General features: G+C 36.5%; 47 protein-coding genes, 2 tRNA genes and 1 pseudogene (2 of these 50 cut by a window edge). 27 read left to right on the forward strand and 23 right to left on the reverse strand.

Translation table 11 applies throughout. The features are described from left to right. Both STA7437_RS08190 and folD read right to left on the reverse strand, forming a co-directional pair. On the reverse strand, positions 1–1,212 hold the 5' portion of the coding sequence (locus STA7437_RS08190) for a DUF1800 domain-containing protein (protein ID WP_015192914.1). It extends 276 nt beyond the left edge of the window; the window shows 1,212 of its 1,488 coding nt (coding positions 1–1,212); it begins with the start codon at positions 1,210–1,212; its stop codon lies off the left edge, out of view. 508 nt (positions 1,213–1,720) lie between these two features. Beyond that, a complete protein-coding gene (gene folD / locus STA7437_RS08195) occupies positions 1,721–2,602 on the reverse strand; it encodes a bifunctional methylenetetrahydrofolate dehydrogenase/methenyltetrahydrofolate cyclohydrolase FolD (RefSeq protein WP_015192915.1) in 882 nt (293 codons plus the stop codon). Positions 2,603–2,676: 74 nt separating this feature from the next. Here folD and STA7437_RS08200 point away from each other — a divergent pair, with 74 nt between their 5' ends. The 3 genes from STA7437_RS08200 to ctpB all read left to right on the forward strand — a co-directional run bounded on the left by STA7437_RS08200 (position 2,677) and on the right by ctpB (position 5,125). Beyond that, positions 2,677–3,060 carry a hypothetical protein gene (locus STA7437_RS08200; protein ID WP_015192916.1) on the forward strand — a complete coding sequence of 128 codons (384 nt, stop codon included), beginning with the start codon at positions 2,677–2,679 and terminating at the stop codon, positions 3,058–3,060. Beyond that, positions 3,057–3,488 (forward strand): NUDIX hydrolase, encoded by a 432-nt coding sequence (locus tag STA7437_RS08205; protein WP_015192917.1) that lies wholly within the window; start codon positions 3,057–3,059, stop codon positions 3,486–3,488. The genes STA7437_RS08200 and STA7437_RS08205 overlap by 4 nt, the downstream gene beginning before the upstream one ends. A gap of 272 nt (positions 3,489–3,760) precedes the next feature. Next, positions 3,761–5,125, forward strand: a complete 1,365-nt coding sequence (gene ctpB / locus STA7437_RS08210; protein ID WP_015192918.1) for a carboxyl-terminal processing protease CtpB — start codon at positions 3,761–3,763, stop codon at positions 5,123–5,125. Positions 5,126–5,230: 105 nt separating this feature from the next. On the opposite strand, the gene STA7437_RS08215 is transcribed toward ctpB, so the two are convergent. The 4 genes from STA7437_RS08215 to STA7437_RS26530 all read right to left on the reverse strand — a co-directional run bounded on the left by STA7437_RS08215 (position 5,231) and on the right by STA7437_RS26530 (position 7,318). After that, positions 5,231–5,452: a ferredoxin-thioredoxin reductase variable chain gene (locus STA7437_RS08215; RefSeq protein WP_015192919.1), complete on the reverse strand. Its 222-nt coding sequence runs from the start codon at positions 5,450–5,452 to the stop codon at positions 5,231–5,233. 145 nt (positions 5,453–5,597) lie between these two features. Beyond that, positions 5,598–5,990 (reverse strand): Fur family transcriptional regulator, encoded by a 393-nt coding sequence (locus STA7437_RS08220; RefSeq protein WP_015192920.1) that lies wholly within the window; start codon positions 5,988–5,990, stop codon positions 5,598–5,600. Between the two features lie 174 nt (positions 5,991–6,164). Next, positions 6,165–6,989 carry a squalene/phytoene synthase family protein gene (locus tag STA7437_RS08225; RefSeq protein WP_015192921.1) on the reverse strand — a complete coding sequence of 275 codons (825 nt, stop codon included), beginning with the start codon at positions 6,987–6,989 and terminating at the stop codon, positions 6,165–6,167. Positions 6,990–7,141: 152 nt separating this feature from the next. Further along, entirely contained in the window at positions 7,142–7,318 is a 177-nt protein-coding gene (locus tag STA7437_RS26530) for a hypothetical protein (RefSeq protein ID WP_015192922.1), read from the reverse strand. Between the two features lie 195 nt (positions 7,319–7,513). Between STA7437_RS26530 and STA7437_RS08230 the strand changes: the two genes are divergently transcribed. Next, a complete protein-coding gene (locus STA7437_RS08230; protein ID WP_015192923.1) occupies positions 7,514–7,834 on the forward strand; it encodes a 2Fe-2S iron-sulfur cluster-binding protein in 321 nt (106 codons plus the stop codon). Between the two features lie 131 nt (positions 7,835–7,965). On the opposite strand, the gene STA7437_RS08235 is transcribed toward STA7437_RS08230, so the two are convergent. Next, entirely contained in the window at positions 7,966–8,391 is a 426-nt protein-coding gene (locus STA7437_RS08235) for a DUF29 domain-containing protein (RefSeq protein ID WP_015192924.1), read from the reverse strand. Between the two features lie 114 nt (positions 8,392–8,505). On the opposite strand from STA7437_RS08235, the gene STA7437_RS08240 reads away from it, so the two are divergent. Together STA7437_RS08240 and STA7437_RS08245 are read left to right on the forward strand one after the other, a co-directional pair. Further along, entirely contained in the window at positions 8,506–9,345 is an 840-nt protein-coding gene (locus STA7437_RS08240) for a metallophosphoesterase (RefSeq protein WP_015192925.1), read from the forward strand. A gap of 21 nt (positions 9,346–9,366) precedes the next feature. Next, on the forward strand, positions 9,367–10,476 hold the full coding sequence (locus STA7437_RS08245; RefSeq protein WP_015192926.1) for a histidinol-phosphate transaminase: 1,110 nt from the start codon (positions 9,367–9,369) through the stop codon (positions 10,474–10,476). Between the two features lie 62 nt (positions 10,477–10,538). Here STA7437_RS08245 and STA7437_RS08250 read toward each other — a convergent pair whose 3' ends face one another. Next, complete coding sequence (locus tag STA7437_RS08250; RefSeq protein WP_015192927.1) at positions 10,539–10,928, reverse strand: hypothetical protein; 390 nt, start codon at positions 10,926–10,928, stop codon at positions 10,539–10,541. Between the two features lie 142 nt (positions 10,929–11,070). On the opposite strand from STA7437_RS08250, the gene rph reads away from it, so the two are divergent. Further along, on the forward strand, positions 11,071–11,784 hold the full coding sequence (gene rph / locus STA7437_RS08255; protein ID WP_015192928.1) for a ribonuclease PH: 714 nt from the start codon (positions 11,071–11,073) through the stop codon (positions 11,782–11,784). Between the two features lie 363 nt (positions 11,785–12,147). Here rph and STA7437_RS08260 read toward each other — a convergent pair whose 3' ends face one another. The 3 genes from STA7437_RS08260 to STA7437_RS08270 are packed head-to-tail and all read right to left on the reverse strand — an operon-like array spanning position 12,148 to position 13,237. Next, the gene (locus STA7437_RS08260) at positions 12,148–12,579 is read right to left on the reverse strand and encodes a ferredoxin (protein WP_015192929.1); all 432 of its coding nucleotides are present in this window, start codon (positions 12,577–12,579) and stop codon (positions 12,148–12,150) included. Beyond that, positions 12,579–12,965 carry a DUF1257 domain-containing protein gene (locus tag STA7437_RS08265; RefSeq protein ID WP_015192930.1) on the reverse strand — a complete coding sequence of 129 codons (387 nt, stop codon included), beginning with the start codon at positions 12,963–12,965 and terminating at the stop codon, positions 12,579–12,581. Before STA7437_RS08265 ends, STA7437_RS08260 begins: the two co-directional genes overlap by 1 nt. A 56-nt stretch (positions 12,966–13,021) precedes the next feature. Then, positions 13,022–13,237: a DUF2997 domain-containing protein gene (locus STA7437_RS08270; RefSeq protein ID WP_015192931.1), complete on the reverse strand. Its 216-nt coding sequence runs from the start codon at positions 13,235–13,237 to the stop codon at positions 13,022–13,024. A 352-nt stretch (positions 13,238–13,589) separates the two neighbouring features. On the opposite strand from STA7437_RS08270, the gene bioU reads away from it, so the two are divergent. The 8 genes from bioU (at position 13,590) to STA7437_RS08310 (ending at position 28,473) form a co-directional block, all read left to right on the forward strand. Next, the gene (bioU, locus tag STA7437_RS08275) at positions 13,590–14,591 is read left to right on the forward strand and encodes a (S)-8-amino-7-oxononanoate synthase BioU (RefSeq protein WP_015192932.1); all 1,002 of its coding nucleotides are present in this window, start codon (positions 13,590–13,592) and stop codon (positions 14,589–14,591) included. A gap of 719 nt (positions 14,592–15,310) precedes the next feature. Then, positions 15,311–17,200, forward strand: a complete 1,890-nt coding sequence (locus STA7437_RS08280) for a PAS domain S-box protein (protein ID WP_015192934.1) — start codon at positions 15,311–15,313, stop codon at positions 17,198–17,200. Further along, entirely contained in the window at positions 17,200–17,643 is a 444-nt protein-coding gene (locus STA7437_RS08285; RefSeq protein ID WP_015192935.1) for a response regulator, read from the forward strand. Before STA7437_RS08280 ends, STA7437_RS08285 begins: the two co-directional genes overlap by 1 nt. 299 nt (positions 17,644–17,942) lie before the next feature. Beyond that, on the forward strand, positions 17,943–23,969 hold the full coding sequence (locus STA7437_RS08290; protein ID WP_015192936.1) for a hybrid sensor histidine kinase/response regulator: 6,027 nt from the start codon (positions 17,943–17,945) through the stop codon (positions 23,967–23,969). 8 nt (positions 23,970–23,977) lie between these two features. After that, positions 23,978–26,335 (forward strand): hybrid sensor histidine kinase/response regulator, encoded by a 2,358-nt coding sequence (locus STA7437_RS08295; RefSeq protein ID WP_015192937.1) that lies wholly within the window; start codon positions 23,978–23,980, stop codon positions 26,333–26,335. 468 nt (positions 26,336–26,803) lie between these two features. Then, positions 26,804–27,163: a hypothetical protein gene (locus tag STA7437_RS08300; RefSeq protein ID WP_015192938.1), complete on the forward strand. Its 360-nt coding sequence runs from the start codon at positions 26,804–26,806 to the stop codon at positions 27,161–27,163. 504 nt (positions 27,164–27,667) lie between these two features. After that, on the forward strand, positions 27,668–27,868 hold the full coding sequence (locus tag STA7437_RS08305; RefSeq protein ID WP_015192939.1) for a hypothetical protein: 201 nt from the start codon (positions 27,668–27,670) through the stop codon (positions 27,866–27,868). Further along, complete coding sequence (locus STA7437_RS08310; protein WP_015192940.1) at positions 27,868–28,473, forward strand: hypothetical protein; 606 nt, start codon at positions 27,868–27,870, stop codon at positions 28,471–28,473. The genes STA7437_RS08305 and STA7437_RS08310 overlap by 1 nt, the downstream gene beginning before the upstream one ends. 407 nt (positions 28,474–28,880) lie before the next feature. On the opposite strand, the gene STA7437_RS08315 is transcribed toward STA7437_RS08310, so the two are convergent. Continuing rightward, positions 28,881–28,970: transfer RNA gene (locus tag STA7437_RS08315), tRNA-Ser, on the reverse strand. A 722-nt stretch (positions 28,971–29,692) separates the two neighbouring features. Here STA7437_RS08315 and STA7437_RS08320 point away from each other — a divergent pair. The 3 genes from STA7437_RS08320 (at position 29,693) to STA7437_RS08330 (ending at position 33,080) form a co-directional block, all read left to right on the forward strand. Continuing rightward, a complete protein-coding gene (locus STA7437_RS08320) occupies positions 29,693–31,015 on the forward strand; it encodes an aminopeptidase P N-terminal domain-containing protein (RefSeq protein WP_015192941.1) in 1,323 nt (440 codons plus the stop codon). 612 nt (positions 31,016–31,627) lie between these two features. Further along, positions 31,628–31,837 (forward strand): hypothetical protein, encoded by a 210-nt coding sequence (locus tag STA7437_RS08325; protein ID WP_015192943.1) that lies wholly within the window; start codon positions 31,628–31,630, stop codon positions 31,835–31,837. 115 nt (positions 31,838–31,952) lie between these two features. After that, positions 31,953–33,080 (forward strand): GDSL-type esterase/lipase family protein, encoded by a 1,128-nt coding sequence (locus tag STA7437_RS08330; protein ID WP_015192944.1) that lies wholly within the window; start codon positions 31,953–31,955, stop codon positions 33,078–33,080. A gap of 158 nt (positions 33,081–33,238) precedes the next feature. Here STA7437_RS08330 and STA7437_RS08335 read toward each other — a convergent pair whose 3' ends face one another. The 5 genes from STA7437_RS08335 to STA7437_RS24800 all read right to left on the reverse strand — a co-directional run bounded on the left by STA7437_RS08335 (position 33,239) and on the right by STA7437_RS24800 (position 40,866). Continuing rightward, positions 33,239–34,645 (reverse strand): S-layer homology domain-containing protein, encoded by a 1,407-nt coding sequence (locus tag STA7437_RS08335; RefSeq protein ID WP_216087099.1) that lies wholly within the window; start codon positions 34,643–34,645, stop codon positions 33,239–33,241. A gap of 464 nt (positions 34,646–35,109) precedes the next feature. Beyond that, entirely contained in the window at positions 35,110–35,931 is an 822-nt protein-coding gene (locus STA7437_RS08340; protein WP_015192946.1) for a spherulation-specific family 4 protein, read from the reverse strand. 42 nt (positions 35,932–35,973) lie between these two features. Then, positions 35,974–37,515, reverse strand: a complete 1,542-nt coding sequence (locus tag STA7437_RS08345) for a cell wall-binding repeat-containing protein (protein ID WP_015192947.1) — start codon at positions 37,513–37,515, stop codon at positions 35,974–35,976. A gap of 61 nt (positions 37,516–37,576) precedes the next feature. Beyond that, positions 37,577–39,043: a GT4 family glycosyltransferase PelF gene (gene pelF, locus STA7437_RS08350; RefSeq protein ID WP_015192948.1), complete on the reverse strand. Its 1,467-nt coding sequence runs from the start codon at positions 39,041–39,043 to the stop codon at positions 37,577–37,579. A gap of 2 nt (positions 39,044–39,045) precedes the next feature. Continuing rightward, positions 39,046–40,866 carry a response regulator gene (locus STA7437_RS24800; protein ID WP_015192949.1) on the reverse strand — a complete coding sequence of 607 codons (1,821 nt, stop codon included), beginning with the start codon at positions 40,864–40,866 and terminating at the stop codon, positions 39,046–39,048. Positions 40,867–41,277: 411 nt separating this feature from the next. Here STA7437_RS24800 and STA7437_RS08360 point away from each other — a divergent pair, with 411 nt between their 5' ends. The 3 genes from STA7437_RS08360 (at position 41,278) to STA7437_RS08370 (ending at position 43,268) form a co-directional block, all read left to right on the forward strand. Further along, a complete protein-coding gene (locus tag STA7437_RS08360; RefSeq protein ID WP_015192950.1) occupies positions 41,278–41,505 on the forward strand; it encodes a DUF3134 domain-containing protein in 228 nt (75 codons plus the stop codon). Between the two features lie 64 nt (positions 41,506–41,569). Further along, positions 41,570–42,673, forward strand: coding sequence for a phospho-N-acetylmuramoyl-pentapeptide-transferase (mraY, locus tag STA7437_RS08365; RefSeq protein ID WP_015192951.1), 1,104 nt, complete (start codon positions 41,570–41,572; stop codon positions 42,671–42,673). Positions 42,674–42,752: 79 nt separating this feature from the next. Then, positions 42,753–43,268 (forward strand): helix-hairpin-helix domain-containing protein, encoded by a 516-nt coding sequence (locus STA7437_RS08370; protein WP_015192952.1) that lies wholly within the window; start codon positions 42,753–42,755, stop codon positions 43,266–43,268. 8 nt (positions 43,269–43,276) lie between these two features. Here STA7437_RS08370 and STA7437_RS08375 read toward each other — a convergent pair whose 3' ends face one another. Beyond that, positions 43,277–43,927 (reverse strand): YdcF family protein, encoded by a 651-nt coding sequence (locus STA7437_RS08375; protein WP_216087100.1) that lies wholly within the window; start codon positions 43,925–43,927, stop codon positions 43,277–43,279. 183 nt (positions 43,928–44,110) lie between these two features. Here STA7437_RS08375 and STA7437_RS08380 point away from each other — a divergent pair, with 183 nt between their 5' ends. Next, positions 44,111–44,428, forward strand: a complete 318-nt coding sequence (locus STA7437_RS08380) for a DUF1825 family protein (protein WP_015192954.1) — start codon at positions 44,111–44,113, stop codon at positions 44,426–44,428. 11 nt (positions 44,429–44,439) lie between these two features. Here the strand turns inward: STA7437_RS08380 and STA7437_RS08385 are convergent, their stop codons facing one another. Further along, positions 44,440–46,356, reverse strand: coding sequence for a transglycosylase domain-containing protein (locus STA7437_RS08385; protein WP_015192955.1), 1,917 nt, complete (start codon positions 46,354–46,356; stop codon positions 44,440–44,442). Between the two features lie 220 nt (positions 46,357–46,576). On the opposite strand from STA7437_RS08385, the gene STA7437_RS08390 reads away from it, so the two are divergent. Both STA7437_RS08390 and STA7437_RS08395 read left to right on the forward strand, forming a co-directional pair. Further along, positions 46,577–46,648: transfer RNA gene (locus STA7437_RS08390), tRNA-Val, on the forward strand. A 221-nt stretch (positions 46,649–46,869) separates the two neighbouring features. Continuing rightward, on the forward strand, positions 46,870–47,106 hold the full coding sequence (locus STA7437_RS08395) for a hypothetical protein (protein WP_216087101.1): 237 nt from the start codon (positions 46,870–46,872) through the stop codon (positions 47,104–47,106). Here STA7437_RS08395 and STA7437_RS08400 read toward each other — a convergent pair. Continuing rightward, a pseudogene (locus STA7437_RS08400) lies at positions 47,088–48,191 on the reverse strand (IS701 family transposase). The gene STA7437_RS08395 and the pseudogene STA7437_RS08400 overlap by 19 nt on opposite strands. Positions 48,192–48,322: 131 nt before the next feature. Between STA7437_RS08400 and STA7437_RS08405 the strand changes: the two are divergent. Further along, positions 48,323–50,575 carry an FdhF/YdeP family oxidoreductase gene (locus tag STA7437_RS08405; RefSeq protein WP_015192956.1) on the forward strand — a complete coding sequence of 751 codons (2,253 nt, stop codon included), beginning with the start codon at positions 48,323–48,325 and terminating at the stop codon, positions 50,573–50,575. 50 nt (positions 50,576–50,625) lie between these two features. On the opposite strand, the gene STA7437_RS27085 is transcribed toward STA7437_RS08405, so the two are convergent. The 3 genes from STA7437_RS27085 to STA7437_RS08420 all read right to left on the reverse strand — a co-directional run bounded on the left by STA7437_RS27085 (position 50,626) and on the right by STA7437_RS08420 (position 54,859). Beyond that, a complete protein-coding gene (locus STA7437_RS27085) occupies positions 50,626–50,991 on the reverse strand; it encodes a hypothetical protein (protein WP_041619261.1) in 366 nt (121 codons plus the stop codon). After that, positions 50,978–53,341: a two-partner secretion domain-containing protein gene (locus tag STA7437_RS08415; protein ID WP_041619263.1), complete on the reverse strand. Its 2,364-nt coding sequence runs from the start codon at positions 53,339–53,341 to the stop codon at positions 50,978–50,980. Before STA7437_RS08415 ends, STA7437_RS27085 begins: the two co-directional genes overlap by 14 nt. Before the next feature lie 360 nt (positions 53,342–53,701). Beyond that, a complete protein-coding gene (locus tag STA7437_RS08420) occupies positions 53,702–54,859 on the reverse strand; it encodes a pyridoxal phosphate-dependent aminotransferase (protein ID WP_015192957.1) in 1,158 nt (385 codons plus the stop codon). Between the two features lie 299 nt (positions 54,860–55,158). Here STA7437_RS08420 and STA7437_RS08425 point away from each other — a divergent pair, with 299 nt between their 5' ends. Next, a complete protein-coding gene (locus tag STA7437_RS08425; protein ID WP_015192958.1) occupies positions 55,159–56,484 on the forward strand; it encodes an ABC transporter ATP-binding protein in 1,326 nt (441 codons plus the stop codon). A gap of 130 nt (positions 56,485–56,614) precedes the next feature. After that, positions 56,615–57,671, forward strand: partial view of a glycoside hydrolase family 13 protein gene (locus tag STA7437_RS08430; RefSeq protein WP_015192959.1) — the 5' portion only. It continues 398 nt past the right edge of the window; 1,057 of the gene's 1,455 nt are visible here — the first part of the coding sequence; it begins with the start codon at positions 56,615–56,617; its stop codon lies beyond the right edge, outside the window.

Raw genomic sequence — 57,671 nt, forward strand, 5'->3', positions numbered from 1 at the left:
ACTTAACATTCCTCTTAATCTTTTGTAGTCGGGATTTTTAATCTCACTAACTCTAACTACAGAAACTAAATACTGGTATGGTGTCTTAAATTTCTGGCCATAGTATTGAGGATCATTAAATTCCTCGCTGTGAAACAGAGTGTTCAAAACTTGTTTAATATCTCCCGAACTTGCCAGAAACTTTTGTGCCAGTCGATCTACTAAACTTGATGGTGGTTGATCTGCGACAAAATATTGTGCCAACTTATAACTAAGAAAATGAGCCGTAGACGGATGAGTAGCCAAAATATCTAGAGCTTGTTCGCCTTCAGTAATACCACTTCCTTTAATAGTTTGACCGAGAAAAACCTTATCGCCATAGTCATGACGCCTTTCAAAAAAGAAAAAGCCATTCTCATCACTACTAAATTTTTGTTGACGATCTATACCCCATCCAGTCAAAATTCTTGCTAAGGCAATTACGTCAGCTTGAGTATAACCTCCATCTACTCCTAGAGTATGAAGTTCCATTAACTCACGAGCATAGTTTTCATTTAAACCATTGTATTTATCTCTTGCTCCTGGACTATTAGGAGCGGTATTCAATTCATTATCTAAATAAACCAACATGGCTGGATGACGAGCAGTTACCTCTAGTAAATCTCGGAAATTACCCAAGGCATTCTCTCTAATTTCATTTTCATAATCTGCAATCCAAATATCGGTCAGATTTTTTTGTCCATAAACGTTAAAATGACTCAGCCAGAAATCCACCATTATTTCTTGCAACTGACGAGGAGAATTAACCGCTCTAGCTAAATGAGCATTAATGGCTTGTTCTTTAACAATTTTTCTTTTGCGACGTAATCTATTGATTTCTTCCTTGGACAAGTTTCTTTCTCTAGCATCTTTTAAAAGTTCACTAGGAGAATATTGTTGAAATAGTTCGATTGGACTCATTGCCAGAGTATCCAACTTGCCCAAATAACTAGTTAATTGTGATGAGTCTGGAATTGAACCAGGAGATAGTTGAGATTGAATAAAAGATTCAATTCCTTTGGTTTTGACTTGCTCAATTTCTTCAACTGTAGGCCCAAAACTAAGACGATTTAGAATATGGAGAATTTGAGTATCTTTTGCTAGACTAGTGGCTGGTTTTTGACTAATTAATCCCAACCACAACAGAACTCCACAAGTAGCTATCAATAAGCAGTAGGTGAGTTTTTTTTTCATAGCTGCCAGTATTTTTTGTTCACTCAGTATAGACAAAGAAAATTGATTTGAGTTTCCCGACAGCAAGAAATATTGATTAACTGAAAGCAACTTTAATTAAAAATAGTTAACAATCTTTATTAAAAAATGCAGTAATTAATCATTTAATAATGAATTTTGATTACTAATTCTAGGCATTAAAAATAAAATGGTTTACATTAATAATTGAAGCTAAAAGAAAGCTTCATCTGGCAGATCAAACAGCCAAAATGTACATACAAGTAAACTAAAAACTAAGAAGAGGAAAAACAAAGCTGTTTAATCTAACATCTGTCTCATCTCAAAACAACACCGCTCTAGTCGAAATCGAAATCTTTCTCGCGTAGTTAACCAGAGAGCAATGTAGAAACTAGGTAGTTGATACCAAGTTATTCTAGAAACTCCATTTATTATCACTGAATATGAGAAAGAAAAATCGATAATGTAGAAATTGAGTGGTGTTGTTTGCCGTTTAGGTATTATTCAAAACTCAAGCAATGCCAAAAGTGCGACTATAACTGGTAACAGTATTTTGTAACAACATCGCCACCGTCATCGGACCAATTCCACCAGGAACAGGAGTTATATATTGAGCTACCTCTGCAACTGCCTCAAAATCTACATCTCCTACTAATTGAGATTTGCCTTGCTCATCTTCAACACGATTGATACCAACATCGATCACTACCGCACCAGGTTTAACCATTGCTGCGGTAATTAATTGTGGTTTACCTACGGCTGCAATTAAAAGATCTGCTTCTCGACAGACACCAACTAAATCTTGAGTACGGGAATGAGCAATCGTTACCGTGGCATTTTCTTCTAGTAACATCAATGCTAAAGGTTTACCGACTAAGATACTTCTGCCCACAACTACCGCTTTTTTTCCTGCTAGAGGAATTTGATATTCTTGCAATAATTTCATCACCCCAGCAGGCGTACAACTACGCAAACCAGTTTCAGAACGAACTAAGTGACCTAAATTAACTGGATGAAGTCCATCAGCATCTTTATGGGGAGCGATAGTATGCAGTAAAGAAACAGCATCTAGGTGTTTGGGTAAAGGTAATTGAACCAGAATTCCATCAACACGCTCATCTTGATTTAATTGTTGAATAACCTGTTCTAATTCTGCTTGAGAAGTATTTTCTGGAAAATGCTTTCCTAAAGAAGCAATTCCCACTTTATGACAAGACTTTTCTTTATTGCGAACATAAACCGCACTAGCGGGATTATCTCCTACCATTAACACCGCTAAACCTGGAGGACGACCAATTTTAGTTTGTAGCGATCGCACTTGATTTTGTAACTGAAGCTGAATTTTTTGAGCTAAAGCTTTACCATCAAGAATTTGGGCTGTTTGAGCAGGCATGGGGTTGAATAATTAAATAAAAGTTAAGCTGGAGATGATTGATAGTTTTTTCTCTTAATTTAGGATATCTTAAGATGCTTCTCCTCAACAGAGAAATTCAAACCTTTTATCTTAATAGATTATTAATTGTGGGTATGTTTTTGACTACTGGATTTGGATTAGGCAGTTGTCAGCAACTCACTCAAACTCCTGTTGCGATCGCGAAAATTGCCCAAAAACAAACCGGAGCAAAAGTTTATCTTCAGGGAAAAGTACTCAAGCAAGCTCCTTTTTTGGATAGTGGTGCTTATCAACTTCAAGATGCGAGTGGCAGTGTTTGGGTTGTGACAAACTATAACCTTCCTCAACCAGGCGAACAAATTTTGATTCAAGGAGAGATTCAATCCGACATGATTTTTATCGCACAACAAACATTAAAGGAAATTTATATCGTCGAGTTAAAACAGCTAGAAAAATGAATCACTCACCTATTGCTGTTGCTTTAGCTATTTTCCATCAAGACGAGCAATTTTTAATGCAGTTGAGAGATAATATTCCAGAGATTAAGTATCCTGGACATTGGGGTTTATTTGGTGGTCATCTTGAGGCAGACGAAACTCCTGAAGTAGGATTAAAACGAGAAATACTCGAAGAACTTAATTATCAAATCGTCAATCCGATTAAATTTCGCGCCTATGCTGATGCTCAAGTGATTCGTCACGTTTTTCACGCACCTTTAGAAGTAGCAATTGATACTTTAATTTTGGGAGAAGGCTGGGATTTACGGTTATTAAGTTTAGAAGATCTTCACGCTGGTTATGCTTATTCAGAAAAAGCAGGTGGCAATCAACCACTAGGTAAGATTCATCAACAAATTCTGTTGGACTTTTTAAAGTGGCAAAATTGATCAGGTGAAACCAAATAAAATTTAGTAATATTTAAAATATTAGGTATTAGGCATATTATTAATTAACAAGCAGACTGTTGGTGTAATAGATCAAACTCGGAAAATTCTCTTGTACAATACTATCCAAAAAAAAACCTTACCGAAATTTTCATCTCCAGCCGATAGTCTTAGACTTAATTAACTGTTTTAAGAGGAAAAAGCTGCTACGGCTGTTTTTATTCCACTGCCTTCATGGGTTGCACCTAATTGTATAAATATTACTAATTTTGCTCATGAATCAGTCTTTTAAAAAATCTTCTCATGGTCAAGGGCTAAACCCCCCCTCTCAGTCTCGTAAAAATTCTTTTATTAGGTTAGGTAAACTTGTGCCGACGAAATTTATTGGTACTTTAGTTACAGCTTCTTTGGTTGTTGCCTATGCTAACTCTTCAGTCAAAGCAGCCTTAGAAGATAGTCCCAAAACTGTTGTTGATGAAGTGTGGCAAATTGTTAACAATGAGTTTGTCGACCGAGAATTTAATCATATTGACTGGCAAAAACAACGCCAAGAATTACTCAAAAAAACCTATGGCGATCGCAAACAAGCCTATCAAGCCATTAGAGGATCGTTAAAAACCCTGGGAGACCCCTACACTCGTTTTCTTGACCCCGCAGAATTTGAAGAATTAACGAATCAAACTAGTGGAGAATTATCAGGTGTTGGGATTCGTTTAACTATTGATGAAAAAACCAATGACTTAACCGTAGTTGAACCAATCAAAAATTCTCCTGCTGCCAAAGCAGGAATTCAATCAGGAGACAAAATTTTACGGATTAATGGTAAGCCTACTGCTTTAATGAGTATTGAGCAAGCCTCAGAAGCAATTAAAGGAGACGAAGGCACAGAAGTTAGTTTGCAAATTGCTAAACCTAATCAAAAGGTTTTTGACGTAACTTTAGTTCGAGAACAAATAGAATTACCTTCGGTTAATTACACTCTCAATCAAGAAGATCAACTCAAAGTTGGCTATATCAAGCTAGATGAATTTAGTTCTCATGCTGCTGAACAGATGAAAAAAGCCATTGAAGAATTAAGTAATCAGCAAGCTTCAGGCTTTATTTTGGATTTGAGAGGTAATCCAGGCGGATTATTGTTTTCTTCGGTAGAAATTGCCCGAATGTGGCTTGAAGAAGGCTCAATTGTTAGCACTATTGACCGTAAAGGTGGTAATCAAAAGTTTTCGGCTGATGGAAAAGCTTTAACACAATTGCCTTTAGTAGTTTTGATCGATCAATATTCTGCTAGTGCTAGTGAAATTTTAGCAGGCGCATTAAAAGAAAATGGTCGTGCTACACTGGTTGGAACTCGTACTTATGGAAAAGGAACGGTTCAATCAGTTCATTCTCTATCTGATGGTTCGGGATTAGCAGTAACTATTGCTCGTTACTATCCTCCGAGTGGAATTGATATTAATCATAAAGGTATTTCACCTAATATTGAGGTGGATTTAAGCAAACAAGACCAAATTACACTCAATACCAATCCTGCTTTAATTGGAACAGATGCCGATCCTCAATACGCCAGAGCAGTGAATATTCTGCGTCAAAATGGCCTTAGTCGAGTTGATAGACCCCCAGCATCGATGAGCATTCGCTAGTCGAATTGATTCTCAATTAGCTAGATTAACTTATACTGAAATAATTCATGAAGATACAATGCTCTAAACTTGGTAGAGCCTAAAAATAGGAAAATTTGGCATAGTTTATAGCACTTCTAATTCATTTTCGCGAAAGTGAGCTTTAAATTTTTTATCAAATTTAACTAGCACCGGTAAATTGGGACTAATTTGTCTTCCTTGCCAATTAATCATAATATCAACAATTTCCCCTTCCATCCCTTTGAGATCGAAGGGTTCTTTTTTCTTCTGAGGATAGTGATAGACGACTACGGATTCTTTAACTCGAACGCGATCGCCAATTTTCATATTGTCTCTCTCTCTTAATGATCTACTATGTAAATTTAATAATTAAGTGCAGTTTTTAAGCAACCTTACTATTGTTACATGAGTCGGGACTTTCAAACATGGCTTCCAGACGATTTAGTTCAGAGAAAAAGCTTCAGAAATTGATTTAAGCATCTTGAGCTAATTGACAGCGATCGCAAACTCCAAAAAATTCTAAAGTATGATAGTACACTTTAAAATGATGAGACTGTTCTAGCTGATGTTCTAGATCATGAACAGGACATTCAGCAATGGGAATTGAATTACCACAATTAACACAGGTAAGATGATGTTGGTCTTGATGAATTGAACTATAAACTGATTCCCCATTAGGTAGAGTACGTACCTGTATTTCTCCTTGAAGTTTAAGAGCTTCTAAAGAACGATATACAGTGGCTAACCCCATATTTTGGTTGCTTTTACGTAGTTTGATATAAAGATCCTGGGCAGAAATTGCTCTTTTAACATTTTTGAGTAACTGAAGAATGCGCTCTTGAGAACGAGTACGTTGAGCTTTCATTGCAAATTGAGATACTAAGCACGATTTATATATACTAAGCTATACCAGTTGAGTCGATAACTAATGATTATCTAATTACAACTGTCGTTGAGTAGTTAGACATAGATAAAATTTATTGGTAGAGTAAGAGAAAAGAAACTGGGGAACAAGAGCAAAAAAATTTTTAGTTCAGCTTTAGGCTGATTTAATTTGCTTAAATTGTTGAACTATGGTCAGAACATCGCTACGACTAAGTTTTTCTTTGCCCATTGCGATCGCATCTAAAGTTCCGTGGGCTAAAACTAAAGGAATTTGACAAAAATCTAAGGCAGGACCAGGTTTTAATTGTTTAGTATATAGATCGGCTAAATGTAAGTTCCGACGAGCATAAACTTGCAAATCTTCCTTATTCCAACCTTGGGGTAGAAAATTGACTCCTCTGGTTAGATCTTCACTATGATTACGAATAATATTAACCGCTTGTAAACCGCGACCAAACCCAATTGCGTAAGTACGATTAGTTTGGGTGTTATCATACCAAGCCCACAAATCTGATAGTAACAATCCGACTGCACCAGCTACACTAAAAGTATAACGGTCTAGCTCTACTTCTGTTTCAATCTGCCAATTTTTTTCTGCCCAATAAGCCATGCGATCCGCCATAGCAGCAGTAGCATCCCAAATTCGAGGTGCGATAGTTTCTGGCGCTAGACTTGCCCATTCGTCAAGACGAAGTGTTACCTCGGGCAGAATATTTTGATAACTAGATAAGCTCTGAGCAATAGTACCAGCAGAAGAATGATTAACGATTTGCTGGAGTTGAAGACTAATTTGACGTAAAAGTTGGGCTTTGGTTGAGTTATCTAATTGGGGATGATCTTCGATTTCATCAATTGCCCGCATACATAGATAGCCTGATGCTACTGCTGCTTGCAACTGTCCCGGTAAACGAACAATGGGGATATAGAAAGTCCGACTGGTTTGCTTGAGAATTTCTAAAGCATTGGTAAGCACGGTCATTAATATTAGCTCCTCACGCTACGGACATCTTTTTCACTTAGAACAATTCTAGTGACGTGTCCTTAACTTTTCGCTAGGATACACCGAATTACCAATCTCTAGATTAGGAAAACTTTAAAAATTAAGGATTGATGAATAAATAAGGGTTTAATTTAGATTAAATCGTACTTATGAGAGAGTACTGCAAAAATTACTGCGATCGCGGTAATTGCCAAAGCAATGATGGGATGTTGTCCCTGGCTAACCGCAAAAGAAGTAACTATTCCTGCTCCTACAGCAGCAGTAAGACCAGCACCAATTAAATCTTTATCTGTTCCTTTGTTATACATGAATTTGCTTTTTTAGTTAAAGTTATTCAAGGCAAAATAATAGAAAATAAATTATCATTACCTAGTCTTTTGACCAAGAGAAAACTGAGTTATTGCAATTAAGCTTTAAATTTGGCTAATTTTCTTTACAAAAAACTCTTAAGAGGTGGGAAAATAATAAATTTAGTGAAGCGTTCAAATTTATCTTAACTTTAAATGTCTCAAAGTTATCAAGTTACAATTAACCACCAAGGAAAAACCCAAACTATAGAGGTTCAGTCAGAACAAACTATTCTTCAAGCAGCTTTAGATGCGGGAATAGAATTACCTTATTCCTGTAGTGCTGGAGTTTGTACCACCTGTGCAGCAAAATTGAGTGAAGGTGAAGTTGAACAAACTGATGGGATGGGACTTTCTCCCGAATTACAAGCAGAAGGTTACGCCCTTTTATGTGTCTCTTATCCGCGTTCAGATATTCAATTAGTATCGGAACAAGAAGAAATAGTTTATCAAAGACAATTTGGGCAGCCTTCTTAACAGTTACCAGTTATCAGTTATCAGTTATCAGTTTTTTACTTTTTACTTTTCCAATTAATACATGAATATTACCTGAAACCTTAAACTTTAGTATTATTTTTAATAAAATCTCCTCTGGCCTGGTATATTTATCATTCATCTTTTAAGATTGTTTCCAACGGTTCAAAAATGTCCTTGGGAAGATCAAACTCTTTTGCCATTGCTTTAACAGATTTTCTGAACCAATCTTGATAGTTTTCTTCTAAGTAGCTATTGAGACTGGGGGAATCTTTGAGAATATCCTTAATTTCCTCTCGAAAATTAACTATTTCTTTTTCCCAATGTTTTTGGTTGTATTGTCTTTCTGATTCCCAGTATTTTAATTTGAGAATATGCTCAATCAATCTTTTAACATAGCTTCTTAAAGCTCTTTTTTCGCTTGCTCCCATATCCTCAATTGTTTCTAGTAATCCTTCCCAGTCCATATTTGCTACATCTTGGTTTTTAATCGCGATCGCTGTTTGTTCTAGCCAAAGATTGAAATCTTGATTGTATAATCTTGCTTCATTAACCATCATGTTTATTACTTCATTTAGTTTTAATCAAAAAAATGGATTGAGTAAAAAGCTTTACGATCATAGGAAGAGGAGTGAAAGTAGAGATAAAGTCTTATTCTTGCTTTACTATAAATTATGACCTTGATTATTAACGAACCTTTAAAAATCGAGAGAATTGCGATCGCGATTGCTAATTTACCTCAGTCTTTACAAGGCAAAAAAATTGTTCAATTTTCCGATCTACACTATGACGGAATTCGTTTATCAGAACATTTATTAGCTGAAGCGATCGATTTGAGTAATCAAGAAAATCCTGATTTGGTTGTATTAACAGGAGATTTTGTTACAGACGATCCCAGTCCGATTGAAAATTTAGCACTGAGGTTAAAACGTTTAACAGCTAAAACAGGTTTATATGCTTGTTTGGGTAATCATGATTATTGTCGTCGTTATCCCAATTCTCAACAACAAATTACCGATGCACTTACCGCAGTAGAGATTCAGGTACTTTGGAATGAAATTGCTTATCCTTGGGGACAAGACTTAGCTTTAGTGGGATTGGCAGATTTTTGGTCACGAGAATTTCAACCTGAACTCGTATTTAACCAAATTGCGCCCGAAATACCTCGAATTGTTCTATCTCATAATCCTGATTCGGCAGAAATTTTAAAACCGTGGCGAGTTGATTTACAACTTTCAGGTCATACTCATGGTGGTCAATTTGTGATACCTGGTTATGGTGCTGCACCAATTTTATTACAGCAGATTAGAAAAGCTACTCCCAAATCTATCAGTAAGCATATTCCGTTTTTGCGAGAATGTTATCGGGTTGTCAAATATTGGCAATGGTCGGAAGGATGGCATCAAGTAGGCAATAATCAGTTATATGTTAATCGTGGTTTAGGAACTTATGCCCCTGGTAGACTTTTTTGTCCGCCAGAAATGACAGTGATTACCTTAGAATCAAGAGAGTAAATGCTTAATGACTAAGGATTAATGCGCGATCGCTTTCTATTTATTCGTTCAGATTTGGCTCAATTAGCAGCTTATGTTCCTAATCCTGGAGGAGAGGTTACGACAGCTTTAGATTGTCTTGATGCTAATGAAAGTCCCTTCGATTTACCTAGTCAATTAAAAGAGAAATTAGCTTGGCATTATCAGCAAGAGATTTCTACTAATCGCTATCCAGATGGTTCTCATCAAGTTTTAAAAGAGTTAATTGCCCAATATGTTAATGAGTCTGCTGAGATTAATCCTGGAGTGACAAAGGATCATATTTCGGTGGGCAATGGTTCTGATGAATTGATTCGTTCTTTGTTGATTGCTACTTGTCTGGGTAACGAAGGTTTGATTTTAGTTGCTAACCCAACTTTTTCGATGTACGCAATTTTAGCCAAAACATTAGGAATTTCCATTGTTAGTGTTGAGCGTTTAGAAACTGATTTTTCAATTGATTTAGATGCAGCCCAAAAAGCGTTGAATTCTGCTCAAAATCCACCAATTAGAGTTGTTTTTGTGGTTCATCCCAACTCTCCTACTGGTAATGTTTTAACTTCTGCCGAATTGAATTGGTTAAGAAGCTTACCAAAAGATATTTTAGTAGTCATTGACGAAGCTTATTTTGAATTTAGTAAAACTTCTGTCGTTTCAGAACTTCAGCAACATCCAAACTGGGTTATTCTCCGCACCTTTTCTAAAGCCTTTCGTCTAGCTACCCATCGAGTAGGTTATGCGATCGCTCATCCTGAATTAATTATTACCTTAGAAAAAGTTCGTTTACCCTACAATCTACCTGCCTTTTCTCAAGCAGCAGCTACTATTGCATTACAACATCGTGATTTGATTTTACCTTCTGTGGCAGACATAATTCAAGAGCGAGATCAATTATGGCAAGCTTTAGCAGAAATACAACAGATACAAGTTTGGCGAAGTAGGGCAAATTTCCTTTATCTGAAGTTGCCAGATCGTAATTTAGAACAAATTGTGCAACAGCTAAAAAGTCAAGGAACTGTAATTCGCCATACAGGAGGAGGATTAAGAATTACAATTGGCACTCCAGCAGAAAACCTCAGAACTTTAAAAAGATTAAAAGCAGTTTCTGTTTAAGAAAGATCAGTAGAGACGTAACGTGTTACGTCTGCACAAAAGCAAAGGTTTTGATTTTCAAGCTAATTAGTTTCTTCTGAAGCTAAAAATTGGCGGAGTCTGATTAAACTAAAAGTTTGACCAACACTAAGAGGTAATAAAGAAATACCTTCTAAACGAGACTGTACCCAACCTTCTCCCCAATACCATTCGTGATAACCATCAATTCCCTTACTCAATAACAGACGCAAACAATTATCGTTGGCTACTTGTACCTGATGTTCAATTTCGATTAATCCAAACCAACTCTTATAAGTTAAGCCTTCCTGAAGCTGCTGAGGTAAACTTGAGGAAAACCTTTGTGGCCACATCCACTTACTTAATTGATCGGTTTGAATTAAACTATCGCGAATCTTTTCTTCGCTAGCTTCAAGTTCAATTCGTAAGTGACTTTGTTGAAAAGTTCCTAACATAGTAGTAGCAATTATTGTTTAGGTCTATAGGTAATTGTAAAAATTAATTTTTATCTTGGTTATCGAGAGAATAGAAAAAACTGCTTTAAAACTCAGCCAATAAGCTAAACTGAGAACTTGGCAGACTTTTTGGAGGTAAATTATGTCTTGGCAACGCCCAGACGGACGAAAATTGGATCAAATGCGTTCTCTTGTGTTCCAATGCGATTTTACTTCTTCTGCTGCTGCTTCTGTTTTAACTCATTGGGGTAATACCAAGGTTCTCTGTACGGCTAGTATTCAACCAGGAGTACCCAGATTTCTAATCGATAGTGGACAGGGATGGTTAACTGCCGAATATAGAATGCTTCCTAGTGCAACTGTACCACGTCAACAACGAGAATGGCTAAAATTGTCTGGACGTACTCAAGAAATTCAAAGATTAATCGGAAGAAGTTTAAGGGCTGCGATCGATCTTAAAGCACTTGGAGAAAGAACAGTTACGATTGATGCAGATGTTTTGCAAGCTGATGCAGGAACTCGTACCGCTTCAATTACTGGGGGTTATGTAGCTTTAACTCAAGCAATTAATAAGTTATTGCAACAAGGAGAAGTTCAATCATCTCCAATGATATCTCCTGTCGCTGCGGTTTCTGTGGGTTTAATAGAAGGAGAGGTTTTTTTAGATTTAGACTATCCTGAAGATGTGGCTGCTGATGTAGATTTAAATGTGGTGATGAATGGCAACTTGAATCTAATCGAAGTACAAGGTACAGCAGAATCAGGTAGTTTTTCTCGTCAACAAATGAATCAAATGTTGGATTTGGCAGAAAAAGGTATTAAAGAATTATTGGCATTGCAACAACAAGTAATATGAAGTCTTGTTGAATAGTTACATCTTAATGAGGACAAAGTAACAAGTAACCAGAAAGAGGTCAGGGCTTTGCTATATATATATCCTTTCTCGCTCTTGGTGAGGTACACCATTATCAGTTACTAATTACTAATTATTAGGAATTAATAATCAACCATTAACATAAGCGAAGCGCACTACCGTAGGTCTCAACTCCGATGATGAGGCGTCATCATCAGCCGAAGGCGCAGCGCGCCACCAACGCTCAACCAGGAAAATGAACTGTATCTCATTAATCTGAGAACCGCACCTTGAAATAAAAAAATAAAAACCCCAATGGAAATTAACCATCGAGGAGAAAATTTTAGATAGTAACAATTAACTGGATTAGTAATTGTTATAATTAGCTTTTTTGTTCTTTTTAATTCGTCGTCGCTTGATTGTTTGAGGAAATCCCAAATTTTCAATTACCTGATACTTTCTTTCTTCTTCTAGTTGTTTTAACCGAGTAAAATCAACCCAGTGAATGCAATTAACAGGACAAGTATCAATTGCTTCTTCAACTAATTCTTCAGAATCTCCATTTTGATTAAAAACTCTCGCCCGTCCGTAATTTGGTTCGATATAAAAAGTATTAGGAGCAGTATGAGCGCAGTGCTTACAGCCGATGCAAGTAGTCTCGTCGACATAAGCACCTTTTTGCCTTAATAATCCACCTAACTCTGGTTCAAATCCAGTTCTTTCGGGCGCATCTCGCAAAATCCCACCTAATTCTGGTTCAAAACCAGAACGAGAGGGAGTGGAAGCAAAATCGGACATTACGCACTCCAGCGTTGCACAACTAAGCGAATTGAACCGTCTTCTTGTTTTTGTTGTTCAGAAATTTCAAATCCTTGTTTGCTAGCTTCGTTAACCACAGTATGGTAAGCATAGCGTTGGCTAACCTTTCTCAGGAAACCATCAACAGTTAAAGGTTGTTGCCAATATTGTAAGTCAGCAACTAGCTCGTATTCGCTACCATTCCAACTAAAGCCGATATCGTAGCTGTTATTTTGTTCTACTACTACATCAGCAGTCAAAGTTTGACCTTGATAACCCCTAACTTTACTAGGACCAGATTTCCAATCAATTCCCAAATCATCTAAAGCTGCTTTAAGAGAAGTTAGATTCCGAATTTTAGTTTTGATATTGCTGAAATGTGACATATTGCTATTAACTAAATTGAACTAGATTGAACAAAAACCAGATGTAAACAAATCATTTACCAATCACTAAAGCTATTTTGATTGGTAACTTTAGCTGATTGATTAACCTCTTGAGCATAATATTCAGAGGTTTTGGCAGTTGAAATAACTACCCCAAGTTGTTCTTCAATTGCTGCCGTCACCTCTTGACAAGATGACCCAACAATACCTGTTACTGTCTCTTTAACCCGACCATCGGGATAAATGATAAATTCTAGTGTTTCCATGTTCATGGTCGATCCCTAGGTAGTTAGAGTTGTCCTGGGGTTTGCAGCTATGGGAGTTAAGGCTTTGAAGAAGCTTTAACTCTTTTTAATATAGCTATCTTTAGCAATCGCAGTAATATGAATCGAATTTTATCAAAAATTAATAATAGGTATGGTTATTACTTTATTATTTTCTAAGTTTTCCTTAGCTTGTACTTTCAGTCAAGACATAAAGGGATAAAAAAACCTAATCGCTTAACAAATGTATACAAAAAGAACAATCGAATGATAAAACTAGACAAATAATTTTTGAATTAGTCTTATTTGATGCCATCAAACCAGATAATAAAAATCTGTTCTCTTCGATAAAAAATGCAAAATGATCGTAGATAAGATTACAAATCCTCTGAAAGTAGGTGTTTTAGGTTTTGGTGGTTTAGGACAAGCAGCAGCAAGAATTTTGTCCTGTAAAGGAGAAATGGTTTGGGTAGGTGCAGCAGATCAGCAAGGTTATGCGTATAATTCTTCTGGGTTAGATGTTCAAGCTGCGATCGCGACTTATTCCGCTCATGGTTCATTGGGTTATCTTCCAGAAGATGGCACTCTTAGTCAAACTAGTATCAAAGATTTAACCAATTATGCTGCGTGTGATGGCTATTTTTTGGCTTTACCCAATCTTCCTAATACTTTTATGGCAGATGTCGCTAGACAATTTATTCAATCTGGTTGGCAGGGTGTATTAGTAGACGCATTAAAAAGAACCAGTGCCGTCGAACAGTTATTAGAATTACAAACTCAATTACAAGAAGCAGGAATTACTTATGTAACTGGTTGTGGTGCAACTCCAGGTTTATTGACTGCTGCTGCTGCTGTCGCTGCTCAAAGTTACGTCGAAATTCATAGTGTGAAAATTACTTTTGGAGTGGGGATTGCTAATTGGGAAGCTTATCGTGCCACGATTAGAGAAGATATTGCTCATTTACCAGGATATGATGTCGAAACAGCTAAGGCAATGAGCGATAAGGAAGTGGAAGCTTTACTGGCTCAAACGAACGGCATTCTTGCTCTAGAGAACATGGAACACGCAGATGATATTATGTTGGAATTGGCAGGAATTTGCAGTCGCGATCGCGTTACGGTTGGTGGTGTAGTTGATACTCGTAATCCTAAAAAACCTTTAAGTACTAATGTTCAAATTACGGGACGTACTTTTGAGGGCAAAATTTCTACTCATACTTTTACTTTAGGTGATGAAACTAGTATGGCTGCCAATGTTTGCGGGCCGGCTTTTGGTTATCTCAAAGCTGGAATGGCGCTGCATCGTCGTGGTTTATTCGGTTTATTTACCGCAGCCGAAATTATGCCTCAGTTTGTTAAATAACTATTTTAGTTAAATTTGGCGCGATCGCTTTTAATTAACAATACCCAAATTGGTAAGGGCGAATCACCGTTCGCCCAACTTGACTGGTTCTAGTGTTTTAAGAATTAAGAGTTGAAAACTAATCTCAATTTATTTGTTTTTTGTTTGCTACAGATCGTAAGTACTGCCAAACCCGTACATAAATTTATTCGTAGCAGAAATTTAGCAATTTGAGCGAACAATGTTTATTTATAGCGATCCTAAATCATTTGTGAAAATAACTTCTGCCATCTGCCTTTCCTCTTTAACAATTTTCATGACTCAAATAGGATTGCTATATCAAGCTAAATCAAAAGAATTTACATCAGCAAATCGAATCTTAAATCTCACTTTTCTTGCTTTAACGAAATCTAGTGAATATCCTGGTCTATAATTGATATTTGATGGTTAATAGTGACTTTTTGATTGTTAACTGATTTGTAGCCATATCGGCGACACTTCTCTACTAATAACTGTACAGACGTAACATACATATCTTGATAATCCAACAAAGATTAAGTATCAAAAGATTTAATCTCAAGAAAAGATTAATAAAATTTAATTAATAATTTAGATAAATGTATCAGGCTGAGTGATGCTGGAATTTAGAATTGCGATTAGATAGCTGCATAAAATGCTAGCTCAAATCTAAGAATCTCAGTTTCATCATTTTTTACCTTAGTTACTCAATCACAAGTCTCATGTTTAAATCTCAGAGTCAATTGCAAAGCTATGGATTGGCGATTTCAGCAACATTCCTCGCTCTTGTTTTGATGCTGGGACTCGATCCTTGGTTTGAAACTTCTCAGACTCCCTTTCTACTTTTTTTTGGTGCGGTTACTGTTAGTGCTTTGTTTGGAGGAACAAGGTCGGGATTTTTAGCCACAGTCTTATCTGCTTTGTTAATTAACTACTTTTTTTTGGAATTAAAGCGAGCAATTAGCTTTGAGCTAGTCAACAATGTACGACTGTTGTTGTTTATTTTACAAGGATTTGGCATCAGTTACTTGTGTGGAGCATTCCGTACAGCCGAAAAGAAAGCTCAAGTTAGTCTGAAACAGTTGCAAAGAAGCCAGGAAGCACTGCGAGAAAGCGAAGAGCAATATCGCCAATTGGCAGAAAATCTAGTTGAAATTGGCTTTTGGCTCTCAGAACCCCAAAAAGCTCGACTTATCTACGTTAGTCCTGCTTATGAAAGAATTTGGGGATGTTCGCGCACCAATTTGTACGCCAATTTTATGGCATGGAGTGAGGCAATTCATATCGACGACCGAGAGCGAGTACAAAAAGCTTTCTATGAACAAGCACTTTGTGGGGGTTATGACCAAGAATATCGCATTGTTCGTCCGGATGGTTCGGTGCGGTGGATACACGATCGCGGATTTCCCATGAAAGATGAGTCTGGTGAACCTTATCGAGTAGTTGGATTGGTAGAAGATATTAGTGAACGAAAAGAAACAGAAATCTCTCTTCAAGAGACATTAGAACGGTTGAATCTGGCTCAAGACTCTGCTCATGCGGGATGGTGGAACTGGGATATGGTTAACAATCATGTTATTTGGTCAGAAGAATATCGGGATCTGTTTGGGCTAGATTCTACAATAGTGCCTTCTTATGAAAATTGGCTTGCTTGTATTATTGAAGAAGACCGCGAGCAAACAGACTGTAAAACTCGTCAAGCTTTAGAAAAGCAAACTGAACTCAATGTTGAGTTTCGGATACAACATCCGAGCAAGGGGATGCGATGGTTAATGGCGATTGGTCGTCCTTTTTATAGTAGCGAAGGGAAACCAGTACGTATGGCTGGAATTACTTTGGATATTACTGAGCGCAAACATTCAGAAGAAGCCTTACATCAAAGTGAAGCGATCGCTCTTGCCTGGGCAAAGGAATTAGAAACTTTTATGGAAACTGTTCCGGCTGCGATTTGGGTTGCTCGTGATCCTCAATGTTATCAGATGAGTGCTAACCGAACTGCTTATGAACTGATGCGAGTTCCCTTCGGCTCAATTGCTACTTCTACTCCTGCTAGTGGTCAGTATCCTTTCTCCTTCAAAACATTTAAGAATGGGCAAGAAGTTCCACTAGAAGAGTTACCTATGCAGCGTGCTGCTCGAACAGCACAAGAAGTAGAAGAAGAAATAGAATTTGTTTTTAGTGAAACTGACATACGTTACCTCTATGGTAAGGCTGTACCACTTTTAGATGAGTTTGGTAAAGTACGAGGAGCGATCGCTGCTTTTCTTGATATTACCGAACGCAAGCAGATGCAGGAAGCACTTCGCAGAAGAGAGGAAGAATTACGCTTGGTTACCAATCAAGTACCCGTTTTGATTTCTTTTGTCAATTCACAACAGCGTTACCGTTTTAATAATCTGACTTATCAAAAGTGGTTTGGTCGTTCTCCAGCAGAAGTCTGTGGCAAGCATTTGCGGGAGGTTTTGGGTGAATCTGCCTATCAAAAAATTCTTCCTTACATTGAGCAAGTATTAGCAGGGCAGCAAGTTTCTTACTCTAGCCAAATTCCTTATCAAGATGGGGGAACCCGTTATAGGGACAGGGAACAACTGTTACAGTTCAACTGCCGTTAATGGAATCACCACGTCATCATGAAGCGATCGCTAGGGAGTCAGAAGTTGCTCTTCATCTTGATGGATTTAAAATATTAATTGTCGATGATGAAGTTGACAGTCGAGAATTACTTTGTGTAATGCTTGAAGAATTGGGAGCGCAAGCGATCGCTGTAGGTTCGGCACAAGAGGCTCTACAAATTATCAGCCAAACCAAACCAGATTTACTTGTTAGCGATATTGGAATGCCAGAAATAGATGGTTATATGTTGCTACGTCAAATTCGTTCGCTGCCACCAGAGTTAGGAGGAAACATTCCTGCGATCGCTGTAACTGCTTATGCTGGAGAAATGAACCAACAGCAGGCATTAGCTGCTGGATATCAGAAGCATATTGCTAAACCGATTAACTCAGATCAATTATTAAAATCTATTGCAGAGTTATTAATCAAACCTGCTCATTGACGCTCCCGTAACTAAAAGTCAGGGATTCCTGGACTCACCATAGCCCGTTCAAGTTTCCTTTACTATTGGTCTTATGCGGTGATACCTAGTCTAGTCTAATGATGACGCGTCATCATCTTTCAACTAGCTTCTCAGGCGTTAATTTCCGTCCGCCCGACGGTATGTAGTTAATTATAGCACAAATTCGCTATCATCTCGTCACGTCCAGGTGAGGGTCTTCTCGCTCAGTGAGATAAAAATTTGAATATATCAACAATTTTGAATCTTGTGGCAATCTCGATAAGATTGAACAAGAGCCAATGACAACCAAAATGAAGACAATTGTTGCTGAATATAACCTGATTGAAGTTCTTTACGAAAATAATACCACCCGTGTTTACCGTGCTTCAAGAGAATCAGAGCCAACTTCGGTAATTATTAAAACTCTTAAAACTGAATATCCTTCCCTAGAGCAAATCGCTCGCTTGAGACACGAATATCAAATCCTTCAATCTTTGAACATAGAAGGAGTAGTTAAACCTTTAGCTTTAGAAAATTATCAAAATGGTTTGGCATTAATTCTGTCAGATTTTGAAGGAGAAACATTAAAAAACGCGATCGCTTTCGGGAATTTTCAATTAGAAAATTTTTTACAAATTGCAATTCAACTTGCTTCGATTTTGGCTCAATTGCATCAAAACAATATTATTCATAAAGATATTAAACCTCAAAATATCCTCATTAATCTTCAAAAAAATCAAGTTGAAATTATAGATTTTAGTATTTCATCACGTCTATCTAAAGAAGAGCAAACGATTAGTAATCCCGATTTATTTGAAGGTTCTCTTGCTTATATGTCACCAGAACAAACTGGCAGGATGAATCGTTCAATTGATTATCGAACTGATTTTTATTCTTTAGGAATTACTTTTTATGAAATGCTAACTGGTCAATTACCTTTTCAAGCTACTGATGCTCTGGAATTAATCCATTGTCACATTGCTAAAACGCCTCTAACGCCAAAAGAAATTAATCGGCAAATTCCCCAAGTAGTTTCAGATCTTGTTATTAAATTATTGAGCAAAACGGCTGAAGAAAGATATCAAAATGCTTTGGGATTAAAAGCTGATTTGGAAGAGTGTTTAACTAAGTTAAAAAAGACTGGAAAGATCGACACCTTTGTCATTGGAAAACTCGATCAATATAGTCAATTTATCATTAGCCAAAAACTTTATGGTCGCGAACAAGAAGTTGCCAATTTAATTAATGCTTTTGAGCGCGTGACGCTTGGCGCAACTGAAATGATTTTAGTAAGTGGTTATTCAGGAATAGGTAAATCTTCTTTAGTCAATGAAGTTCATAAACCGATTGTTCGTCAGCGAGGATATTTTATCTCGGGAAAGTTTGACCAATTTAAACGCAATATTCCTTATGCTCCTTTTATTCAAGCTTTTCAAGAATTAATCAGACAATTATTAACAGAAAATCAGGAAAAAATAGTAATTTGGCAAGCAAAACTTTTAGAAACTCTTGGTACAAACGGTCAGATTATTATTGATGTTATTCCTGAAGTAGAATTGATTATTGGTTCTCAACCGCCACTACCCGTCTTAGGAGCGATCGAAACTAAAAATAGATTTAATCGAGTATTTCAACAATTTATTCAAGTTTTTTGTCAAAAAAAGCATCCGTTAGTACTTTTTTTAGACGATCTGCAATGGGCAGATTCCGCATCGCTAAAATTAATCCAATTACTAATCAGCAACTTAAAAAGCCAGTATTTATTAATAATTGGTGCGTATCGCAATAACGAAGTTAATGCCACTCATCCTTTAAGCTTGAGTTTAGAAAAAATTCAAAAATCGGGTGTTATTGTCAACAATATTATTCTTCAGCCTTTGCAAATCGCTCATATCAATCAATTAATCAGTGATACTCTCCACACCGATCCAAAAAAATCACTTTCCTTGGCTGAATTAGTCTTAAAGAAAACTCAGGGAAATCCCTTTTTTCTAACACAGTTGCTCAAATCTCTTGATCAAGAAAATCTCTTGAAATTTAATTTTGACTCTGGTTGTTGGCAGTGGGACATCGAAAAACTGAAAGACATTGATATTACTGATAATGTCGTTGATTTAATGATCAAACAAATTCAGAAGCTGTCATCAAAAACGCAAAATGTCTTAAAGTTAGCAGCTTGTATTGGTAATAAATTCACTTTAGATGTTCTCAGTATCGTTCATCAAAAAACTTTATCAGAAACAGCAACAGATTTATGGGAATCTCTACGGGCTGGTTTGATTTTACCATTTAATGAATCTTACAAAATACCTTTAGTTATTAGTAGTCAAGCAACAAAGTTTTTAAACGACAACCAAATCCAACCGACTATTACTTATAAGTTTTTACATGACCGAGTTCAACAAGCAGCTTATTCCCTAATTGCCGATTCTCAAAAAAAAGCAACTCACCTAAAAATTGGTCGTTTGCTACTCAAAAATACACCTTTTGAAGAAAGAGAAGAAAATATTTTTACTTTAGTGAATCAATTAAATTATGGGATTGATTTACTAACATCTAATTCCGACAAAATTGAGCTAGCTGAACTAAATTTTATTGCAGGACGAAAAGCGAAAGCAGCGACAGCTTATGAACCTGCTATCCGTTACTTAAAAGAAGGCTTGGGATTATTACCCACCAAAAGCTGGAAAAATCATTATCAACTAACATTGGCACTTTATGAATCAGCCATAGAATCAGCTTACCTCAATGGCGATTTTGAGCAAATGGAGCAATGGGCAAAAGTTGCCTTGAAACAGACCAAAACTCCTCTTGACAAAATGAAAGTCTATGAGGTCAAAATTCAAGCCTGCATGGCTCAACTGAGACAAATCGATGCAGTTAAGATTGGTTTACAAGGATTAGAGTTGCTGGATATTAAATTACCAGAGTCGCCTAGCCTTTTGGCAATCGAGCAAACAATGACCGAAACGGCAACCAATTTGACTGGAAAAAAAATAGAAGACTTAATTAATTTACCTTTAATGACGGAGGCAGATAAGCTAACAGCGATGAGGATGCTAACCAATATGGGTTCTCCTACTTATCAAGCTGCGCCTGCATTATTTCCTTTAGTTGTCTGCCAACAAGTTAATTTATCGCTCAGACATGGCAATTCAGTATTTTCCGCTTATGGTTATGCTTGTTACGGAGTCATTTTAAACGGAATTGTTGAGGATATTGAATCAGCTTATCAATTTGGTCAGTTAGCTTTAAACTTAATTGACAAATTCAAAGCTTTAGAACTTAAAACAAATGTATTTTTTGTCACAGGATCATGTACGATTCATGGAAAAGTTCATGCGAGGGAAACTTTACCCCTCTTACAAGATAGTTACTCTAGTGGACTAGAAAACGGGCAGTTTGAATATGGTTCTTATGCTGCTGCGCAAAAATGTTTATATTCCTATTTAATTGGTCAAGAATTGCCAAGACTAGCACAAGAAATGGCAACAACTAGTCATGCTCTTGCTCAACTTAAACAAAAAAATGCCTTGAGTTGGAATCAAATTTTCCAGCAGTCGGTTCTCAATTTACTAGAACCTTCACAAAATTCCTGTGGTTTACTGGGTGAAGCTTATCACGAAGAAAGATCATTACCGCTACTTGAAGAAGCCAATGACAGAACCGGACTCCACTATTTTTATTTAAATAAGTTGATTCTTTGTTATTTGTTTAAAGACTATCAACAAGCTTTGGAGAATGGATGGCAAGCAGAGCATTATTTAGATGGGGTAAAAGCGTTTTTTGTTGTGCCAGTGTTTCATTTTTATGATTCTTTAGTACGATTAGCTCTCTATCCATCAGCATCACCTTCACAACAGCAACAATTTCTGAATCAAATCAAAAAGAATCAAGAAAAAATGCGAAAATGGGCAGACCATGCCCCAATGAATTATCAGCATAAGTATGAACTGGTAGAAGCCGAAAAAGCGCGGGTATTAAGTCAATATTGGCAAGCAATGAATTATTATGATAATGCGATCGCACTAGCTTCAGAACAGGGATATATCCAAGAAGCAGCCTTAGCAGCAGAACTAGCAGCAGAATTTTATTTTTCCCTTGGTAAAGATAGATTTGCCCAAGAGTATTTAAAGGAAGCTTACTATGGTTACGTACGTTGGGGTGCAACTGCCAAAGTTAAAAGTATAGAGACACGTTATCCCGATATTTTTGCAAGAATACAACAGTCAGAAAACTCAAGTTCTCCTACACAACCAACTTCTAGTTCTAGTAGTGGGAATCATTCCCAAACTTTAGATTTGGCGACCGTTATGAAAGCGTATCAGGTACTTTCTAGCGAAATTGTTTTGGATAAACTGTTGACCAAGTTAATGCAGATCGTACTCGAAAATGCAGGTGCGGAAACAGGAATTTTACTACTAGAAAAGGCAGGAGAACTACAAATTGAAGCCTTTGGAGCTTTCAACAGCGATAATGTCACGATCACAGAAACAAAGCAAGAACAAGAATTAGCTTGCACCTATCCCACCTCGATAGTTAATTACGTTGCTAGAACCCACAAAGCTATTGTTCTCGATCATGCCTTTAATGAAGAAGCTTTTAGTTTTGATGAGTACATTATTCGACAGCAACCCAAATCGATCCTTTGTCTACCAATTTTGCATCAAGGTAAACTCACAGGCATCCTTTATTTAGAAAATAATCTGACTGAACGCGCTTTTACTCCAGAACGATTAGAAATTCTTCAATTATTATCTTCTCAAGCAGCGATCGCAATTGAAAATGCACGTCTTTATGCCTCTTTAGAAGAAATCAATCTAACTTTGGAAGCCAAAGTACAGGAACGAACGCTTCAATTACAGGAAAAAAATCTGCACCTGCAACAGGAAATACGCGATCGCAAACGAGCAGAAGAGGCAGCCGAGGCAGCTAACCAAGCGAAAAGTCAATTTTTGGCGAACATGAGTCACGAACTGCGGACTCCTCTTAATGGAATTTTGGGTTATACCCAAATACTCAACAAAGAAAAAACTTTGACCGAGAAACAAAAGAATGGTTTGAATATTATCGCTCGCTGTGGGAAACACTTACTTACCCTGATCAACGATATCTTAGACCTCTCCAAAATCGAAGCTCAGAAAATGGAACTTCAGCCCAGTGATTTTTATTTTCGCCAATTTTTGGAAAGTATTATTGAAATTTGTCGCCTTCGTGCCGAACAAAAAGGAATTTCTTTAATTTACAAACCTCTTTCCACTTTTCCTACTTTGATTCACGCTGACGAGAAAAGATTAAGGCAAGTTTTGCTTAATTTACTAGCTAATGCAGTGAAATTTACCGACCAAGGCAGTGTCACGTTTAAAGTAGGCACTCACGAAGGAAAACTCCGGTTTGAAGTAAAAGATACAGGTATCGGTATTGCAGCAGACCAATTAGAAGCAATCTTTTTGCCCTTTCAACAGGTAGGTGAACAAAGTCGCAAGACAGAAGGTACAGGATTGGGATTAGCCATTAGCCGTCAATTAGTGCAAATGATAGGCGGTCAACTACAAGTCAAAAGTACTCTCGGTGTTGGTAGTGTTTTTTGGTTTGAGCTAGATTTGCCTGAAGTAAATCAAGAAAATAATGACCTGAAAGCTTGGAAACGCAATATTATCGGGTTTCAAGGCTCAAAACGAAAAGTTTTAGTTATAGACGACCAATGGGAAAATCGCTCTGTCTTGGTTAATTTACTAGAGCCTTTAGGATTTGAAGTGATGGAAGCAACGGACGGCTTAGATGGTATTGCCAAAGCACGTAAATTTCAACCCGATCTAATTTTTATGGATTTAATCATGCCGAAACTGAATGGTGTAGAAACTACCCGTCAGTTAAGAATGTTACCAGAACTTGCCAATGTAGCGATCGTGGCTATTTCCGCCAGCGTAATAAATTTCGATCACAAGCAAAGTTTGGCAGTCGGGTGTGACGATTTTCTACCCAAGCCATTTTGGGAAGAAGATCTTTTAGAAAAACTACAAATTTATTTGGGATTAGAATGGATTTATGAGGACGAGGAAAAAGGGACAAATAAACTGGTCAAAAACAGAGTAAATAAGCAAGAAATTCTTTCCTCTGATGTCACTACTTTCCCAATTCCTGCAACCGAGGAAATAGCTGCTTTACTAGATTTGGCTATGAGAGGTGATCTTAGAGGCATTGTTACGCGAGTCAATCGACTTGAAGAGTTAGATCGGCAATGGATACCATTTGCGACTCATCTTCGTAAACTTGCCAAAGATTTTAAAGGAAAACAAATTCGGGAATTTTTAAAACAATTGTAGAGGCATGAATGAGTACTGTTAGTTCTGACCAAAGTGTCATTTTAATTGTTGATGATACTCCCACTAATTTAGAAATATTACTCGATTTGTTAGAAAATTCTGGCTTCAAGGTTGTAGTGTCAGAGGAAGGAGAAAGTGCGATTGAGATGGCGGAGTATGCTCCACCAGACTTGATTTTACTAGATATACTCATGCCTGAAATGGACGGTTTTGAAACTTGCCGTCGCTTGAAAATGAAGCCCACTACTAAAGATATTCCGATTATCTTTATGACTGCCCTCAGCGATCGCGTTGATCGGGTTAAAGGATTGAATCTGGGAGCGGTTGACTATATTACCAAGCCATTAGAGCATGAAGAAGTTTTAGCCCGTGTCAACATTCACCTGCGTCTCCAAAACCTAACTAAACGATTAACAGAACAAAATGCTCACCTGCAACAAGAAATTGAAAAACGCAAACAAGCACAAGCAGAAAAGGAGCAAGCTTTTCAGGCACTACAACAAAGCGAAGCTCGATTTAGAAGATTAGTTGAATCTAATATTATTGGTATTATTTGTTCACATCTAAACGGCAAAATTACAGAAGCCAACGATGCCTTTCTCAAAATAGTAGGCTATGATCGCAATGCTCTCCAAATGGGTTCTTTATCTTGGCACGAAATGACCCCATCAGAATACCAACATTTAGACCAAGCTGCGATCGCTCAATTACTTAAATCTGGAGTTTGTAATCCTTTTGAGAAGGAATTTATCTGCCAAAATGGTACTCGTGTACCTGTTATGCTCGGAAGTGCGCTTTTGGAAGGCTCTCAAACTGCTGTCAGTTTTGTTCTTGATTTGACCGAACATAAGCAAGCACAACAAAAAATCTTTGAACAAGCTGCGCTACTTGATATTACAACCGATGCAATTCTGGTGCGGGATTTGGACAACAAAATTCGATTTTGGAATCAAGGAGCAGAACGTTTATACGGATGGAAAGCCTCCGAAGCGATCGGCAAGAATGCTAACGAGCTTTTGTACCGAGAACAAGCAATTATCAACCAACTTCCCGACATTCAAGCAAGTTTAACTGAGAATGGTTCTTGGCAGGATGAACTGCACCAAGTTACTAAATCTAATCAAGAAATCATCGTTTCTAGTCGCTGGACACTAGTGCGTGACGATGAAGGACAACCAAAATCACTCCTCGTTGTTAATACTGATATCACAGAAAAGAAACAACTCGAAATGCAGTTTTTCCGCGCTCAACGCTTGGAAAGTCTCGGTACTCTTGCTAGTGGTATTGCCCACGATTTCAACAATATCCTCACTCCAATGCTGGCAGTCTCTCAACTGCTACCGTTAAAATTGCCCGATCTTGACGAGCAAAGTAAGAATTTACTGAAAATACTAGAAACCAGTGCTAGACGTGGGGCTGCTTTAGTTAAACAAATTCTTTCATTTGCCCGCGAAGAAGAAGGTAGAAAACATCGAGTCCAAGTCAGACATCTATTGTCGGAAGTGGCGCAAATCGCTCAACAAACATTTCCAAAATCTATCGAAGTGATCAAAGATGTTCCCAGCCAAAACCTTTGGACAGTTTGGGCAGATGCGACTCAACTGCATCAAGTCTTGATGAATCTCTGTATTAATGCTCGTGATGCCATGCCTAATGGCGGTACTTTAACTATTGCTGCTGAAAATATTTTCCTTGACGAACACTATGCCAAAATTGATCTTGATGCTCAAGTTGGATCATATATTGTCATTAGTATTGTCGATACGGGAACAGGTATTCGACCAGAAATATTAGAAAGAATTTTTGAGCCTTTTTTTACCACCAAAGAACTAGGACAAGGAACAGGACTTGGTTTATCAACGGTATTGGGTATTATCAAAAGTCATGGTGGTTTTCTAAAAGTATATAGCGAGCTAGGAGAAGGCACTCAATTTAAAGTATATCTACCAGCAAGCGAAGATCCTCAAATAAAGCAAACAGAAAACTTTAACTTACCAAAAGGACATGGAGAGTTGATTCTTGTGGTAGATGATGAACTTGCGATTCGGGAAATCACTAAAACCTTGCTCAAAAAATATAATTATAATGTTATCACCGCTAAGGATGGCATTGAAGCGATCGCTTTTTACGCTCAACATCAAGATCAAATCGCTGTCGTATTAATGGATATGATGATGCCAGCTATGGATGGTTCGAGTACTATCCGTGCTTTGCGCAAAATTAATCCTCAGCTTAAAATTATTGCTACCAGTGGATTAGCATCAAATGAGAAGTTAACTGAAAATGCAGACGTAAGAATTACTACTTTTTTGCCTAAACCCTACACTGCCAAAGATTTATTAGAAAGTCTGGAAAAGTTAATTTAATAGCAAAAACAAGAAGTAAGTATGTCATTCTGACCGCTAGGGAAGAATCTCTTCAACTTGCAATTGCTCAATCTAGCTTGAGAGATGTCTCGTTATATCAAGTACGAATAATTGGTTGAAATAAAAAAGCCTGGTTGCATTTGCTAATTACTAATTACTAATTACTAATTACTAATTACTAATTACTTGTTATAGCGTTTCTCGAATCCACGAGGTACACTTAACACCTGCCTCCTGCCTTAAATCCAAATACTTTGTACCTCACCAGTATGAGAACTGCTATATCTGACCTCAACTTTAATATAATTATTCAACCGAACTTCATATTACCTAGGCATGACAAGCAAGTCACGATGTCATATAGCTAACAGCTTATTTTTATCTGGTCTACTACTAATCTAAAAACTGCTGTAAAATAAAATTATTGAGCGGTTTCATATCATTGCTTCAAGCAGCAAGGAGGAAATTATGAAAGCTCAAAGTGATTCTCATTCAAATATTCCTCACTACGATCCACATATTATTCCAGCTGAAACTGGAGCGCGAGAAGCCAGAGAAGGTGAACATTTCGGTCATGTCGAGCATGATAACCCTGCCGATAAAGAACATATTCACACCCGAGATGGCTATACTATCGATCAAGAAGGACTAATTAATAACTACGCAGTTGAACCTGAAATTTACGTTTCTCAACCTGGAGATTTAAAAGAACAAGAATTAGAACGAAAAGCCGAACGTCGTCACCTACTTGAAGAATTATCGGAAGATGAAGAAGGTAAATTAACCCTCGAACACGACTGGCGACATAAAGGCCCTGGACTAATCTAGTAACAAGAAAGGAATAATTTATTAAAAAAGCGATCGCGTCTAATTATTACTCTTTCATCTCTAAAAATCAAGTCCAGTAAAACCAAGGTGTTTGCTATCTACTTCAGGAAAGTTGAACCTTGCGTTTTCAATAATTAAACTGATGGTTAACAGTTTCTCAAAATATGAGAAACTGTTTTTTTATAGCGATATAGCGTTACGCATATACATATTTAAAGATTTGATGAAGTAGCTTGACTTGGTATCCTGGTATCCGTGTTTGGGGAATAGTTGGGGAATAGATGTAAATCCCAATTTATTTCTAAGTAGTTAGCAAGATTGGTGAGAGGCTGCTTTGGAGTCAGTGAGCAGGTTTGATTAAATCGGGATGACAGGATTTGAACCTGCGACATCCTGCTCCCAAAGCAAGAAAATAACGCTATATCAATACTTTCAGCGTTTATCCTCTACAATTTCATTAACTATTTTGGTCGCAACTTGGTCGTAAATTGAAAACACGACCAAATGCTAGAAAAACATAATTATCTACATAATCTTCTCAAGGGACTAATAGCTGATACCAGTCCTGTCAGCTTAATTTGTTTACTCAGAGATACAGCCAGAAAAGAGGCACAATGGGCTGAAACTGAAGAAGAACGAATTAAGTGGTCAAGAAAAGAACGGTTGCTTGACTCAATGCTTTCTCGCTTTGAGGAGGTTGACTAATGTACACCAGGGGACAAGAATACGCTAAAGTAGGCAGAGTAACAGTAGAGATAGATGACAGGTCTTACAGAATAAGATTTACCTATCCTAAGGGCAAAAGGTACTCAATTAGTGTCGCTAGAGTGTCCCCCGAAGGCTGGACTACTGCTATTAAGGCAGCACAGTTAATTAATAGGGATATCGATTTAGGCGACTTTGACGATACCTATGCTCGTTATTCTCCTAAGCACGCTAAAAGGCTAGAAATAGCTAGTCAAGTCAAAGAATACAATCTACTTGAGTTATGGGAGAGATACAAGGGATTGAACAAAAAAAGAATAGCTCAGACTTCTCAAAATAATCTCTGGAAAGACTGCGATCGCTATTTAACTAAAACGCCTAAAAAGCTTTTAAGTCTTAATAATGCTCAGGAATTTATTGATTACTTACAGGGGCTGTATGCAGCTAGTACTATTGCTACTTTGTTTAGATCCTGTCTTCATTCTGCGGTCAATCAAGCTCTTGAAGCGGGGTTAATAAGCAAAAATCCATACGCAAAAATTATTCTACCGAAGCATACCAAGAAAAAGCCTGAATGTTTTACCAATATTCAGTGTTATTACTGATGTAATTTGAGAGGCTCATTTGCCAAACTTATCAATCTCGGTTGATTATTGAAATATTTTACTTGCCTTATCCCATTTGACAAAAACATCAATTTATATTCTCAGTATTGGTAAAAATTACTATATAAAGTTAGCTTCAAGAAGTTGTGTACTGAGGGTTATTTGCGATTCTAGGGGGGGCTAAATGCTTCAGGTAGTATGATGCCTTATCCCGATTTGACAGAATGACCTAGTTGTGTTCTGAGTAATGGTAGAAATAACTATATTAAGACTTGTTACTTAGCTACTTGATTTAGCTTTTTGGGTAGGAGTAAAGTGATGGTAATTGAGCGAATTTTGAGCGGATAATCGTGGTTGATAAGCCTCATCGATGGTGAAAAACCCGACCATCACCGAAAAGTTTGAAACGGAGAGGGAGGGATTCGAACCCTCGATGGGGTTATCAACCCCATAACTCCTTAGCAGGGAGCCGCCTTCAACCGCTCAGCCACCTCTCCAAGGCCACGATTTAGAATTATAACAGACTAGTGCCAGTATTAGAAGTATAAATTTAAATTATTGTTGCTGGACTTTATGCAATGGAAATTCGCGAAACTTGTACTTCTGGTTGTACCTATAAAAAAAATAATCTGTAGACTATTATTTTGGGTTTTTATACCAAAGATATCTGCAAAAGAAAATAAATTTCAGCTACAATCTCGCAAACATAAATACATCTTTTAGTTAAACTGCTTTTGATTTAAAATTTAAAATTAACCTTAAGCAAACCTTAAATTTTGTTGATCAGCTTATTGAGAATAACATACTAAAATGACGAAATTTGGTAGTATAAAAATAGGGTGTGACCAATCTTGTATAAAATTAATCTAAATTTGCTACAATGAAAGATTGTAGATTTATTAAATTAAATGCAATCGCTTATCACTGTGATTGGTTAATCATCGGCTTTTCAGGGTTAAAGATCAAAAGTAAAATTTTAAAAGTCTTATTGACTAAGTATAATTACCAGGATTGACAAAAGAAAATAAATTTAATCGCGATCGCTTGACAAGTCTTTGGTAAAGATTATTTCGAGTAATTTTTCTCAACAAAATCCTTTAAATTAGACAATAAAAAATCCCAGACATTCAACATTTGCGAGTGCATTTTTTCTGATTTAAAGAAAGAAACTTGCATAATAAATAAATAGTAGTTTGTAAAATTAGCTAATTAAGAACTAATGGGGATTGAACTAAACGAATATCGTTTACGCCGAGAACAGTTGATGGCAAAAATTGGTAATGGAACGGCTATTTTTCGCTCTGCACCAATGGCAACAATGCACAATGATGTTGAGTATGTTTTTCGTCAGGATAGTGATTTTTATTATTTAACAGGATTCAACGAACCAGAAGCAGTAGCGATATTAGCACCTCATCATGAAGAACATCGCTTTATTTTATTTCTCCAACCAAAAGAGCCAGAAAAAGAAACTTGGACTGGTTATCGTTGCGGTGTTGAAGGAGCAAAAGAAATTTATGGTGCAGACGAAGCTTATTCTATTGCCGAATTAGATGAAAAGTTACCCCAGTATCTCATTAATGCCGATCGCATTTACTATCATCTGGGCAAAGATCGGCACTTTAATCATGTCATTCTTTCCCATTGGCAAAGATTAATGAGTCAATACCAAAGAAGGGGAAAGGTTCCAGTCGCGATCGAAGACACTCGCCCGATTACCTATCCAATGCGGTTAGTTAAAAGTACTGCGGAAATTGTCCTGATGCGTAAAGCAGCCGAAATTTCTGCTCAAGCACACAACCGCGCCAGAGAATTTGCCCAACCAGGGGTTTATGAATATCAAGTTCAAGCAGAAATCGAACATACTTTTCGTGTAAAAGGTGCAATGGGAATTGCTTATCCTTCCATTGTTGCTTCTGGTGCTAATGCTTGCATTCTTCATTACATCGAAAATGATCGGCAAATGCAGGATCAAGAATTATTGTTAATTGATGCTGGTTGTTCTTACGGCTATTACAACGGCGATATTACTCGTACTTTTCCTGTAGGTGGAAAGTTTACTCCAGAACAAAAAGCTCTTTACGAACTTGTTTTAGAAGCACAATTAAAAGCGATCGCAGAAGTTCAGCCAGGAAAACCGTATAATGAGTTTCACGACATCGCTGTTTGTGTATTAGTTCAAGGATTAATTGATTTGGGATTATTGAAAGGAGACTTGGAAGAAATTATTCAACAAGAAAAATATAAACCTTTTTATATGCACCGTACTGGACATTGGTTAGGTTTAGATGTGCATGATGTCGGTGTCTATAAACACAATGAAGAAACTTGGCAAATTTTACAACCAGGACATATTTTAACTGTTGAACCAGGAATTTATATTTCCCCAAACATTCAATCTGCCGAAGGACAACCAGAAGTTCCTGAAAATTGGCGAGGTATCGGAATTCGGATTGAGGATGATCTGTTAGTCACTGAAACTGGACATGAAATTTTAACTGCTGCCGTACCAAAATCAGTTGATGCGATGGAAAATAAATAATAATGTTTACCATCACTTTTCACAACACGATCAAATCACACTCAAGTTTTTTTGAACAAATTACCTTGGAATCAATTAATTCTAAGCTAATTTTTTATGAATAACTATCAAAAATCAATTTCCAATCAAAATGACTGGTCTTTTGTATCTTGTGCTTTGAATGGTTTTGCTGGGATAGTCATCGGTCTTATTATTGCTAATTATTTAGGGTGGTTTTAATTAGCAAAGGATTCAGCTTAATTTTATTGCATCTGTGCTAATAATCAATAAACTAACTGCTAAATAAATATTTGTAATTCATGGGTAGGTTTAAAAAATAGCCTACCTATTTTAATTGATGTATTTTGTGATAGTATAATATGTTTTTAATAATTCACTTAAATTGTGGTACTTAACAAAGCCTAAAAATCCAGCAAGTCGAGGTACACCCCAAATAAAATACACCTATAATTCATAATTTTGGTGGCAGAAAAATAATCAAAGATAGTAGCGGGGTTGCTATGGACAGGGATATCAATGGAGGGTGTGAAATTTTTCTACGCTCATCGTAGAAATACCAGTCTAAAAGACTGCATGATTAATTTTAGTTAGCAAAATTCTATCGGTATAGTAATGACTATTTGGGTAAACGAACAAATTGATCCTGGTGGCATTGTCTACTCTTGTATTGCTTGTTGTGACGAAGCAGCAGCTAAAGATTGTCACGAAACTTGGCAAAAAAATTTAACCGAACAACAGAAACAACAAGGTTGGATTGCTCGTCTTAGGACAGTAAAGTCTTGGGATGAAGTACCTGTCAATGCCTTGAAATTAAATTATTAAATAAATTGATTTTAGGAATAACACTTTATGATTATTTCCTAAGCTTAATCAATGAACAAAAACCAAGGTATCTACTTTATTTCATCTTACTTTGGTTTTTAACAAATAATTGATAATGGAAATCAAAAAAATTTTATTTATTTTCTTATTTAGTTTAGCTGTATTTATTGCTTGTAGCGATCGCTCTCTTAACTCACAAAGTTTTCAACAAATAGCAGCAGACAATAGTAATTTTCAATACATTGGTAGAGTTGACCGACAAAATCCTCAAGCTCCAATTTTTAGTTTTCCTGCTACAGCTTGTCTGTTTAATTTTGAAGGTACAAGTTTAAAACTTAAATTAGCTGATGATAATTGGGGAGAAAGTAATTATATTGGTGTTTATCTTGATAATAATCCCAAACCGATTATTATTCATTTAAATAGTGGCAACGAACCCCAAGTTTATGAAGTAGCGAAAAAATTAGAAGACAAAAATCATCAAGCTTTAATAGTTAAAAGAAATGATTATATTACAGGGGAATTCTCTTTTCATGGCATTCTGATTGATAACAATAAAAACTTACTTTCACCACCACAACTAACTAATCGTAAAATTGAAGTTTATGGAGATTCAATTTCAGCCGGTTCAACAGTAGAATACGAGCAAACAGGTACTCAAGATCCATCAGGAGATACAAATCATTTATCTAATAGTTATCTTTCCTTTGGAGCAATGTTAGCTAGAGATTATCAAGCTCAATTGAGTTTAGTTGCTCAAGCAGGAATAGCTTTAGTAGATGGTTATGGTTTTTGGCATGATGGTATTGGCATGGAAGCAGTTTACGATCAAATAAAACCTCTTAAAGATGCACCGAGTTGGGATTTTAATCAATATATTCCTAATTTAGTTATAGTTGCTCTGGGACAAAATGATGCCTCAAGCATCGATCTCAACTCTGATCTAACCAGTACAGAATGGAAACAGCATTATAAAAACTTTGTGGCTAATCTTCGTAGTAAATATCCTAATGCTTATTTTATTTGTATGTTTCCTAATATGTATCACGACCGCGCTTGGGATAATTATTTAAACGAAGCAGTAACAGAATACAAAAATGAACAACAAGACAATAAAATTCATTCTTTAATTACAGAACAAGTTACGCCCGGTCATCCTAGAGTAAGCGAACAACAATTAATGGCAGATGCTCTTAAAAATTTAATTGATACCACCTTAGTTCAAGATGGTTTTAGTTGGTAAATTGATTCAGAACAACAAATAATATAGCGTTTTTCACATTAATGAAATACAGTAAAGCTGCTGGTTATTTTTTATGGTTAATTGTTAATAGTTGATTATTCATCCCTCATAATTACTAATTACTAATTGGTAATTGATAACTGGTAACTGATAACTGTTTATGGTTGACTGTTGACTGCCGACTGATTGATACTTTCTCCTTTGACAACTTCTAAGGCAGTAATTCCATCTCCTTGAAAACCAAAGTACCAAAGAGAAGCAGCAGCTTCAGCGCGAGTTACTGGTTTTTTTGGTTGAAATAAAGTTGTGTAACCAAACACACGCTTCATATTTGAGTTGTCACCATTTTGAAAATCGGCAAATAACGCTTGCAATGCTTGAGGTGAGATATTTGCTGTATCTTGAAAACCCCAACTTTGCTTAATTGCATCAATTGAAGCAGTAGGTAAATTTTTTCTTAAATCTAGAGGTACTTTCCAAGTTAATAAATCTTCTCTGGTTAAAGGTGCATCGGGTTGAAATAATAATTTGCTACTATTATCGGTTAGCATGGAAGGGATTAATCCTGCTTCTGCCAATCCTTGAATAATCTCAAAATCAGGGTCATTAACGCTAATATCTTGAAAAGCTGGACGATCGCTTTTAGTTGCTAAATGAATTTTTTCTCCAGCAGCGTTGCCATGAAATTGATTGTTAGCTTCTACTAACCAGCGAGCAAAATCTCTACGAGTAATAGGTTCATTCGGTGCAAATTTATTGGCTTCAACTTTGCCTTCTTTAGAGTAAGCTGTTAGTATACCTAATTTTGCCAAATCCTCTATATAAGGACGTAGTTGTTCTGAAGTTTGATCGAGATCGCTAAAATAAACTGCTGATGCTGTAGTTTCTATATTAGGTTCTAGATCAGTTAAATTTTCAGATGAGTTAGTTGTTTCTGAAGTAGTTAATTGAGGTAAATCTTCAATCGGTTGATACGCGATCGCAAATTGATTGGAAATTAAATTATCTTTATTATCCGTGGTCGGTTGACTAAGAGAAACTGTTACTTTTAAGTTTTCCCTACTAGCAGTTAAAGCATTATTTCCTTGTTGAACATTCTCAGGAAAAGATTTGATAATTTTCCAGCCATTGGCTTTGAGTTGTTGTTGATAATAACTAGCTATTTGAGTCAAAGAGTCTGGTGACTCCCAGTTTGTTTTGCCTTTTTCTGTAGTTAAACCTGGTTGTACTTTGGTTAATTGAGCTTTGGGATAAAGAGGAATTTCAATGGGAAAATCGTCCGGTAAACTGATAGTCTGTTCCGAAGTAGGATTAGAAGAATTAATTGCAGAGTTAGAAGAGCTAGAATTTCCAATCGCAGTAGTAGCTGAAGTTGCTATTTGTTCAGGAACTTGACTACTAGCTAAAGTTTTTTTAAGTTCAGGATCGGCAGCTAACCAATTTTCAATCGTCGCACCATTACTACAAGCAGAAACCAAAAAGAGCAAACTGCTAGCGACCACGCAGTGCCTCGCTTTCGGTGAGATCGCCCAGCGATAAAAGTTGTGTGGTTGATTTGAAAACACAGTTACTTGCTTAATAATCGGACTCCCAAATTTTATCGAAAAATGACATTTATTCTCAGGATAGACAAATTAAAGACTTTAATTATTTGATTATTTTAACGTTTTCCAAAAGCGATCGCGATCCCAACTTTTGTAAGCTTTCATTGAGACAAATTCTAGTTATAGTAACAAAAACTTAGTTTACCAAATATCCAACCATCGGCTGTTTACCACCACAAAATGGCAATCATTAAAATTTTCTTTATAATTACAAAAATTTAAAATTTGTAACAAAATGCATAATAATTGAGCAACTCAAAAATTCTTAATTTGTTTAACTTTTAGATCTACTTCACTCCCAGCAGAAAAAGTAATACTACGACGTATAAATTTGAGAGGATGCCGATGCAGTAATTCTAATACTACTTGAGATCAAATAAATTTATGCCACCTTTCGATGCAGCGTAGTGATTGCCTCTACCAAATCACTTTGAAGACTCGTTTAAAGACCGAATATACTCTATTTCTTCTTGCCAATAGGAGGGTAAACTGTTCCAAGGATCACCATCATCACTAGTTGGACTATCATCGGTAACATAGATATAACCAATCTTACAAGCGATCGCGTGGTCAATATAACTTTTCATCGTAGTAGCATCAGCAACAGAATGAATTAAACTAGCAAAATACTTACTTTGATATTTATTGACATAAGATTTAGGTTTGTATCCTTTCCACGCTTGAGAATAATCTTCAAAAATTACTGCTAGATCTGCTGCGGGACGATTTAAATAACTTTCATCAGTATCAGTACCAGGGTTAATTATTACTTGGTCTAAATTAGTTTTAGTTTTAATGTAGTTATAAAGCTCCTGATAATAATTAATTTGTTTGATATCGCTCGCGCTTTCATCAAGAAAAATTCCGTCCACATCATAATAGTTGTTATAAAGATCGATATCTTGTTTGACTTCTTCAATCGAGCGATCGCCGTATTGGGTATAGACATAGCCTAAGATAGTAATATTTGATTGTCTTAAATCTTTTAATCCTCTTTGATAGTCTTGGTTTGGTGGTTTACCGTCAGGGCCGTTATTAGGATTAATGATTGCCATAATAGGCACTCGCTGTGCTGCTGAGGCAACATCCGACCATACATAAGTTTTAGGTTCATACCAATTAGGATAAATATAAAGAGGAAGCAGAATTTTAAGCGAATTACCCACCACTGCTTGTGATTGACAAGATAACATGATACAAACAACTAAAATTGCTGTTAAAAATCTGCCAAGGTTCAATACTTTCATTTATGTAATTACTGATAACTGATAACTGCTCACTGGTCACTGCTAATACCCTCCCAGATAGTAAGCATAATCTGGTTTTTGCATTGCTTGTAACACTTTGCGTCGAGAAAGCAGCATAAATACTAAAGAACCTACAACTAAACCAAGCACAGCCCATTCAGGAGCGATCGCATTAGCTGCAAGATACCCTATTACAAAATTAACTATTAGACTGGGAAAAATTGATGCGATCGCAGAAGAGGCAAGATTGAGATTAAACAATACCACTGCATTTAATAAACCTAGAACTAATAATAGATATCCTAGACAACCTATTAAAGTTAAAACAGGATTAGTTGATGCCCAAGGTTTTGGAGTTGGTATGCCGATGATAGAAGCTACTAATAAACCAAAAAATAGTAAAATTACACCTATTAAGAGTAAATAACGCAAATTTAATTGCTTAGATAACGTACTCATGTTTTCCAATTTTGCTATCTGAGCTTGTTTGTACCAATAACGAATTAAGCGATAAGCTAAATATTCACTCAAAGGTACGGCTAATAAAAAATTAAGCAAAGCCAAATCCATTGCTCGTTGATAGGCAGAGTCAATCGCAAAAATTAACCCAGAAGCAGCATCTACTGCCCAACCAGCTACCAAACGATCTGCAAAAATAAAGCAAAAATAAGTAATTCCATAACCAAAAAAGGAAGCGAGTAGATAGATAGTAGCACTGAGGTTGGGTAATTCGATTTTTCCTTCAATAGGATGAGCAAGTTGTCGTTTTCTCAACAAAATTACTACGGCGATCGCTAGAAAAATTAAAGTCACAAAGATAGCTACTATTTGAGCTTCCAATGCACCGAGGTTTGCTTTGAACCTAACCATCCAAAACAAGACAGTTAAACCGATCAAAGTTAAAGGTGTTCCCCAAATCGATAACAGAGATAGGATTGATAACAACATCCACAGTAAGCTGAGAACGAGGTAATAAAAAGCCCCTAAAACCAAATATTGATCGGGAAATAAATTTCGATAAAAGCCAAACCACAAACTCATTACAGCTAGGACAAAGCTAGTCAGCATTCCCAAACTCAACAAAGAAACACAGGCTTTTCTTGCTTGTTGTGGAAAACCCAACCCGAAATAAAATTCTCCTCTACGAGCGATCGCTTGAACGAATCCACCACTGGTAATTAAACTAGCTAAAGTTGCTAGGGTAAATAAAGCAGCTAGTTGAGGTGGGATAAATTTCCAACTATCACTAGGTTCTAAATTACTTAAAATTAACAAAGAAATTAAAGGAATAGCATAGACAAAACTACGGGAAAATTGCTCGACAAAGGCATATAATTCGGCAATAATTGTTTTTTTCCAGTTAGTATCTTGCGGTGTTTCTAGAGTTAATAATACAGGATTATTCTGTTGATAAATATATTCTCCAATTGCCAAAACATCAGCAAAACCAAACTCTTCAGCGATAATGCGATCGGTATAACCTAAAGATTCTATAATTGCCATAGTTTGCCAACGATCTACTAGTCTAGGACTAACTTGTTCTACTTGAGCAATTAGTTTTAAAAGTTTTTGTTCGTTGGACATGGATTTAAGTAAAAAGTAAAAAGTAATTACTAATAGGTTTTAATTTTTAAACCATGAGCAATTACTTTAATAATTTGTAATAGGTATTTAAATGTTCTGATAAAAAAGTCTTCTGGGTGAATAATTTTAAGGAACGTTCCAAAGCTCTTTTCCCATATTGCGTCCGCTCTTCTTGGGGAAGTGAAAGTAATTGAAGTATGGCTTGAGCCATCTGTTCTGGTTCTCCTGCACGCACCATTAATCCTGTATCTGCGATCGCTTCTCGGACTCCTCCGACATCAGTAGCGACAATTGTTGCGCCAGAAAGCATGGCTTCGATGATGGCAAAAGGAAACCCTTCGGAAATACTAGACATGGCTACAACATCGGCTTCACTGTATGCCCGCCAGGGTTCACTGGTAAAACCAGCAAAATTAATCGTTTTTTCTAAATCATGTTGCTCTACTACTGCTTGACATTGAGCGAAATAGTTTTCATCAGAGGCTTTTCCGTAAAACCGAAATTCAACATCGGGAATCTGATCTCTGACAATTACCGCAGCTTTAATTAAGTCTAATTGACCTTTTAAGGGAAAGATTAAGCCCATATTCATTACTTGAGGGCGTTCTTTCTTGACAGGTGGTGTAGGATGAAATTTATTTGGATCTGCCCCGTTATAAATTACCTTGATTTTTTCTGGTGGTACTCCCCACCAACGTTCCCAACGGGCATTATACTCACAGACTGGAGCAACTAAATCGGCAAAATGAAAGTTAACTTTCACTACTGCCCCCATTAAGCGATACAAAAACTTGCGGACAAATAAGGAAGGAATATTTTGATTAAGGTTTAAATATTGCTCTCGAATATTAATGCCATGTTCGGTTAGTAAATAAGGCGTTCCGCGCTGTAATTTGGCAATCACACAGGGTAAACCACAAAATGCTGCTGCTGAAGAGTGAGTGATGTCTGTTTCTGGTACGGGTACGTGAATGGCAATTAAAAATCGATATAACAATCGCATTGCTTCAGTTACTTCAGCTAGAGTTACTTCCACAAGAGAATCTTCTTGCTGACAATAATCCCAAACTAGATGCTTAAAAGTTGACCACATCCAAACCGAATTCATGGTTTTGTGATAGTCGTAATCTAGAAAATATTGGTGAATTCCCAACAGCAGTTTACCTAATGATTCTGCTTCTACTTCACTCAGTAATACCATCCGTAAAAAAGATTCAAACAGAGGAATAAATTTAGTTTGAATTAAACTAACGGTTACTTGCTGTTTACTTTTAAGAGCCAGAGAAAAAGGCGATCGCCAGGTGTATTCTACTGGATCATCTGTTCCCCACAATGGTATTTTGATAACTTCTAAAACGTTGGGTGATAATTCATAATTGATTTTTTGATAAGGATTAGCCACAATCGCTAATAGTTTAAAATCTATTTCTGGTAACTGTTGAGTTAACACATGACACCAGGTACTGACACCACCTTTAGCAAAAGGATAAGTTCCTTCTGTTGTCAGCAGTACACAAGGTCTAGCCAAGTTTACTTACCTCCCATAACTGTCTGGGGCAAAAATTGTACTTGAGCTAATTGACTAATAATTAAAGAGTTAGTCGGGTTGGCAAATTCTATTTCAACTAAATAGTCCAATTTTTCGGTAGGTAAAGGATTAACAGTCGCAATCTTACCCTCAAATTTTTGGGCTGTCACTCCCGAACCTATTTGAATTACTGCTGGTTGATTAGGACTCAAGACATTAATTAAACGAGAGTTTACTGCCACTTCAATTTTGAGTTGTTCTAATCTAGCTAACCCAATTACTGCATTACCACCATAAATTTGATCGCCAATGGTAACTGGTATTTCTGTTATTATTCCTGCTTCAGTTGCGGTAATGACTTGATTGATTTGAGGAATTTGATATTGATTAAGTTGGGCTGCTTGCTGTTTTAACAGTTCTAGTTTTTCTGTGGCTTGTTGATATTCAAGCTGAGCCTTTTGCTTCTGTTTTTCTAATTGTGCGATCGCATCTTGTTGTTCTTGAATCGCTAATTTTTCTTGTAGTTGAGATAATTCTGTTTGACTTTGTTCTAATTTAGTATTGGCATTCGCTGCTGCGATCGCTGTATCATAATCTGCCTTAGCTATTTCTAATTCTACCTGCGCTTGTTCTAATTGCTCTTGAGAAATTGCTCCCTGTTGATTAAGAGTATCTAAACGATTAAAACGTGCTTTGGCTCGTTCATACACAGCTTTAGTTCTCGGTACTGAATCTTGTCGTTGACGCAGAGGTAGTTTTTCTGCCTGACTTTGAGCTAGAGAAACCTGTAAATTTGCCTCAGCAATTTTCGCTCGTAAAGGAGCTAAATCATACTTAAGACGATTAATCTTTTGTTCTAAATCAAAAATTTGTTGTTGAGCAATCTGTTGTTGCTGAAATACTGCTTGTTGTTGCTGTTTGGTTGATTGCTGTTCTTGAATAATTTGTTTTTGCTCATTTTCTGCTGCTAAATTCTTGAGAGTAAGTAAAGTTTGACCAACTTCTACCTTCTCACCAACCTGTACGGAAATCTGATCTACCACACCAGGATTAATTGCTGCAATCTTAAAAGTCTTGGCTGGTTTTACCTTACCTGTAAACTGAGTCTGGGCAATGGTAGCAGATTGCTCCTCATAACTAAGCACGGGTAGGGGTTTTCTCAGCCATTGACGCATGACATAAATTCCAGTTGTGAGACTCAAAGCAACTATCAACCAAGCTAAGGTTTGCTTGAGACTATTTTGTGTTGTCCAAGGTTGAGACTCAATCGCTATAGGATTAGGAGAGGTAAGTACAATCTCTTCTTTGGTTAACGAAGTAGAAGTAAGTTTAGCTTTTCTCTGAAGAAGTACTTGAGAATGACTATCTAAGTTGTTTTGTTTGTGCTCAAGAGAGTCAACAGTTGATTTTTTAACCACAGGAAGTAATTTTTCAAATAATCCAGCCCCCATGTGGGTAAAACCTTTGTTAACAAATCTAATCGCTTGTTCTATCTCTTCGTCAGACGATCCCTTCAGTAAATATCCTGTCGCTCCAGCAGACATCGATTCTGTCACATATTTATCTTCATCATGACTACTAAGCACTAAAATTTTCGTCTCAGGACACTCTTCGGCAATTAGTTTTGTAGTGACCAAACCATTTAGTTGTGGCATTTCCAGATCGAGTAAAACGATATCAGGATGTAGCTCTTTAGCAAAAGCGATCGCATCTAGGCCATTGTTGGCAAGACCAATTAATTTAAAATCTGAAATTGAATTAACTAAACATTCAAGTCTAGCACGTACGAATTTTTGATCATCTACAATTAAAATTTTAATCATCACTGATATTTTAAATTATTAAAAATCAAGAGAATTTTTGGTTTAACAAAAAAATAGTTTTATTATTTGAATAAATAATTTAAAACTCAATTATTATTGGTTTAAACCAATTTTTAAGGTTTATTTGATAAATTTAAATACCTATTTGTATATTGATGAATTTCATCTGCAAGATTTTACTTACGTCAATACTAATTTGCCTTATGAACAGAAGATTTACATCAAGAATCAATAAAACTTAGATAAAGATTTGCCTAATTTTTTCTTAACTATCTCAACAATCAACTTATGTATCTGTCTCATCGAAAGGTAGCAGCATCCGCGATCGCGTATAGTTAAAATCTTAGAAATGTTATCCTATAAAGTTGAGCTAAAAATTACAATAGTGAAATCGTTATAGATTAATAATCAATGAAAAATCCAGCGTTAAATCAAGAACCTCGTTACGAACCAGCTATTGTTATTCCTTTAAAACAAGAAGCTTCCTTAATCGATTGGTTAAAGGCAAATAATCGACTAATTGCTCGTGAAGCTGTAGAGAAGGATAGCTACAATGGTGATGATCCTGAAATCGATGAATTGATGGGTGGAGAAGAAGATTTTGAAGAAGATGATGATTTTGATGATTTAGAAGAGTAGATCGAGTTGCAATCTATTGGAGAGCAGATTAGAATAGTCAGGCATTTACGGGGATAAGCAAATTGTGAATGCTAAACTATTCTCTCTAAGAAATTTCAAAAATCCTTCTGGGATTACTCTGCTTCTATTACTTATTTCGATCTTAAGCGTTGTGGCACTAGCTTTTGATTGGACTACCAATAGATTTACTTTATTAACCAATCAACTTACTCTGCCTCTTCTTACTTGTGCCTTGATCACAAGTGTTTTAGGCTATTTTACAGTGCCAATTTTACGCAGGTTAAAAACAGGACAAATCATTCAAGAAGATGGTCCCAAAACCCATCTTAATAAAGCTGGTACTCCGACAATGGGGGGTATTTTTTTTATACCTGTAGCAGTGGTACTCGCTTTAATTTGGGCAAATTTTACACCTGAAGTAATTGCAGTTGCTTTATTGACTCTAGCTTACGGTGCGATCGGTTGGTTTGATGACTGGCAAATTTTAATACAGCAATCTAATAAAGGCATTTCTCCCAGAATGAAATTAACTTTACAAATTGCCGTAGCATTATTGTTTTGTATTTGGCTGATTTGGTATGAACCAGCTAATATTACCACTGTAGCTTTACCTGGAGGAATTAATCTTTCTTTGGGGTTACTTTTCTTGCCTTTAGCTGGATTTGTCCTAGCAGCAGAAAGTAATGCTACCAATTTAACCGATGGTGTAGATGGTTTAGCAGCAGGAACAGGTGCGATCGCATCTTTGGGATTGGGTATTTTAATTGCTGCCCAACATCCCGATTTAATGCTCTTCTGTGCTTGTTTAGCAGGTGGTTGTTTAGGTTTTGTCGTTTATAATCGTAATCCTGCCACTGTTTTTATGGGTGATACTGGTTCATTGGCGTTGGGAGGCGCACTTGCTGGTGTCGGCATTTTAAGTAATAATCTTTGGGGTTTATTTATTGTTAGTGGTCTTTTTTTTGTTGAATCTCTTTCGGTAATTGCTCAAGTTAGTTATTACAAAGCGACTAAAGGGAGAGATGGAAAAGGTAAGCGTTTGTTTAAAATGGCTCCGATTCATCATCATTTTGAACTGAGCGGTTGGACAGAAACGCAAGTTGTAGGCGCATTTTATTTAATGAATACTTTATTAGTCTTGCTCGCTTATTTTGTTAGCTACAATTAAAATAATCTTGATAATTAATGATAAGTAATAAAGAGCCGTTTTTTATTAATAGTTGATTTTTGCTCAAATCATTGATCGTATGTTTAATCTGCAAAAACTAACGCTCAAAAACCGTCTTTTAAACGATCCTTACTATCGTTTACAATCCCTTCAAGAAGTACAAATTGCTGCCGAATTAGGCATAAAAATAGATGTTAATCAAGCAGGAATTGATGATTGGTTAAGATTACCAGGTATTTCCATTAATCAAGCGCGATCGCTTGTAGAATTAGTAGGAATGGGAGTTCAATTATTTTGTCTAGAAGATGTAGCAGCAGCAATTAGTCTTCCTGTACAAAGGTTATTACCTTTAGAACCAATCTTACATTTTGAATACTACGATCCCATTAGTCCTCTAAGTCCTCAACGAGTTAATCCGAATGAGGCTTCTATAGAAGAAATAATCCAAATTCCAATTTTAAATCAAGATTTGGCGCAAAAAATTGCTGAAAATCGGCGAATAAATGGTAAATATCGCAATTTAGCTGATTTCCAACGGCGACTTCAGCTTAATAGTCAAGTAACTTCTCAATTGATGTACTATCTAAGATTTTGATCATCAATTTAGAATAGAGTTTGTCTTTCACAAACAAAACCCTTCTTTTGCCAAAACGATAAATCGACCTCACTTAATTGATCGACTCGATCACAAGTAGGATGAAATAATTGACTTAAATAAGACCAGCCCAAACTACGAATTACATCTATTATTGTCTTAAGAGCAAATTCTTGATTACCAGGAATACCTTTTTCTGGAGCAAGATCTAAATCAATCCAAATACCATGAGAACCCAGAATAATATTAGCTAACCATTTTGCTCTAGGTAAATGAGTCTTAGAAGTAATTAATTTAACTTTATGTACCTTCCAATTAGTTAAAATAGGTAAACTAAAGAAAAAATTACCAAAAGTTGATTCGGCACATTTTTCTAAGATAACTCGTTCCAAATTGATTTGTTCTTTTTGAAAAACCTTGAAAAGACAAGGAGCTTCAGAACCTTGAGAAATTAAAATTGGGAGCTTAGGATATTGTTTGGCGAGTTTAGCTGCATAAATCTCACGATTAATACTTCCTCCCAAAACTAAAAAGGCATCAACTGGCATAGCAGCATTGCTAGATAATTTAACCGTAAAATTAAACAATAAACTTAAACTTAATATCCCTACAATTAACAAAATTACCAGTTTAAGCGATCGCGAATAGATTTGTACCATAAATCTAGATGCCAATATTTGATCAAAATTTTGACGAAGCTGAAGCAGGCGCATAGCGTACCCCATTCCGTCTCAAGTTTCTTTCGGAAAACCGTATTTTACTCAAATTTTCTTCTGACTTAAAATAAAAATTAGCTAAAAAAATATATAAGCAAAAAAAGTATATATAAAGAGTAAAAATATATGGGATTTTTTGATTCTGAAGTAGTACAACAAGAAGCAAAAAAATTATTTGAAGATTATCAGTCTCTCATTCAGTTGGGAAGCGAATACGGTAAATTCGACCGCGAAGGCAAAAAAATCTTCATCCAACAAATGGAAGCTTTGATGGAACGATATCGCATTTTCATGAAGCGTTTTGAACTATCTGAAGATTTTATGGCACAGATGACCATTCAACAATTAAAAACGCAACTTGGTCAATTTGGCATGACTCCCCAGCAAATGTTTGAACAGATGAATATGACCTTAGAACGAATGAAATCTGAAATTGAGCGATAATTTATCTAATTCTAAGGACGAGGAAATTTAGAAGCTGAAGGAAAATATTGCATCGGCTCATTATCAAGAGCTTTGAGCATAAAAGAACGCCAAATAGGTGCAGCATAACTTCCGCCGGTAACTCCTCTACCTAAGCTTTGATAATTATCATTACCAATCCAAACAGCTGTAGCTAATTGAGGAACATAACCCACGAACCAAACATCTCTCTCTGAAGAAGTTGTTCCTGTTTTACCTGCTGCTAGTCGACCAATACTAGCATTTTTACCAGTTCCTTCAGCAATAACTCCTGTTAGTACACTAGAAAGATTAGCAGTTGCCCAAGGGTTTAATAACAACTTGGGTTGAGGTCGATTGTCTAATAATAAATTACCTTTACTATCTGCTACTTGAACAATAATAGTCGGGTCGCTATGCCAACCGTTACTAGCAAAAGTCGCATAAGCTCCTGCCATCTCTAATGGTGTTACGCCAATTGAACCTAAAGGCAAAGATATAACTGGTTCTAGTGGACTTTTAATTCCCAGAGAGCGACACACTTCAATTACTTTATCTAAGCCAACCGCTTTCCCTAGTTTAACTGCTGGTATATTAGCAGACTGAATTAAAGCTGTTCTCAATGACATTAAACCCGAAAAAGAACCGCCATAATTTTTGGGAGTATAATAACCAGAAGGTACGCGATAGGTAATCGGAGAATCATCAATAGTAGAATATGGTGTGTACTTTCCACTAGCAAAAGCCGTATAGTAAACAAACGGTTTAAAAGAAGAACCTGGTTGACGACGAGACTGAATTGCACGATTAAATTGACTTTTATCGTAACCAACTCCACCCACTAAAGCTTTAACAAAATGAGTACGTGGATCAACTGCCACTAAAGCTACTTGATCTGCACGAACTCCTGCTCTTCTTAAATTTTGATGTCCTTGAGTAACGGTTTCTTCTGCCATTTTTTGGAAATTATAATCAATGGTAGTTTGAACGCGCATACCACCTTGAGTCACTGCATCTTGACCAAATCGTTCCTTTAATTCCGTGATCACCGCTTCAGTAATAAAAGGTGATTTACTAGTCCGCCAGGCAGTTGGTTTAGCTACCAGTAAAGGTTCTTGACGAGCTTGTTTTTCTTGTTCGGGACTGATCCATCCTAATTCTCTCATTCGCTTGAGAACTAAAGCTTGTCGTTGTTTAGTTTCAGTGTAATTAATATAGGGACTATACTGTTCTGGAGCTTGTATTAAACCAGCCATCATGGCAGCTTCCGCTAAGTTTAACTCAGAAGCACTTTTATTAAAATAAGTCTCTGCTGCGGTTTGGACTCCATAATTATTATGACCCCAATAAATATTATTGAGATACATATTTAAAATTTCATCCTTACTAAAAACTTGCTCGACTCGAATGGCAAGAATTGCTTCTGCTAGTTTACGAGTAAAAGTACGTTCTCTAGTCAAAAATAGATTTTTAATCAGTTGCATCGTTAACGTAGAAGCACCTTCTGCTACACCTCCTCTTTGCCAGTTAACCCAAACAGCACGACCAATACTATAAGGATTGATTCCCTGATGTTGATAAAAATGACTATCTTCGATCGCAATAACTGCTCGTTTTAATTCGGGAGAGATTTGGTCTAGAGAAACTACTTCTCGATTGGCTTCACCATGAAGACTGGTTAGTAGTCTACCTTTGATGTCATAAATATAACTTGTTTCTGAAGGTTGATAGTTACGCAATACTCTGACATCAGGAAGATTACGAAAGCTAATTGCCAATCCGACTAATCCCCCCGCAGCAATGGCACTAGTAATCATCGCAGTTCCAAGAATAGTTCCTCCTGCTGCTTTTACTGTGCCAACCAGGAAGGAAGCAATATTAGTAGAGTCTTTTGAAAATTTTGGTTTTTGTCCAAGAGCTTTAGACGACACGATAGTTCCCTTCCTTTGCGATCAAGATTAGCCAATATATTATGGCCGAATAGTACATTATATTTAGTTAAGTTAGAAATTAAAATAGCCTCTGACTAAGCGATCTTAGCTAAAAAAATTTAGCCCAGTGTGGCTGGAGCAAAAATTTTTCCAATATCTTTGAAGAGATTTTTTGAAATTCTTCTTTTTTTGTTTTGATTATGTTATTATTTTGAAGCACGGGCGATTAGCTCAGCGGTAGAGCGCCTGCCTTACAAGCAGGATGCCACTGGTTCAAATCCAGTATCGCCCATTTAAAACAACCAGCGTCATAGCTTGGGATTATGTCCTCTTTCGGATTGTTCGGTACTTTGAATTTGGTTTATTTTTCTCATAGTAGTACCAGATGAGTACCAAGTCTAGATACTTTACGTATTAATTACATAATCCGCGATCGCTAAAACACATCATAACCTTGACAACAACACGGACTATGCTTTCTCTGGACTATTTTATCGACTGCTAAGTTTTCCCTTGTTCAGCCGTTACTTGGATGAAGACCTACTGCAACAGCAAGGAATTCAAAATAGCCGTGCGATGAGAAATTTGGCAATCTTTTCTCAGCTACTCGATAAGTTTGAATATCTCTACAACCTCACCGTCTTAAGCCCTGGCTTTTTAGATAAACATCTTAGGAATTTATTCAATCAGTTTTTCCGCTTCCTCAAAGATGGCGGTATTGATGAGTATAGTCATTTCAATTTAGAGTGAGACAATCTCTTCTTGCTAAGAAAGGCTTTCAGCCGAAAAAATGTTTCATTCTTATTTGAAACAACTATATGAAGATAAATTCTTTGTAATTCATACCAATTGGAGATTATTTTGCTCACTTCAAGCATTTGTTCGTTTAGAAAAAATGCTTGAAGTGAGCAAAATATATGTGTTCTAATTGCATGACTATCTCTCACCATAAAGCGACAAATACCACATACTTGTTTAATGGGAAAACTTTCAATTTGCCAATGAGTATCATGAATGGTGATAAATTCATGCCTAGTTATCTGCTCGATATTTTCTGGTTCGGGTGAGTAGAAAATATAGTGTCTAGAGTCTTCTTTTTTGAAGACTTTCCTAAACAATTTAACAAACCCAAATTCCCTCAAATGAGTTATCAAACCTTGGTCTGGAAGCTATAGAATACTCACTTGACAATACTTTTTCGGTTCAGTGGAGACAGTTCGGTTTTTTTCAACACCGAATAGAAAACCTAACAGGGTGATTAGAGATGGCGAGGAAACCTCGCCCTCTCTCACCCTCAATTTCTGGTTTCTTAAAAATTTCAAGTTTTCTGTTCTTGAGTACCAACTATCACCTGTTACTAATTTTGGTTTTAAACCCCAATCTATCACCTCCAGCAACATTTCTTGAAAATAATTATTCTTCGTTTTTCTCTCTTTTTTGTCATATATTCTGTAATTAATTGGAACTGAATGACCATGAATATCACTGTAATATAAAGTTATTAAATTCAATCCTTTGATACTTTTATGGTATTTACCTGACCAAAAATAGTCGATTAACTCGGCATTTTTGGGCTGGCTATACACCTTTTCTATTACTGTGTCATCAACACTTAAAATCCCACCATTCACATTGATTATGCTGGTTACCAGATTGAACAAATCTTTTGGTTCGTATCTTTCTCTGAGCAAAAAGCGGTTCACACTATCATGGGAAACGTTTCCAAGTATTTCTGCTAATCTACTGCAACCCCCATGCTTTGGTTCTGATAGCAAAAATAGGGTATAGTGTTCCAGATTGCATTGTGCTGTCGAGGTTTTGCTAATTTCTCTAATGTTCTCATCCCTCAAGGTAGACAACTCTCGTTTTTAACTGCACTATTTTATCATTCTGTCAATGCGTAAGTTCTATTTAATTTTGCTCACTTACTTAAGAAATTGCATAAATTAAGATAAAAATAAACTCCATGAACGAAGATCGCAAAGCTATCAATGGTGAACCAAATCAGGATACCCCTAAAATGGGCGGAGGTTTACCAGTTGTTGAATATTGGGCAAGACATACTCTTTCTCCAGAAGGATTAAAATTGTGGCAAACTCTATTTCATAAAAGTGCTTGTCTTTCTTGTTCTTGGGGAACAGGAGGACAAAAAGGAGGTTTTACTAATGAGGTAGGGGAAAAAGTTCAGCGTTGTATGAAGAGTGTGGAATCGATCTCCGCAGAAATTCAACCTCCCATCTCAACTCAATTTTTTGCCCATCAAACTATTACTCAATTACAACAACTTTCTTCTTTAGAGGCGGATCGATTAGGTAGATGGAGTTTTCCTATTATTTTGCGTTCGGGTAAATCTAATTACGAACATATTTCTTGGTCAGAAATTTATCAAATTGCTACGGCAGCTTTTCAAAAACCACCAGAAAGAGTTGCTTCTTATAGTTCTGGTCGTTCTTCCAATGAATCTGCTTATCTGTTGCAACTGATGATGCGGGCATTAGGTTCTAATAATTTAGCCGACTGTTCCGATCTTTGTCATGCCCCTTCTACTTTTGGTTTGAAGCAGATGTTTGGCAGCGGGACATCGATGGTTAGTTTGGAGAGTTTAAAACAAACTGATTGTGTAGTCTTGGTTGGTGCTAACCCTTCTTACAATCATCCACGCTTGATGAATGAATTGATTAAGTTGCGGGATAGAGGCGGTAAAGTAATTGTAATCAATCCAGTCAGAGAAATAGGACTAGTTAAATTTGGTTCTCCTTCTTTTCCTGTTACCTCTTTAATTCAAGGTTCAGAAATTGCTTCATTGTATCTACAACCGATCCCTGGTAGTGATGTTGCTTTATTTGTAGGTATTCAAAAATCTTTAATTGAAAAAAATTTAGTTGATTACAAATATTTGCGATCGCATACAGAAAACTGGCAAGAAGTAATTGAACAGGTAAACCAAACAACCTGGGAAGAGATCACTACAGTTTGTGGCATTTCTCAAGCAGAAATTGAAACTGCTGCTACCATCATTGGTTCATCTCCCAAAGTAGTTTTTGCTTGGGCAATGGGTATTACACAACATGAAAATGGTGTAGATAATGTCTATAGTATTGCCAACACTGCTTTATTAACAGGTAATGCGGGTAAAGAAGGTGCGGGAACTATGCCGATTAGAGGTCATTCTAACGTTCAAGGTTTCGGTTCTATGGGCGTTACTGTCCGCCTGAAACAAGAAATTCAGCAAGCATTAGAAAAACTCTTAGATCGTCCTCTTAGTCGCGTTCAAGGTTATGATACTAGGTCTTTAATTGAAGCAGCAGACGGAGGTGAGATAGATACCCTAATTTGTGTTGGTGGTAATTTATATGCAGCAAATCCCGACTCAACTCAAGCCAAACGAGCATTAGGTAAGATAAAAACCATTATTTATTTAGCAACTAAACCGAATTTAGGACATTTTCACGGATTAGCCCAACAAAATACTATTATTATTCCTGTCCTGAATCGCTTTGAAAATCCTCATAAAACTACTACTGAATCAGGTAATAACTTTGTTCGCCTCAACGATGAAGGTACGACCCATCTCAAAGATGCGGATCTTATTTCTGAAGTAGAATTTATCACCGAACTTGCCCACCGCATTCACGGAGAATACCCAGTTAATTGGCGTAAACTGCAAGATACTAAATATGTTCGGCAATTAATTGCCCAAACAATTCCAGGATTTGAAAAGATGGCAAATCTTGATGAGACTAAGCAAGAATTTACGATTGGCGGACGCATTTTTCCCGAACCAAAATTTGCTACTTCTTCTGGTAAAGCTGCTATGTTTGTTACACCATTACCTCAACTTGATCTTCCTGATCCCAAAGCGTTTAAAATTCCCGATTCCAAAAAGAGTGTGGTAGTTGCCTTAATGACTGGGCGCAGCTATTCTCAACATAATACAGTGGTTTACAAAGTTGCTGATAAATATCGAGGGATTCCTCATCGCAATTGTATTTTGATGAATCAAATTGATGCTGAAATGGCTGGAATCAAAGAACATCAAAGAGTTACAGTTCAGGCAGATGCAGGAAAGTTAGAAAATGTCGAGGTCATTTTTGGTACAGTACGTCAAGGTGCAGCTTTGATGTTTTATCCTGAAGTTAATGCTATTTTTAAAGCTAGAATAGATCGGCGTTGCGGTACTCCTGCTTTTAAACGAGTTCCTGCTGTAGTATATGCATGATAATAATATTGTAGGGACAATTCATGAATTATCCCTACACAATTGATCTGTTAAAACTGTCCGCAGTTAGGCGATTGATTCCCAATGCGTTGAGTATTATCAGTAGGATAAGCAGTTAAGATTACTGTGCCATCAGGATTTTTTACTATTCCCCGCGCTGGATAAATCGCACCTTGCGATGTAAGTATTGGTGGATATTGTTCTTGTAAGGCTTTTTCTTCTGTTTCCGTGTACAGCGGGACGCTTTCACCTTCAATAATTACTGTCTCAGAAGGCATTGGTTCGATAGGTGTAGGAGGAATACCTCCTTTTCCTTTAACTACAAAAGTATTTTCTCTATCAGCAAGGATATCTTGTGCTGTTTGAGTAGCATCGCAGACTCCAGCAACTACTTTATCTGGTTCAACTACATACATTTTCTGGTGCTTCCGATGTTTCTTGAAACACTTCTACATCAGGAGTGTTAATACTAACATTACCATCTAAACTAAATTGAGAACTAGCATTAATATCATTTGTAATCGGATTAAGTTCCCTTTCAGCTAGCCCAAAAATCCCTTGAGTATTAATATTAATATTTCCGCCTATTCCTTGTTGAGCATCAGCCAAAATATCATTATTTTGATTAGGAAAAGCAACTACAAAACCAGCATCGATCTTAATATTACCGCCATTACCAGAACCACCAGCTTCTGTAGAAATTATACTGTTATTGCGTAATGATAAGAGATTATCGACTTCCAGAGTAATATTTCCACCTTCACCTGAGACAGTTTCTGCGGAAATAGAGCCTTGATCCTCAAATTTAATTGAATCAGCAGAAATAAAAATATTTCCTCCGTTTCCTGTAGAGCTAGCAAAATTACTAGCAAATACCCCCGTCTCTAATTTTAGCTCTTGTAAAATTTGTTCGTCAAAAGGAGATTTATTGGGAGGATTACCATTATTTAAAACAATATTGTCAGCAATATTTAGATTAATATTTCCTGCATTTCCACCTTTGTCATTGCCTGTAACAATCTTGCCTCCATTGCTTAATTCTAAAAAATTGGCATTAATATTAATATCACCACCATCAAAATCGTTTTCAGTTAAAGCATCAATAACCGAACCAGTATCAAGTTTGATAGTCTCAGCATTAAGAGTGATGTTACCAGCTTGCCCGGTTGAACCTCGTTTAGCATTGGTAGAAATTAAAGAAAAATTAGCTAAGGAAATTGAAGGAGAAGAAATACTAATATCACCACCATTTCCTTCTACATCATTTTGTACTTGAGAAATAATTAGGGCAAGAAATGGTTTACCGTCAGAAGAAACTTGATTAGAACCATCAAGAATAACTGCATCTGTAGCATTAATAGTTATATTACCTGCATCTCCTTTACCTTGATTATCAGCCAAAATAAATGATTTATCTTCAAGCCGAAAAGAGCCTGTGTTGATAGTAATATCGCCTGCGTCACCTTCTCCATTCCCAATTACTTGAGAAAGTATTACATTATTTGCTTCATCTGTACCATTATCAAGCACAACTGAATCTTTAGCATTAATTGTGATGTTTCCTACATTGCCTTTGCCATCAATTACTGCACTAAAGATAGCTCCACGTTCAATCAAAATATTATTAGCATTAATAAAAACTTCACCAGAATTTCCTTGCGAAAAATTGGCAGATGTAATTTTGCCTTCGTTGTTAATTTCTAAGAAGTTAGTATTGATAAATATTGCTCCTGCGTTACCTTGAGCATTGCTTTTGTTTTTCTCATTATCTCTTTTTTTAGGTGTTAACCCGACATGATTATTAATTTCTGTGTCTAATCCTATATCGTCATTACTGCCAAGTATTTTGACCGCATCAGTGGCATTAATGGTAATATCTCCTGCTTGTGCAGTTGGTGAACCACTATTTTCAGCAATACCTGCAAGTAGTTGACTTTTCTCTGATAAAGTTAAGTTACGAGCATTAATATTAATAAATCCGCCACCACCACCAGCAACATTAACGAAAGACCCGTTAGTTAAATTAATATCTGCCCTTGCTACATCATCAGGAAAAATTAAACTACCTTCATTACTAATACCTATTTCTCCTGCTTGAGATAAACCCCCTAACTCAACTCTACCTCCTGGTGCAGTGATTTTTCCTCCTGCAAAATTAAGATTGCCACCAACTAAAGTAATGTTTTTTCCTGTGTCTACCTGCAACCCAACACCATTAGCTGTAGATTGATTGGTGATTGGTTGAGGATTATCCCGAAAATTTAAACCAATTGGCGCATTAATCGTTAAAATCGGCTGTGTTTGGGTATCCGTCGCACTAAACTCCACCCCATCGGGAAATAAAATACTATCAGCAGTAGAACCATAAAAAGAACCACCAATATCTAAAGAAGCACCTTCACCAAAAACAATTCCCGCAGGATTGATTAAAAATAAATTGGCACTACCGTTTGCTTTTAGTAAACCATTGATGTTAGAAATATTACCCCCTGTAACGCGATTGAGAATATTAACTACATCGGATGCATTGTTAAAAAAAGCTTCTGATCCTGTTGGGATAGAAAAGTCTTTGAAACTATGAAATAAATTTCCACCGCTAGAAGTACCACCAGTAATTTCAACTCCTGTTGCAGTAGGATTAACTTCTGTCGGTGTGGATAGTGTGCCATCTGAACTAATAGATTGTGCTGTGACGGGATGAGCAACTAAGGAACAACAAGTGTAAAAACCAACTTGAAAGAAGGGAAAGAAGGCTTTATCTCTCATTTTTAATATTTATTTTGTCTGACTTATAAATTATTTAATAATACCAATTTCCTCAATTTTAATTGTGTTTATCAAAAAAAAGTTGATAATTTGTTGCAAAATTCTTAAGATTAAACTTTTTTTCTGTAAAAGAAAAATAATATTTGTTTCTAATACAATTGCACTAAAAAAGATTTATTTTGGAGTAATTTCTGCTTTTTGTTTAATTCAATGTATTAATAAAATAGTAGAGTAACTACGGATTTTATCTATTATTACTTTGCACCCCATTTCTTCTAAATCTTCAACTCAAGCAAAAGAGCTTTTTAAATCTCCTTTTAGCAATAGTTCTTCTCTAAAACAAGATTGAGGTAGCGAAAACTAACTAACAAATTTCTCTAATCGCTTTAATCCTTCTTGAATGGTTTTTAAATCGGTTGCATAGGAAAGACGAATACAATTATCTGCACCAAAAGCAATCCCAGGAATAGCTGCTACTTGTTGTTCCTCAAGTAAGGCATTACAAAATTCTAAAGAAGTCATCCCTGTTTTTCTAATATCAATAAATAAATAAAATGCACCGTAGGGTTTAGGACAACTTAATTTGGAAATGCTACTAATTGCTTCATACATTACTTTTCTTCTTACAGTAAAAGCTTCAAGCATTTCTTGAACACAAGCTTGAGAATGATTTAAAGCTGCGATCGCTCCGTATTGAGCAAAGGTGCAAACATTAGAAGTACTATGACCTTGTATTTTGATTGTAGCGTCAATTAATTCTACGGGTGCAGCAGCGTAACCTAATCGCCAACCAGTCATTGAATAGCTTTTCGCAAAACCATTACTAGTAATTGTTCTTTCAAATACTTCAGGTGCGATCGAACCAATGCTGAGGTGTTCGACACCATCGTAGAGAATTTTTTCGTAAATTTCATCAGAAATAACTAATAAGTCGCGATCAACAATGATTTCTGCTATGGTACGAATTTCTTCGGGAGTATAAACTGTTCCTGTGGGGTTAGAAGGAGAATTGAGGATAAATATTTTAGTTTTGGGCGTAATTGCTGCTTTTAATTGTTCGGGAGTGATTTTATAGGCGTTTTCAGCTAAAGTCTCCACAATTACTGGTGTTCCTCCTGCGAGTTTCACCATTTCTGGATAACTCAACCAATAGGGTGCAGGAATAATAACTTCATCCCCATGCTCAATTAATGCCAAGATGGTATTAAATAAAGAATGTTTTCCGCCATTGGTCACAATAATATTTGCTGGCTGATAATTGATATTGTTATCAATCTGTAACTTAAGAGCGATCGCGTTTCGTAATTCTGGTTCACCTGCTGCTGCACCGTAGCGAGTTTTGCCTGCATCTAAAGCTTGTTTGGCAGCCTCACAAATATGTGCTGGAGTTGGAAAATCTGGTTCACCAGCACTGAAACTACAGACATCAATGCCTTCTGCTTTCATCGCTTTGGCTTTAGCTGCGATCGCTAGTGTTAAGGAAGGGGTTACTTGACTTACTCTTGCTGCTAATTTCATCTTCAATCAAATTTAAGATTTTTCTAACTACACGCCCGACTGCCCAAAGTATAGTTTCTCAAAGTCTAATCGAATTTAAATAATTCATAGTATTTTTCTTCACAATTTCTAGATTAGATGTCTAAAATTTATTAATTGGTGATGGTTAATGGTTGGTCGCTACGCGCACCTTCGGTAAGGTTGATTGTTAATCCCTGATAATTAGTAATTAGTAATTAATAACTGATCACTGGTCACTGATAAGCGATCATTGATAGTATGCTAGGCGAAACAAGAATTATTATTTGATTTGAATCGTAGTGGCAAAAGTTGTTGTCGAAAACGTTTACAAAAGCTACTCTCGTCGTGAAGGAGAAGAAAATTTTACTCCTGTGGCGACAGAATCACTGGTTGCTTCTTCCTCTCAATTAAGTTCTACTCAAACTAAGTCTTCTAGCAAAAGTTCTCCTCAAGTAAATGTGTTGCGGAATATTAATTTTACCGTCGACGATGGGGAGTTTATGGTTTTGGTTGGTCCTTCTGGTTGCGGGAAAAGTACCCTATTACGGATTATCGCAGGTTTAGAAGAGTTAACTGCAGGTAATATTTGGATCGGGAAAAGTTTGGTTAACGATCTGCCACCTAAAGCTAGAGATATCGCGATGGTGTTTCAAAATTACGCTCTTTATCCCCATCTCAAAGTTTATGATAATATCGCCTTTGGTTTGCGACGGACTTCTTCTCAGAAAGGGAGAACAGGAGAAGGGGGGCAGAAAAACAATAGTAAGATGATCTCTAAATGGTTAGAGAAATTATTAGTTAGTGCAACTCGTTCTTTACCAAGAAATTTCCGTTATCTTTCAGCTACAGAAAAAGAAATTGATCGACAAATTAAATCTGTGGCAAGTTTATTACAAATAGAAACTTTACTTCATCGCTTACCAAAAGAACTATCGGGTGGACAAAAACAAAGGGTAGCATTAGGAAGAGCGATCGCTCGTAATCCCCAAGTGTTCCTGATGGACGAACCTTTATCCAATTTAGACGCTAAATTAAGAGCAGATACCCGCGCTCAAATCGTGAAATTACAAAGACAATTAGGCACAACTACTATTTACGTTACTCACGATCAAACCGAAGCTATGACCATGGGCGATCGCATTGCAGTAATGAATCAGGGTAAAATTCAACAAATTGCCCCACCTTTAGAAATTTATCATCAACCTGCTAATCGCTTTGTCGCAGAATTTATTGGTTCACCACCGATGAATTTTCTGCCAGTAGAATGGGTTGCACCTTTAACTTTAAAACATCCGCAATTTTCTCTTACTTTACCTCCTCATTGGAGTCAACCTCTCCAAGCTTATCAAGGTAGATCTTTATTATTAGGGGTTCGTCCTCAACATTTTTACCTTAGTGATGCGAGTCAAGAAAATTTTAGGGCGATCATAGATTTAGTTGAAGCTTTGGGCAATGAAACCTATATTTCGGTTCATTTAGCAGAAGATATTAACTGTAACTTACAAATCAGAATTCCTACAGAACAATTTGTTTGTACAGGTAAATCTATCAATGTATCGATTGACGTAAATAAAATCCATCTTTTTGTAGGGGATAGTGGAGAGTCAATTTTGTTAAATAGTTAATCGTAATTACACACTTAATCAAATTGTTGTCACTCACAACTAAAATTCCAAGACAAAATTTAGCCGTCTTTCAACTGTGTAATTCTCACACAATAAATTACTGAAGTTAGCAGAGTAATAAGGAATAATAATGACAATTAAAACCCCAGATTGGGTCAAAAATGCCGTTTTTTACCAAATTTTCCCCGACCGATTTGCGATCGGTTCTCAAACTCCTAAAGGACATTGGCAAGCATCGAGTTTAGAAGGTTGGGATGCTACTCCGACACTTCAAGGTTATAAAGGTGGGAATTTATGGGGAGTAATTGAAAAACTTGATTATCTTAAAGATTTGGGAATTACAGCAATTTACTTTACTCCTATTTTTCAATCTGCCTCCAATCATCGCTACCACACTCACGATTATTACCAAATCGATCCGATGTTGGGCGGTAATGTCGCTTTTCAAGCGTTAATTGAGGCTGCTCATCAAAAAGATATTAAAGTAATTTTAGATGGAGTTTTTAACCATGCTAGTCGTGGCTTTTTCTTTTTTAATGATATTCTCGAAAACGGCCCTTATTCTCCTTGGTTAGATTGGTTTAAAATTCATGGTTGGCCTTTATCTGCTTATGATGGTAGTAAACCTGCTAATTATGAAGGATGGTTGGATAATCGCGCGTTACCTGTATTTAACCACGATAATGAGCAAGCCAGAGAATATATTATGCAGGTAGGGGAATATTGGATTCATCAAGGAATCGATGGTTGGCGATTAGATGTTCCCGAGGAAATTAAAACTCCTGGTTTTTGGCAAGAATTTCGGACTCGGATCAAAGCAATTAACCCCGAAGCTTATATTGTTGGTGAAATTTGGTTTGATGCTAGTGAGTGGTTGGATGGAACGCAATTTGATGGGGTAATGAACTATATGTTTGCTGTACCAACCATTGCTTTTGTTGCAGGCGATCGCTTTAGAAGAGAATGTTCTCAGTTTCATTATCACCCTTATCCAGGTATTTCTGCCGAAGAATATGCGAGCAAAATTAAAAATTTACTTCATTTATATCCTTGGGAAATTCAATTAACTCAACTCAATTTATTAGATAGTCACGATACTGCTAGATTAATTACCTCTTTGGGAGGTGACCAAAAAAGTGTTGAATTAGCAACTATTCTTTTATTTACTTTTCCTGGTGCGCCTAGTA

It is taken from the genome of Stanieria cyanosphaera PCC 7437, assembly GCF_000317575.1.
Lineage (GTDB): Bacteria > Cyanobacteriota > Cyanobacteriia > Cyanobacteriales > Xenococcaceae > Stanieria > Stanieria cyanosphaera.

Excerpts from the sequence above, each read along its gene's own strand:
- STA7437_RS08205 (WP_015192917.1), top strand. The coding sequence starts at position 3,057 with ATGAATCACTCACCTATTGCTGTTGCTTTAGCTATTTTCCATCAAGAC.
- STA7437_RS08220 (WP_015192920.1), bottom strand. The coding sequence starts at position 5,990 with ATGAAAGCTCAACGTACTCGTTCTCAAGAGCGCATTCTTCAGTTACTC.
- STA7437_RS08245 (WP_015192926.1), top strand. The coding sequence starts at position 9,367 with ATGCGCGATCGCTTTCTATTTATTCGTTCAGATTTGGCTCAATTAGCA.
- STA7437_RS08230 (WP_015192923.1), top strand. The coding sequence starts at position 7,514 with ATGTCTCAAAGTTATCAAGTTACAATTAACCACCAAGGAAAAACCCAA.
- STA7437_RS08200 (WP_015192916.1), top strand. The coding sequence starts at position 2,677 with ATGCTTCTCCTCAACAGAGAAATTCAAACCTTTTATCTTAATAGATTA.
- STA7437_RS08250 (WP_015192927.1), bottom strand. The coding sequence starts at position 10,928 with ATGTTAGGAACTTTTCAACAAAGTCACTTACGAATTGAACTTGAAGCT.
- STA7437_RS08235 (WP_015192924.1), bottom strand. The coding sequence starts at position 8,391 with ATGATGGTTAATGAAGCAAGATTATACAATCAAGATTTCAATCTTTGG.
- STA7437_RS08320 (WP_015192941.1), top strand. The coding sequence starts at position 29,693 with ATGGGGATTGAACTAAACGAATATCGTTTACGCCGAGAACAGTTGATG.
- STA7437_RS08330 (WP_015192944.1), top strand. The coding sequence starts at position 31,953 with ATGGAAATCAAAAAAATTTTATTTATTTTCTTATTTAGTTTAGCTGTA.
- STA7437_RS08405 (WP_015192956.1), top strand. The coding sequence starts at position 48,323 with ATGAACGAAGATCGCAAAGCTATCAATGGTGAACCAAATCAGGATACC.
- bioU (WP_015192932.1), top strand. The coding sequence starts at position 13,590 with ATGATCGTAGATAAGATTACAAATCCTCTGAAAGTAGGTGTTTTAGGT.
- rph (WP_015192928.1), top strand. The coding sequence starts at position 11,071 with ATGTCTTGGCAACGCCCAGACGGACGAAAATTGGATCAAATGCGTTCT.
- STA7437_RS08285 (WP_015192935.1), top strand. The coding sequence starts at position 17,200 with ATGGAATCACCACGTCATCATGAAGCGATCGCTAGGGAGTCAGAAGTT.
- STA7437_RS08310 (WP_015192940.1), top strand. The coding sequence starts at position 27,868 with ATGTACACCAGGGGACAAGAATACGCTAAAGTAGGCAGAGTAACAGTA.
- STA7437_RS08240 (WP_015192925.1), top strand. The coding sequence starts at position 8,506 with ATGACCTTGATTATTAACGAACCTTTAAAAATCGAGAGAATTGCGATC.
- STA7437_RS08370 (WP_015192952.1), top strand. The coding sequence starts at position 42,753 with ATGTTTAATCTGCAAAAACTAACGCTCAAAAACCGTCTTTTAAACGAT.
- STA7437_RS27085 (WP_041619261.1), bottom strand. The coding sequence starts at position 50,991 with ATGTATGTAGTTGAACCAGATAAAGTAGTTGCTGGAGTCTGCGATGCT.
- STA7437_RS08280 (WP_015192934.1), top strand. The coding sequence starts at position 15,311 with ATGTTTAAATCTCAGAGTCAATTGCAAAGCTATGGATTGGCGATTTCA.
- STA7437_RS08300 (WP_015192938.1), top strand. The coding sequence starts at position 26,804 with ATGAAAGCTCAAAGTGATTCTCATTCAAATATTCCTCACTACGATCCA.
- STA7437_RS08305 (WP_015192939.1), top strand. The coding sequence starts at position 27,668 with ATGCTAGAAAAACATAATTATCTACATAATCTTCTCAAGGGACTAATA.
- STA7437_RS08360 (WP_015192950.1), top strand. The coding sequence starts at position 41,278 with ATGAAAAATCCAGCGTTAAATCAAGAACCTCGTTACGAACCAGCTATT.
- STA7437_RS08270 (WP_015192931.1), bottom strand. The coding sequence starts at position 13,237 with ATGAACATGGAAACACTAGAATTTATCATTTATCCCGATGGTCGGGTT.
- folD (WP_015192915.1), bottom strand. The coding sequence starts at position 2,602 with ATGCCTGCTCAAACAGCCCAAATTCTTGATGGTAAAGCTTTAGCTCAA.
- STA7437_RS08225 (WP_015192921.1), bottom strand. The coding sequence starts at position 6,989 with ATGACCGTGCTTACCAATGCTTTAGAAATTCTCAAGCAAACCAGTCGG.
- STA7437_RS08325 (WP_015192943.1), top strand. The coding sequence starts at position 31,628 with ATGACTATTTGGGTAAACGAACAAATTGATCCTGGTGGCATTGTCTAC.
- STA7437_RS08265 (WP_015192930.1), bottom strand. The coding sequence starts at position 12,965 with ATGTCACATTTCAGCAATATCAAAACTAAAATTCGGAATCTAACTTCT.
- STA7437_RS08380 (WP_015192954.1), top strand. The coding sequence starts at position 44,111 with ATGGGATTTTTTGATTCTGAAGTAGTACAACAAGAAGCAAAAAAATTA.
- STA7437_RS08345 (WP_015192947.1), bottom strand. The coding sequence starts at position 37,515 with ATGTCCAACGAACAAAAACTTTTAAAACTAATTGCTCAAGTAGAACAA.
- STA7437_RS08215 (WP_015192919.1), bottom strand. The coding sequence starts at position 5,452 with ATGAAAATTGGCGATCGCGTTCGAGTTAAAGAATCCGTAGTCGTCTAT.
- STA7437_RS08295 (WP_015192937.1), top strand. The coding sequence starts at position 23,978 with ATGAGTACTGTTAGTTCTGACCAAAGTGTCATTTTAATTGTTGATGAT.
- STA7437_RS08290 (WP_015192936.1), top strand. The coding sequence starts at position 17,943 with ATGACAACCAAAATGAAGACAATTGTTGCTGAATATAACCTGATTGAA.
- STA7437_RS08420 (WP_015192957.1), bottom strand. The coding sequence starts at position 54,859 with ATGAAATTAGCAGCAAGAGTAAGTCAAGTAACCCCTTCCTTAACACTA.
- STA7437_RS08340 (WP_015192946.1), bottom strand. The coding sequence starts at position 35,931 with ATGAAAGTATTGAACCTTGGCAGATTTTTAACAGCAATTTTAGTTGTT.
- STA7437_RS08375 (WP_216087100.1), bottom strand. The coding sequence starts at position 43,927 with ATGGTACAAATCTATTCGCGATCGCTTAAACTGGTAATTTTGTTAATT.
- ctpB (WP_015192918.1), top strand. The coding sequence starts at position 3,761 with ATGAATCAGTCTTTTAAAAAATCTTCTCATGGTCAAGGGCTAAACCCC.
- STA7437_RS24800 (WP_015192949.1), bottom strand. The coding sequence starts at position 40,866 with ATGATTAAAATTTTAATTGTAGATGATCAAAAATTCGTACGTGCTAGA.
- STA7437_RS08415 (WP_041619263.1), bottom strand. The coding sequence starts at position 53,341 with ATGAGAGATAAAGCCTTCTTTCCCTTCTTTCAAGTTGGTTTTTACACT.
- STA7437_RS26530 (WP_015192922.1), bottom strand. The coding sequence starts at position 7,318 with ATGTATAACAAAGGAACAGATAAAGATTTAATTGGTGCTGGTCTTACT.
- STA7437_RS08260 (WP_015192929.1), bottom strand. The coding sequence starts at position 12,579 with ATGTCCGATTTTGCTTCCACTCCCTCTCGTTCTGGTTTTGAACCAGAA.